This is a genomic window from Leptospira congkakensis, assembly GCF_004770265.1.
Classification (GTDB): Bacteria; Spirochaetota; Leptospiria; order Leptospirales; family Leptospiraceae; genus Leptospira_A; species Leptospira_A congkakensis.
Window position 1 is genome coordinate 57,672 of sequence record NZ_RQGQ01000020.1, and the last position, 57,671, is coordinate 115,342.

Consider the following 57,671-nt stretch of genomic DNA (forward strand, 5'->3'; position numbering starts at 1 on the left):
TCCAAATTTACTTCTTACGGGAGATACTGTCTATCCAGGCCAAGGAATTCCGGCCGTAGTCCTTGGTGGCCTTCATGCTGTAGAACAATTCTCTGATCGAAAGAGAGGTTGATTTTCGAAACCGGTCGTAGAGCCTGGGCGAAACGATGGTTCGCCTTCCTAAGATTTTCATCCAAGTGCCGGGAACTTCTGCCAACTTGGGGCCCGGTTTCGATCTCATGGGCCTTGCATTGGATCTTCGTAATGAATTTGAATTTAGTTTTTCTAAAGAAATTACGGAATCTAAAACCGAATTAAAAAACGGGCAGAAGTTGCCATTTTCTGCAAAAGAAGATTTGGTTTATCAGTCTTACCTTTCTTATTTCCAAAAATTTTTACCAAGTATAAATCCACCACCTTATCATTGTAAAATGACCTTGGCCTTACCTTTGAAGGGTGGGCTTGGTTCCAGTGCCTCGGCCATTGTGGCGGGGCTAACACTTGCTCGCGAAGTTCATAAAAGGATCGAACCAAAATCCTTACCTACAGAACCGGATTTTACTCAGTATTTGGCTGAGTTCGAAGGTCATCCTGACAATACACTACCGGCTTATTTGGGTGGGTTTGTGTTCGCCTACTCTACATTTGGTGAACCTTTGCGGTATTTTAGAAAAAAATTCCCGTCTTCCGTTTCCATTTTTGTGTTAACTCCAGAGTTTCATGTTTCTACAGAAGAATCTAGGAAAGCACTTCCTAAAACGTATACAACCTCTGATGTTATTTTTAATTTGTCTAGGATTGGTGCATGGATGCATTTTTTAGACAAACGTAAGTTTGGTGACCTTCTTGTCGGTTTGGAAGATAAAATGCATACTCCATACCGAATTCCAAATACCTCTCCACTATTTGGTTTGGCGGAGTCTTTGAAAGAAGCAGGTATTGGTTATTGTTTGTCGGGTTCGGGACCAAGCCTACTAATGTTTCTCGAAAGAAAGGCTGTCAAAACAAAACAGGCAGAATTGGAAGAGATGGTAAAAAAAGGAATGTTGGCTTCTGGAATTTCGTATCAATTTCGACGAGTGAAACCAGATGGGCTCGGGGTTCGCATCCAAACAAAATAGTTTAGTCTTCTTCGGCTCCTTCTTCTTTTCCGAACCCGTAAACATCACCTCTAAACCGAATCTTTCTGTTAATCCCTGGTTGGATTTTTCCCACTTCGAAAGTAAATTTCATCCGTTCTTTTCCAGACCGGTTGAAATAAAAAGAAGAGGTGAGGGAGACTTCAATAAAATTCACCATCCGTTCTTTTGTTATTTTATCCGAGATTCGAAATTCGGCAGGGTGGCCAATGATTTCATAAGATTCAAAACTTTCTTTGGATTCCATTTTTCCATAATGTTCCATTCTTGGAGGTTTGTAGAAAGTTGGACCGTTTTTTAAAACAGTAATGGTATAATCTTCGCTATCTCTACTTTTTTTGAATTGGAAGATGAGATGGTCTTCCGTGATCGCATTACAACGAGTAGCCAGTTGTCCCGTTTTACTTCCCACTTGGAAACTTGCGAATCGGCTTAGTTCATCCACGACAAGATCATATTTGTCCCCAGTTTGGACTGGAATGAAGCGGTCTGAATCTTTTCTGGATATGATCGGATGGATGAACTGGTTGTACACAACAAGTCCTAGTCCTAAAATGGAAACGGTTAAGATCCCGCTAAGGACTAGGATGAAGCTATCAAGAATGGCAATACTAAGAAACAATCTTACCTTTTTGTATCTACCTTATGGTTTTTGAGGGACGGTAGGGGAGTTCGTGTGACAAGAGAAAGTAAGTCTTTCACTTCTTCCGGGGAAATGATTTGGTTTAATTTTTCTTCCAAAGACGCAGGAGTTGGTTTTAAAACCAGATCTTCCGGTTTCACTTTTGACTCTAGTTCTTTTTCCACCCCTTTGTTTCCCCGCAATTCTTGGGATTTTTCAGGAAGGGATTCTTTTCCATCCTCTGATTGTTTCCCCGTTTGGGTTGGGAGCGGGGGAGGAACCGTTAGGTGCGAATTTCCTTGAATGTTGATTATGTTCATTTTTCCCAAACCTCCGTGTTCAGGATCAGCTTTTGAGAAAAAATTGTCTTTTCCCTCCCTCAGATTTTCGGATATTTGCGAGATGGCTTTAGCGAAAATCGACTATTTTTTTAGCTTTTTTCCGTTTGATTGTCCGCTTTATGGCCGAGAAGCTGGCAGGGATGGAAAATATTTTTAAAAAGTGGATGGAAAATCCCATCTCCAAAATCGTCCTAGCGACCAACCTCGTTTTCGCCCTACTCTTTATTGTCAGTGTTCCTTCCTTTGTTCGGGAATACATTACCCAAGATGCAGTCAGTATCGGCGGAAAAAAATATGACCTGAGTGATGTGAAAGAAACTTCTCCCATTGCTTATTCAAAATTCCAGTCAGAATACAAAAGTCTTATCAAAAACACACTCGGTGAATTTGCTCAAGACAAACTATTCGAACTGGTTGCTAAAGATAAAAACATCAAACCATCTGAAGTATTAAATCAAGGATTCACTCCTAGAGAACCATCCGAAGAAGAAATTCTAAATGTTTATATGTCCAACAAGGCTCAGTTAGGTGGAAAATCCTTAAATGAAACAAAAGATAAAATTGTTGGATTTTTAAAAAACCAACAAGAACAAGAACATAGCCGAACTGTTTATCGTGATATCGTAACTAAATACCCTGTTGAATTTTTAATCAAAGAACCAGCCGCCGTCCGCGTGACAGTAGAAGAAAAAAATAATCCATCAATCGGACCGAAAGATGCAAAAATCACAATCATCGAATTTTCTGATTTTGAATGTCCATTTTGTAAACGAAGCCAAGATGTGAACCAACAACTTCGCGAAAAATACAAAGGTCAAATTCGTTGGGTGTTCCGTGATTTCCCGCTTCCTTTCCATCAAGATGCAATGTATGCTCACATGGCTGCTAATTGTTCCGTATCAGAAGGAAAGTATTGGGATGTATTCAACATACTTTTTGAAAACAGCGGGAACTTAGGTAAGGCGAATGTGGATGCTTTGGTTTTAAAAGCAGGTCTTTCTAAAGATAAATACCAAGCTTGTATGAAAGATGCATCTACTTTGAAAGCAGAAATTGATGCGGACATTCAAGACGGACAAAAAGTGGGTGTGAGCGGAACTCCTGCATTTTTTATCAATGGGATCTTTGTTTCGGGAGCTTTACCTTTCGAAAACTTTGATGAGATCATCCAAAAAGAATTAAAACAATAATCATAAATTATAAAATTAAAGGAAAATTTATATGAGCAAAAAAGTAAAAGTTGCTGTTACAGGTGCTGCCGGACAAATCGGATACGCACTCCTATTTCGTATCGCTTCAGGACAAATGTTTGGACCTGACACTGCAGTAGAACTCCAATTGTTGGAACTAGAACAAGCTCTTCCTGCTGCTAAAGGTGTTATCATGGAATTAGATGACTGTGCTTTTCCTCTTTTGGAAAAAGTATCTGTATCTTCTAACATCGATGAAGCGTTCCGTGACATCAACTGGGCACTCCTTGTTGGTTCTGTTCCAAGAAAAGCGGGAATGGAAAGGGGAGACCTTCTTAAAATCAACGGTGGAATTTTTACAACACAAGGAAAAGCAATCGAAAAGAATGCTGCAAGTGACGTAAGAGTTTTAGTTGTTGGTAACCCTTGTAATACAAACGCTCTCATTGCAATGAACAACGCAAAAGGGGTTCCGTCTGACAGATGGTTTGCGATGACAGGTCTGGATGAAAACCGTGCAAAAACACAACTAGCTCAGAAAGCAGGAGTTCTTGTAAAAGACGTTTCTAATGTTGCGATTTGGGGAAACCACTCTGCAACTCAATACCCAGACTTCTACAACGCAAAAATCCAAGGAAAAGTAGCAACTGACGTGATCTCTGACCACGAATGGTTGAAAGGTGATTTTATCTCTACCGTTCAAAAACGTGGAGCCGCAATCATCGCAGCACGCGGAGCGTCTTCTGCAGCATCGGCAGCAAACGCAGTAGTCGATACAGTGCATAACATTGTCACTCCTACAAAAGCTGGTGACTGGTTCAGTGCAGCTTGCCATTCCAATGGTGAGTATGGTGTGGACAAAGGTCTTATCTTTGGATACCCTTTGAAGTCTGATGGGAAAAAAGTAGAGATCGTTACTGGTCTTGAAATCAATGCTTTCGGTAAGGAAAAATTTGACATCACTCACAACGAGTTGAAAGAAGAAAGAAACGAAGTCAAAGATATGTTAGGTTAAACCCTTTTTAGTCTTAAAAGAAGTAATTCTCTAAAGACTAAAATTTCTGAATTTAAGGAAAGCTCGCTCACCGATTGGTTGCGGGCTTTTTTATTCCCGACCAGCTAACCAATTTTCCAATTGAATTAAAAATACATCCGGCCTTTCCAAAAAAGGTAAGTGACTGGATTTTTCCATTACAGTCATTTTAATATCTGGAAACTCTTTTAAAATAGGTTCCCAAGTATAATAGGGTGCGACCTGGAAATCTTCTTTCCCCATACAAATCCAAATGGGAACCTTAAGTTTTTTGAAATAATCTGAAACAACAATATCCCGAAAGACTTCTCCAAACAAATGATCAAAGGCAAGTTTGTTTGTATGGATTCCTTTCCAAAACATCCGAGAAGGAAACGGAACTTGGTAGAATCCTTTTGCTTCCAAACTCACACAGTAATGGATGAAAAAATCCGAAGGTGTCTCCTTTATATTTTTTTGAAACTGGATTTGGTTTTGTAAATGTGCCGTTTTACGAGTGTCAGATGCTTGCCTGTCGAAATAAACTTCTGCCTCTAACATGGGACTTCCGTGGCTTGGGCCTGTGGAAATCATTCCGAGGTGGGAGACCTTGTTTGGATATTTGTCTGCATAGCTTAGCGCCATATACCCATGACCTGAATGGCCAATGACAGGACAGGAAGGGATACCTAACTCTGTTTGTATGAAGGAAAAGTCCTCTAGTAATTTTTCTAAACAGTAATCATCCGTTGTTTCTTTTTCCGAACGAGTTCGTTTGGCAAATCCTCTTTGATCCACCACGGTGATTTTGTATCTCTTCGCCATCTCTAGGGGGATGACTCTCGGATAATACAAAGCACTTCCGATCCAAAATAGAGGAGGGCCCTCTATATTGTTCTCTGCCACTTGGAGGGCAAATCCCTCTCTTTCAATTGTTTGGTATTTCCATTCCATAACATTTCCTCAAGGTTAGAATAGTTTCTATTTTTTTATGTTTTTAATATAGTTGCTATATACAACTATATGGTTGCTATCTGCAACTAAAAAAGACTTGAAGGTTTCTAAAAAACAATTGGACTGGTGTAGTGAAAGGGAACGGGATAACGAATTACCTCGGGATTTATATGAGCGAAACTTTGCTTCTGATGAGGCGGTTTCTTGCGGATGAATTTTCAAAAAACAAAATCGGGATCCGGTTTGAGGAATGGATGCAAATTCTCCCTTTGGTAGAGTCAGAAAGTTTAAACCAAAAAGTTTTAAGTGAACGTTTGGTAAAAGACAAAACCACTGTTTCCCGACTTGTGGATGGTTGGGTGAAAAAATCATGGGTGAAACGAGAAGTTTCTCCACAAGACAAACGAAATTATGTTTTACGACTTACCAAAAAAGGAAAAGAAATTTGGGAAAAGGGACTTCCTATTGTCACCGCGGCTGATCTTGTGTTTAGAAAGGATTTAACAGAGGCAGATGAAAAGGAACTTTATTTGCTTCTTTTTAAAATCCAATCCTCTGTGCAGCTGAATGGGAATGGAAAATAAAATTAGGTAAGTTAAGAAACTTCTGCAAAGAAAAAACGATCTTTTTTAGAACTGTCTAAAATCCTTTTTGTAGAAACAAATCCTAAACCTCTCGCGATCTCTTCCAAATCATCCATATACAAAGGATGGGTTTCCATCATTAGTTTTCCACCCGGAAGTAGTCTCGATTTAACAGCAGATAACAATCGTTTGTGGAATTCTTTGAAATCAGAAACAAATAAGGCCATATGTGGTTCATAGTCTAAAACATCCGGCATTATTTCCGGTTTTTCTGATTCTGGGATATAAGGAGGATTAGAAACAATCAAATCAAATTGTAATTCTTTAGGAAGAGATGAGTCCAAATCAGAAACATAAAAATTGGTTCTGTCTTTGAGGTTGTATTTTTCTGCATTTCGGCGGCTCACATCGATTGCTTTTTCAGATAAGTCTGAGAGGGTCACAACGCTCGATGGTAGAAGCTGTGTTAGGCTAAGGCCAATACATCCACTTCCCGAACAAAGATCCCAAATTTGAATTTCTTTTGGTTCGACGAATGATAACTCTTCTTTTTTTTTCCAAAGGTAATCGACTAGTTCTTCGGTTTCCGGTCTTGGGATGAGAACATCATCCGTTACCAAGTATTCAAATTTATGAAATCCCTTTTTACCAGTAATATAGGCAACGGGTTTTCTTTTGCTTCGTTCAACAATTCGTTCGCGATAAATATCAATTTCTTTTTGGCCGAGTGGCATTTCAAATTGAGAATAGAGTTTGATCCGAGGGAGATTTAAAAGATCAGAAAGAATCCATTCTGCATCTACACGGGGATTTGGAATTTCCTTTTTTTCTAGAAATTCTGTAGATCGTTTTAGATAATAAAGAAGAGTTCCTGGTTGTTCCGCCATATCTTATGCCCCCAACAGGATTCGAACCTGTGTCCCCAGTTTAGGAAACTAGTGCTCTATCCACCTGAGCTATGGGAGCTTTTACGTAGGTTTACGTTTCTGATTCACTATCCTTTGGAAATCGGAGATATTGTGAATAACAATTTTATCTGGATAGAGATCTAGTTTGCCAGTTTTTACATATTGCATGAGGACCTTTTGGACTTCACCGACAGGTTGGGCACACCAATTGGCAATATCGTCCACAGTGGCAGAAAGGATAATTTCATTGTATACATCGTTATTATACTGCTTTTCGTATAACATAACAAAGACGTCACATACTTTTCCAATGATATCATCCATGAGAAGGATCATAAGACGTCGTTTTTGGTCGTAAATTCGAAAGGAAAAAATATGAAGGAGTTTCATCGCAAGTGCTGGGTTTTTGGTCATCAGCATTTCGAAATTGGCACGATTGAAATTAAGGGCTTTCACTTCTGTCACGGCAATGGCAGTGGCAGAACGAGGTTGTTCCTCTAAAATAGCCATCTCTCCCAAAATATCTCCCGCTTCTAATACATCCAAGGTTTTGATACTGGTTCCAATGGTTTTTGTGATTTTGACTTTTCCTTCTTTGATAAGGTAAAAGTCGTTACCGGGTTCGTATTCACAAAACAAAACTTCGTTTGGTTGGAAGATCTTTCCAAATTTGCCAAACATAGCTTCCAACATTTGATCGTTCACTATTTGCCTCCTTTGAGTTTGGATTTAGCATCTTCAGAGATACTATCATCCAAAGGTGGCATTTGGGTTACCTTTTGGAATAACTGTTTTGACTTTTCTTTATCACCAGAGGCTTCTGTAGCAAGCGCTAGGTGGTAAAGATTTTCTTTAAGTAAAAGACCTTTTGGGTATTTTTTAATAAAACTAGAAAAATGAGTGATGGCACTTGGATAGTCTTTGGCTTTGAAACTAGATTTACCCATGTAAAATAATGAGTTTTCTACAAACTGTTCTTCTTCTTGAGTTACCGAATCTGTTCTTTCCGAAACTGTTTTGAATAGATCAATCGAATCTGCGTATTTCCCTGCATTCATAAGAGTAGAGGCTTTGTCATATTGGGAAAGGATAGAGTTTGGATCAATGTTGGAACCAGAGGTTTGCGATGGAACTGCCATTGTTTTTAACATCTCTTGGAGTTTCCCGGCCTGTGCTCCAGGTTCTGGTTTGTAAACTAACTCTTGTATGGTGAGAGGGAAAGGTGTTTTTTTGCGAGCTAGGTCAACAAGTTGTCTTGCCCGATCAACGTACATTCCGTCCGGATAATGTTGTAAGTATTTTTCAAATGCGTAGGCAGCGTGTTCGAAATTGCCATTTTTATAAAAAACTTCAGCAACGTTCATAAGTTCGAAAGCTGGATTCTTGGCTTCCCCTTGTCCGAGGATTTCCCTAACCTGGCGATGGACTTGCCTGAGTTGGCTTGAGAACACCTTTAGCATTTTGATGATGAGATGGGTTTTGTCTGAGACAAATTTCTCGAATTCTGGGACTTTGAAGACAAGAACTGTAGCGGCTCCTATGACTTGAGCCGTCTCTTCCCTTGGGTAACGACCGATGGCACTCTTAACTCCGAAAAACTCACCGAGTTTTACATCCTCTTTCAGCTCCACACCGTTGATATTCGTGTAAGTTAGTACAACACGACCTTTTTGTAGTACAAAGATATCCTCCGCCTTGTCTTTCTCGAAGTAGACGATGGAACCTCCTTTGTAATTACGTACTATGGGACCTGACAACTCATGCCTCGCTTGCGCTTCATTTTCAAAAATTAGGTAAAAAAGCCAAACTCTTTTTATAACCGACACTGTCAGAAACTTGTTTCAAGAGTTTTTTTGGTGAACCAGCAACCAATTTAGTTTTACCATCGATGGTAAATTCTTCTGTTTCTAAACCGAAATGAAGAAAGAGTGACTTGTATTCTTGTGACCCATAAATTGGGTATCCATCAATCACAACAAGATCAATATGTTTCCAAGAAAGTTCCGACACATGGATTTCCGTATCTTTTTTATCATCGTTTATTATGAGTAAATCTGCAGAAAGACCTGGCATAAGTGCATCTGGATTGCCTAATCGAAAGGCTTTTCTTGGGTTTTCTGTAATCATTTTAAGTAATGTAGATTCTGGTAATTCTTCCCCATACAATCCAAAGTAAATTGATTTTGCTGTTTTTAATTCTTCTAAAAGGTTTAAGGATCCACTTGGTGAAAAATCTGTCCCCAAACATACGTTAACTCCCATATCTAAAAAGAGTTTGATGTTTGTTGTTTTGCCAAAGATATGAAGGTTGGAAGTCGGGCACCAAACAACAGAAGCACCTTTTTCTAAAATTTTTTCTACTTCTTTGTGTCCAAATGGCAAACAGTGAACCAGTACAGAATGTCCGCCAAGAGCATCCATTTTTTCCAAATGACGCAGAGATAATTTCGAATCATCATCGAGTCCTTCTGCAAGATGGGTCACAAAGGGAAGGCCTGCATGTTCTGCCATTCTATATTCAAGTGCCGGGCCTTCTCCCCAACCCAAACTATAATTTCCAATGGAATGAGCTAACGTATAATCGGAGATGAGTTTTACCGGAAGAATCCCCCGAAATGGATTTTGTACATGATGAGGAATATGATCAAACACAGTTGTGACACCTGCAAAAAGGTTTTTATAGGCACCGAGATAATATAAAATTTCAGGATCTACTTGTTGTCGTTCGGCAAACACTCCTGAACTTTTATACAAATTGTCATAAGACAACCAGGATTGGTGTTTTTCGGTTCCTCCCACTTTGGGAAGGTAACTTGCGAGTAAGTGGTCGTGGGAATTGATAAAACCAGGATAGAGTTTTTTTCCTTTTAAGGATACAGTGAATGAGTCTTGTTTAGGCGATAGAGAAGAATCAATCGCAGTGATTTTTTCACCTTCGGAAAGCAGATCCAAGGTCTCTAGTTTTCCGTTACGATAAACGGAACCTGATTGGAATAGGACAGGGTTTGCCATTAGATTCCGTTCTCCAGAATTCGTTCGGGATTTAAACTTTGTTTTTGTTTGTTCACTTGAAAGTAGAGGCCTTTGTCTTTGGATAAAATTCCGAGTCTGTCTTTTGGTTTCACTTGTTGGCCTTCTGTGACTTGGATTCGTTCAAGATTTCCATACACAGTATAGAGTCCATTTTGGTGTTCTAAAACCACAAAGTTTTCATACCCATCCATATAATCTACATGCACTACTTTTCCAGGAAGACTCGCCCGTACAAGGGACGAGGTTCCTCTTTGGAATTGAATCCCTTTATGAGGATCATAAGTGAGTTCTGAAAATTTCTTTAATACTCTTTCTTTTTTATCCAAAGGGTAGGAGGGTTTTTCTTTGATGAGTGATTCGGGAGAAACAGAAACCTTTTCATTCCCTTTGGGAATCCTAAGCAGTTCTTTTTCATATAAATTTTCAGAGGTGGTACGGCCATTTAACTTGGCTAAGGTTTCAGCGGAGATTTTGAATTTTTTAGCAATCCCAAACCAGGAATCCCCTTTTACCACACGGTAAGAAGATGGAATTTCGGGTTTTTGACTTTGTTTGGCGGAAACTGGGGATAGAAGGAAGATACCCAAAAAGAATAGAATGTATCGAAGTTTTCGCATTCGCTGTCCCTTCTAAATGTATCGACAGCTAAAAGAGAGAGGGCAATAAAAAAGGCGGGTTCCCCCGCCTTTTCCAAAATCAAACTAGAGAAAGAATTGTGATTATTCTTCTTCTTTGTTGTTGACCTTGTATTTTTTCATAAGCTCGTCCGCTACGTTTCTTGGAACAGGAGCATACTTGGAAAATTCCATAGCAAACTCTGCTTTTCCTTGAGTAGAAGAACGAAGAACTGTGGAGTATCCGAACATATCCGCTAATGGAACTTCCGCTTCAATCTTAGCATAACCGTTTTCTTCAGTTGTGTTTAAAATCATACCACGTCTTTGGTTGACAGAAGCAAGGATCGCACCTTGGAATTCAGTAGGACCTTCCACTTCCACTCTCATGATTGGTTCGAGGATGATAGGAGCTGCTTTTCCGAATCCTTGGCGGAATCCGTAACGAGCACCAATTTGGAATGCCATATCTGATGAATCCACATCATGGTAAGCACCGTCATTGATCACACAACGAACTCCGATGATAGGGAATCCAATGAGAGATCCTCTTTCTAAACAAGAACGGAAACCTTTGTCACAAGATCCGATGTATTCGCGAGGGATGGATCCACCTACGATTTTATCTACGAATTCGTAATCCTTTCCTTCTTCTTGTGGGATTGGTTCGATGAAACCAGCCACACGAGAGAACTGACCTTGACCACCCGTTTGTTTTTTATGAGTGTAATCAAAGTCTGCAGACTTAGTGATGGTTTCACGGTAAGCAACCTGTGGTGCTCCAGTGACGAGATCCACACCGTATTCACGTTTCATACGTTCAATGTATACTTCGAGGTGGAGTTCTCCCATCCCTTTGATGATGGTTTGTCCAGACTCTTTATCAATTTCTGTTTGGAAGGTAGGATCTTCCTTAGTGAAACGGTTGAGAGCCTTTGCAAGGTTTGGAAGTTGTTTTGATTCTTTACATTCAATTGTAAGAGAGATCACCGGATTTGGAACAAACATGGACTCCATAGTCACTTTTGCTTTTCCATCAGTGAATGTATCTCCGGAAGCACAATCAATACCGAATAGAGCTACGATATCTCCAGCTTCTGCTTTGGTAATATCTTCCATGTCGTTTGAGTGCATACGAACAAGACGTCCAATGTTGTGGCGTTTGTTGTTAGATGAATTGTAGATCGTCATACCTTTTTCGAGTCTACCTTGGTAAACACGAACGTAAGTTAACTGACCGTAACGACCGTCTTCTAGTTTGAACGCAAGACAAACGAGTGGTTTTTCTGGATCTGATTCTAAACTGAATTCGTTTTCTTCGTTTCCAATTTCTTTTGCCTTGTTATCAACATCATAAGGAGACGCAAGGTAATCAGCAACTCCATCTAGAAGTCTTTGAACCCCTTTGTTTTTGAAGGCAGAACCCATAAATACAGGAACAAATTTAAGAGCAAGAACACCGCGGCGAATCGCTTCTCTAATTCGTGCTTCTGTAGGTGCACCTTCTAACATTTCTTCAGTGAGTTCATCACTGAAAAGGGAAACTGCATCAAGAAGAGCTTCTCGTTTTTCGTTAGCTTGGTCTTTTAATTCATCAGGGATATCAGTGATTTTGATATCTTGTCCGTTTGGACCTTCGAAATAATATGCTTTCATTTCAACAAGGTCAACAATTCCTTTCAGATCGTTTTCGAGTCCGATAGGAAGTTGCACTGCATGAGCATTCAAGAAAAGTTTTTCACGAAGTTGGTCGATGACTCTCCAAGGGTTAGCACCTGTACGGTCTAATTTGTTGATAAAGGCAACACGTGGAACGTTATAACGTTTCATTTGTCGGTCTACAGTGATGGACTGAGACTGAACACCAGCAACCCCACAAAGAACCATAATTGCAGAGTCAAGTACGCGTAGTGAACGTTCTACTTCGATCGTGAAGTCAACGTGACCTGGAGTATCAATAATGTTGATGGTAATGTCTTTCCAAGTAGCATAAGTTGCTGCTGATTGGATAGTGATCCCTCTTTCTCTTTCGAGGTCCATACTGTCCATAGTAGCTCCCACACCGTCTTTACCACGAACTTCGTGAATGGCATGGATTTTGTTCGTATAAAATAAAATACGTTCTGTAAGGGTTGTTTTACCCGAGTCAATGTGTGCGGAAATTCCGATATTACGGATTCTATCCAATTTAGGGTCGCGTTTTGTTTCTGTCGCAGAGGTCATATTTTCCTCAAAAATAAGGTTAAAGTTGAATTGATTCTACCAAAATCTGAAATGGACTGCGTTTGTAAAGTACTTGGGATTTTTGGTCAAAGGGAAAATCCTGGAGAAAGTAGAGATTAGGGGAATATGCCACTAGCGCGACTCAATCGTTTTTTTCGAACACTGTCTTTTGCCCGAGTGGTTTGTTTGGGTTTTTTTGCTGCCATCCTAATAGGTTCGGTTGCCCTCTATATTTCCGAATCAGGGGAACTTTCCTATGTGGATAGTTTTTACCTTTCCGCCTCTTCCATTTGTGTGACGGGACTTTCTCCTGTCCGACTTTCTGGCCTCGAACCTTCCACTCATTGGATCATGCTTTTTCTCATCCAATTGGGAGGGCTTGGGATCATCAGTTTTACCGTAATTGTTGGATTTCTGATTACCCAAGGAATTTCGCGAAACACTCGTTTTAATGCTTTTGTTGGTGCCGCGATTGATACCCAAGCCGAAACGGAATCACTCGCCACTAACGAAGTGAACCGGATGTTACTCTCCATTATCAATATATCTTTTTCTTTGGAAATCCTGGGAGCGATTGGGCTTTATCTCCATATGCCGGAAGGAGTGGAGGGAAGTAACAGTCGTTGGTTTTTTTCTATTTTCACTGCAATCTCTTCTTTTAACAACGCTGGTTTTTCCATCACGGATGATCTAAGTGCACTTCGATTGGATCCTTTTTCATTGTACATTGTTTCGGGACTTGTGATTTTTGGTGGGATTGGATTTCCCGTCATCATTCTTTTAGAAAAATTTCTCCTCACTGTGTTTGTGCGGATTGTTTACCGCATTGAAGTGATGGCAGAAACTCTGATGATGGAAAAAGCATTAAAAACTGGTAATGTTCCTAGGCTTTTGTTACTCCCTGCTCAGTTTTCTGCCTTTTTAGAAAATCGGTTAGGTGATTATAATAAACATTTACGTGGAGAAACCACAAGGATCCAATCCAAACTTTTGGTTTATGGTTCCTCCGCCTTGTTGTTGTTTGGTTTTATTGGAATCTATTTTTTGGAACGATCTAATCCTCACACCTTTCATGAGTTAGCTTTTGTAGATAAAATATCCAATGCGTTTTTCATGTCGGTATGTTCTCGTACGGCTGGGTTTTCTACAATGGATCTAGGTCATTTGAATGATGCGACTATCATCATCATTACTGTGTTGATGTTTATTGGAGGTGGACCTCAAGGAACGGCAGGTGGTATCAAAATTACAACTTTTGTTTTGTTATTAGCTTATTTGAAAAATGTGATCCAACCTTCCAAACCGGTGATGTTGTTTGGTGAAATTGTTTCTAAAAACTCTGTTGCTGTTGCCATTCGTGTCTACTTCCTTGCCACAATTTCTTTGGCCTTTATTTTTATATTTCTTGGGATTTTGGACCAAAACCAACATTCTTTACATGTCATCTTTTTTGAACTCATCTCCACTTTTTCCACTGTGGGTTTTAGTTTGAACTTAACACCCCAATTGGGAGACATCGAAAAGTTATTTTATGCGGCTGTGATGTATGTGGGGCGAGTGGGAATTTTTACAGTACTCATTGCGGCCACGGGTCACTCTGGGGTTCCTAAAATGGGAACTGTAGACGATGGTGTGAAAATTCAAGTCGGTTAGAATGGAAATAAAAATCAGTATTAGTAATTTGAGGACGGTTTAGACTTGGTATTTGTGAAATTGCAGATGAGAGATCTATTGTTTTCCCCCTGGAAGGCTCCTAGTTTGGATGCTCAGGAACAAACATTGGAGAACCAAAAAGAAATTCAAAAAAAGGTTTTGGCGCAACTAGGGTCTCGGTTGGAATCTGTAGAACTTCTTTTGTCAAATGAGAAGTTAGAAGAAACAAAAATTCTATTTCGATTTTTGGCCTTTGATTTAGTGAACTTCCAATTATTAAGAACCAACCAAAAAGAAATTCCATACAGTGGTGATCTAAGTGGTTTTACCATTCCTGAAACAGATAGAAAATTAAAACCATTTAGATTTTTAGAAACTTTGGATAGACTCTCCCATTTTACTGAGAAAGAAATGGATGAAATTTTGTCCTTAGCAGTAGATACTTATGATTATCTTTTGTATGAATCCACAAAAGACTTTAAAGCACGATTCCAAACTACATTGGATCAGTTCCGTTTCATCAGACTACTAAGGCTTTTGATACTCAGTGCTGTTTTATTTTTTTCTATATTTGGATACGCATACAACCAATACAAATATCCGGTGATGAGAGACCAATCCATCAAATTATACACTTTTATCGGTCGTGATAAACCAGAAACTTCCGAATCTTTGTCGGTATCTAAACCTGTTTTGAAAAAAGACATTGGTAACTGGGTGGAATATGAATGGACTCTCCCGGAGTCGATGTCCAAGTTTGGTGGACTTCGTATCGATCCTTTAGAACAAAGAGGAATTCGTTTTGTTTTGGATCAAATTAGTATTTTGGATTCTAAAGGTAAGGAAATCTATTCTAAAAAAATAGTAATGAGTTCAAGTTTACTTCCGGAAGATTATCAGGATTTTTTGCAAATTATAGATATCAAAACAGCTGGTAAACAATCACCAGGTGAGATGGTGGAAATGATCACAACAGGGTCTAATCCACAAATCCAATTGGTGTTTCCTACTCTAAATGATGCAAAAACCATTAAATTAAAAATGAAATACATTGAAGCCCATAAAGTGAAGAAAAAATGATCTACCTATATCTTAAATTAATGCGAGTTCCTCAGTGGATCAAAAATGTGATCCTATTTGCCGGACTGATTTTTTCTAAAAAAATCTTTGAAATCCCTTCGTTAACAAAAGTTTGTTTAGCATTTTTATGTTTTTCTCTAGTTGCTAGTTGCCAATATGTTTTTAACGACTTTTTGGATCAAAAGGAAGACGCGAAACATCCAGAAAAAAAACATAGACCACTCGCAAGTGGAGAATTGGATTCAGGAATTGCTTTGGCTATCACGGGAGTGATTTTACCTGTGGCACTCATTGGTGCTTACAAACTTTCACCTGTTTTCTTTTACCTCACTATCTTTTACCTACTTTTTAATATGTTATATAGCAAAGTTCTGAAACATATTGTGATTTTGGATGTGATGAGTATCTCCATTGGATTTGTGTTACGTGCCATTGCTGGTGCTGTAGTTATTGGAGTGGAGTTTTCGCATTGGTTATTACTTTGTACTTTTATGTTGGCTCTCTTTTGGGGTTTTTCCAAACGTAGGGGAGAGATCAATATCCTAAAAACAGATGCTGGTAAACATAGAAAGATTTTAGAAGAATACTCAATCGAGTTTTTAGATTTGATGATGGCAGTAGTTGCGACACTCACTCTTGTCAGTTATGTGATGTATACGGTAAGTCCAGAAACAGCAAAAAGTTTAGGAACTCCTTATATGGTTTATACGGTTCCCATTGTTGTGTATGCAATCTTTAGATCTCTTTATATTATATATATAAAGAACATGGGTCATAATCCAACCAAGGCCATTCTCACAGATGTCAGTGTTCTGGTTTCCGGGTTTATCTGGTTACTCCTCATCTTATTTTTAATGTTTGGGAACATATCCGGCCATCTGCCAGTCTTACAATAGAGAGACTATGAAGATTTGGAAGCAGTTACCGTATGGATGGAAGGTGGTCTCCGCCTTTGTTTTCTTTTTTTCGACCACCCTTTGTTTTGCTTACTTTAAAGGTAGGGACACAAGGCCTGGGGTTCCTATCGAAATCCTAGCCACCACACCCACAGAAGCTAATTCCTGGAAGGGGCATCCCAAGGTGGTTTATTTTTGGGCTACCTGGTGCACGATTTGTAAGGCTTATGGGCCCATTTTGGATGCCAATTTAAGTTTTTTACCAAAATCCACCATCTTCCTCTCTGTTCTGGAAGCAGAAGATTCGGAAGAAACCAAAGACATTATGACAAAACTCACTCCAGAAGCCAAACATCCCATCTATGCTGCCGATTATCGAATGTTAAAAGAATGGCGAATTTCGGCTTATCCCACGACTGTTTTTTTAAATGAAGAAGGAAAGGTTGTGTTTTCGGATACAGGGATTCTTAGCCCTATTGGATTTTGGCTTCGTACTTTTCTTTTGCGGTTTTTCTAATCTGTCGATGATATAATATGGATTCTTCCTTCAAACCCAAACCGCTTTTGAATAAGTCGGAACTCCGACAAATCAAACGCAGTAAAACTCGGGTCGAAGGAAAGAAGGTCATCACTGATGACGTTAAAAAACTAAAATCCCTCAAAGTCACACCGGAACTCAGTTTCCAAGAATCACTCGATTACTACAAAGAACCAATTTGGATCGAATACTATATTCCCAAAGAATCTAGATTTGCTTTTGAAACTAAATATCTTTTTATCCTTCTTGTAGATCCAAAAATTACGGATGATCCGAGTGATGCCGAAAGAAAACGTGTCGCGGCAAAACGCGAAATCGTAGATGTGTTTGCTTATATGGAATCTCATCCAGAAGCCATAAGATTAATTGAAGATTCTTATCATTCTACAATTTCTATGCATGAAACCGTTCATCATATTTTTAAAGCGTATAAGGAAACGGGGGCAACGGAAGATTTAAAAACCGCTTGTTATTTGACAGAAGCACTTTTGAAATACGAACCAACAATCGCCGGCCTCACTTATTTCAGAGATTATGTAATTTATAACTTAAACTTTTTTATCCGCACCTTAAACCGATTGAAGATAGAATTTGCATTGGAAGATGCCACGGTATCACTTCTCATCAAACGTAGGAATGAACTTTGGGAAATGGAACACCGCGAAGAAGATGAAGATTTTGATTTGTTAGCTGCACTTTTTTTCGAACAAGCTTTCCCTAACCGTGGGGCCGGTGAACTTTCCAGCGATGATATGTTACTTTTTGAATGAGAATGTTTTAAGAAAACCAACGAAATAAATCTAAAATATTTTGAATTTGTGGATGGGTTTTTGTCATCTTTAATTCGGTGGATTCGGCAAGATACATCCCAATGGGGATGTGTTTTTCCTGAAATGTAAACGCCAGTTTCGAAACGGGTTTTATGGATTCTGTCCATCCATTCCCCGTTTTTGATTCTTCTGTCAGAGGAAAACTTTGGATTAAAACATCCCAAAAATCTGATTTAGAAACCAACACTTCCGAAATGGTTCCTATCCCTGTTTTTAAATCACGATAAAGATGTTCTTTCATAAAATCTTTGATTCCCAAAGATAAAAACTGTTTTTCCTGTTTTAGTTTTGTGAGTCCAGGAACGGTAACCCTTGGATCAATCACATCCCAATCTAAAATGAGAAAATGGCAAGGTCCAGTTTGGATTCTTTTGATTAGAAACTCCAGGTTACCTTCTGTAAATACAGTTTGTCCCATGGCTTTTAAAAACACTGACAGATGTTTGTCTAGATTTTGGTCTTTTGTGTAAACTACCCAAGTCAATTTTGACATAGGTAAGGTTTTACTTGGGAAAGTATGGATTTCTGAATATGGTTTTTCCCATAAGAAAGAAACACCCTTTGATTTATAATTTTCTTTTTCTTCTTTTGTAAAATTACCGCATAAGATTGGTTCAATGCTCCAATCTAATAACTCCTTTGCAATTTCAGGTGTTGGTTTTGAAAAAAGCCTAAGGGAATCGGGATGGTCTTTCCATGTTTTTCCAGTACATTCTTTTACGACGAAACCTTGTACTTGTAACCATGCTACGAGGAGGTTTTTTTCAAGCTCCGGAAGTTGTGTCAAAACAGCACCGAATAGAGAGTCCATTACGATTGTATTTTAGTTGACCCCCTAGGCTTGAAAGTCATTTTAAAAAGCATCTCCGATGAAGCTCCTTAAGCGATACGCAAACCGTAGACTTTATGATCCAGAAACTAGTTCCACAATCACATTAGAAGATGTGGCTAAGATGATCATCGGTGGAGAAGAAATCAAAGTCCAAGACAATATGACTGGAGAAGATATCACTCCTAAAATCCTTGGCCAAACTTTTCTCAAGGTAAGTCTTGGACAAAGAAACGAAGATTTTTCAAACTTTATGTTAACCTCTCTCATTCGTGAAACCGGACGAGATGTTTCTGGACTTTTTGAACGATTGATTCTCGGGGGAATTGGAGCCAACTACCTCACTTCGGAACGCCTGGAAAAAATTGTGAACTCCATGGTGGAACTTGGAGAACTCAAAGAGGCAGATTTCAGTAATTACCGAGAAGATCTATTACGCAAAATGGCCTCTAGAGCCAGCGAAAAAAAGGAACAAATCCAGAGGGATTTGGAAAAATTCAGCCAATCCATTTTGGAAGAAGACAAGGCCACTCTTGGCGATCTTTCCGAAAAATTAAAGGAAGTCGCAGAAAAATTGAAGGAAAATTAAAAGAAAACGATTATAATATCCGTCCTTATCTGAAGGCGGTTTAGAATGATTCGAAAGTTTGGTTTGTGTTTCTGTTTTTTGCTTGTGGGAGCTATTTTTCCGTCGGAATCGGAAGATCGGTTTTTCGAAATCCAACGTGTTCGACTTAATTCCTCCGATATTTTTGAAATCCGGGATGCTATCGACCAGCTTACTTTTGTTAAATCAAATCAAGGGATTCGAGATATTATTTCCGCTCTGGAAGGTTCCCCAAATTTTCCTACGAGTCCTATCAATGCACCTGCAGTCAAATTTTATGCGGCCCAGGCACTTGGAAAAAAAGGGGAAAAAATCGCCATTCCCTATTTGATCAAAACCTACCAAAAAGAATCTGCGAATATTCCTGAACACAATCCTCCCAAAAAACGCACTTGGAAAGATGGGGTAGCAGATAGCAGGTCCGTTTCTAGTCCTTATTTTTATGATGACGGTGAAATTCCGATTACCTTGGCATGTGGAGAAATCTTGCGGTCTTTAGGTTCCTTACCCTTGACAGCAGAATCGGAATCTTTAATCAAATCAGCCCTAACAAACCCTAATTTTTATCTGCGAAGTGCGGCGGCCGATGCACTCTATCTCTCAGGCAAAAAAGATTCATTGTCTAGTTTGTTAGAGGCTTTAGGAAAGGAGACAGTTCCTTACGCAAAAATATCAATATTGTCTGCCGTTGTTGGAATGGAACGATTGCCCAACCAAAATTATAAAGCAGTTTTAGAATCACTCTTAGATAAGGAACCAGAAGTTCGAGCCAAAGCATCGGATGCTCTCCGGAGATTGGACTTTCGGATCTCGGCACCTTACTTAGAAAAGGTGATACAATCAGAAAATGATTCAAAAGTTTTAAAACAAATGAAATCCGATTACCAGTTTCTTGTTTCCCTTCATACTCCTTAAGTTTTCTATTTTTCATTGTGGACAAATCCGCTTTTTCTCTTAAAATGTGACAGAGCGGAGAAATTATGAAAATAAATAGCATTCTAGAAGCCATCGGAAATACACCTCACGTAAGATTGTCGCGCCTTTTTGGAACAGACCATGAAGTTTATATGAAACTCGAAAGACAAAATCCAGGTGGATCCATCAAAGATCGGATTGCTCTTGCAATGATCGAAGAAGCAGAAAAATCAGGAAAATTAAAAAAGGATTCTTTCATTGTAGAGCCTACATCAGGAAACACTGGTATCGGACTTGCTATGGTAGCAGCTGTTAAAGGGTATGCAATCACTCTTGTGATGCCAGAACATATGTCTGTAGAAAGACGCAGAATTATGGCAGCATATGGTGCTAAGTTCGAACTGACACCTCGGGAAAAAGGAATGCCAGGTGCGATTGCAAAAGCACAAGAAATTGTAGCTGCCAATCCAAATGCCTGGATGCCACAACAGTTCGAAAACGAAGCCAACATCCAAGTTCATAGAGAAAAAACAGCAGAAGAAATCGCAAAAGATTTTCCAGATGGTTTGGATTATATCATTACTGGAGTTGGTACTGGTGGTCATATCACTGGATGTGCAGAGAACTTAAAAAAGAGATTTCCTAAACTAAAAGTATTTGCTGTGGAACCAGAAGGTTCTCCTGTTCTCAGTGGTGGTAAACCAGGTCCACACCCTCTTCAAGGAATTGGTGCTGGATTCATTCCTAAAAACTGTAAAACAGAATTACTCGACGGAATCATCACTGTTGGTAAAGACGAAGCTTTTACAATGGCTGTTCTTGCTGCTAAAAAAGAAGGAATTTTTATCGGAACTTCTTCTGGTGCCAGTCTTGCCGCAGTATCTAAAAAACTAAAAGAAATTCCTGCAGGTTCTAAGGTTCTAACTTTCTGTTATGATACAGGCGAAAGATACTTATCTGTAGAAGGTCTTTTCGTTTAATAGGGATTCACAATCACCAAACTTTTAATAGTCGAATCACCGACAAAAGCAACAACAATCGCTTCTTATTTAGATAAGGATTGGGTTGTTGTTGCTACCAAGGGTCATATCAAAGACCTTCCGACCAAATCCTATGGGATCGATTTTCAAAATTCATTTGAACCGGAATACGAATGGTTAAAAGGTAAAAAAACTGTTTTTTCCGCAATCAAAACCAAAGCAAAATTAGCTTCCATCATTTATATTGCTAGTGACCCGGATAGAGAAGGGGAAATCATCGCCAAACATTGTTTTGACGAATTGATAAAATTAAAAAAACCAATTTTTCGACTTCGTTTAAAAGAAATCTCTAAAGCAGAAGTTGACCGTCAGATCAAACAAAAATCTGGTTTGGATTTGGCAGAAATTGAATCACAAATTGCGAGAAGAATTGTAGATCGGATTTTTGGATTTGAGGTTTCACCTGATTTATGGAAACAATTAAAAATTTCTTCCTTATCGGCAGGGCGTGTTCAATCCACCGTCTTACATTGGATCTGTGAAAGAGAAAAAGAAATTCAAAACTTTTCCAAAGAAATTTACTACCAATTAAAATTACAAGGATCTGTTTCTGGCGAGTCCATTATTTTAGACCACCAAACAAAAGATAAATTGGATTCTAAATCGATCCAAAAAGTCCTTGCGGATATAGAAATCCTACCGGAACCAAATCGGTTAAAAGAAATCCTATTATCCGAGATCAAAAAGAAAAATATCAAACGAAATCCCCCACCAGCTTTTTCGACAGCAAGTTTACTCGAAACCAGTTTTCGTGTTTTAGGTTTTGATTCCAAAAGAACAATGAAAATAGCACAAACTCTGTTTGAGGGAAAGTCCATTGGTTCTGGAGAAAGGATAGGTCTTATCACTTATATGCGTACGGATAGTACACGTGTATCCGATTCGAAACGAGAGTTAGGAGTTAGTTACTTAAAAAAACATTTTCCTGGTTTGGTTTTGGAAGGATCCATCACTCCTAAAAAACAAAAAAAATACTCGCAAGACGCCCATGAAGCTGTGATTCCCATCCGTCCAGAGTATAGTCCTGAGATCATTGGTTCTTATTTATCAAATGAAGAAAGAAGTTTGTATAGATTGATTTGGGAACGATTTTTGGCATCTTTAATGAAGCCAGAGTTAGGTGAAGAGACTGTATATGAATTCCATAAAAACAATCATGTTTTTATCTTTAAAAATGAATTCATTACAGATTCTGGATTTAAGGCCTTTGGAAAAAGAGATCAGAAAAAAAAATCAGAAAAAGTAAATTGGAAGGTGGGTGACCAGTTCTTATACGAGTCGCACTCTATCGAAGAAAAACAAACGGAACCACCCGTTCGGTACACACAAGGCAAACTAGTACAAAAGATGGAAGATACAGGAGTGGGGCGGCCATCCACTTATGGAAGTATCATCGAAACCTTAAGGACAAGGAAATACATCGTAGAATATCATAAGTCCATTGGACCAACAAGTCTTGGAATGATAGTGGATGATTATCTTTTTCTTAACTTTCAAGAGATGATTGGAGAATCATTCACCAAAGACTTGGAAAACAAGTTAGACCAAATCACCGAAGATAAATCATCACGTATCAATCTCATCCAAAATTTTTATGATAGTTTGCTTGGTCTCTTACGTACACCGAGAAAAAAATATACGAGTACGGAAAGAAGATATCCCCAAAATAAAGAAGATACTCCTCCGGGTCCTTACACAAAACCCAACCCAAATCGTTCCGCTAAGATAAAAGCCTCTACAACTAGAATTTCAATCCCCAAAGAGCAGACGAATGCAAAAACTTGTCCTGTTTGCAAAGAAGGTGTTGTGAAAACGAAACTAGGGAAAAAAGGAAAAACCATTTATTTCTGCTCGCGTTACCCGCATTGTGACTACATCACCTATGAATCTTAAACAAAAGAAAACTCTCATCCTTGTGAATTTAGGTGGTCCAAGAACCACGGATGAAATTGAAGTTTTTTTAACGGATTTATTTACCGATCCTTTTGTTTTCGATTTGCCCTTACCTGAATTTTTGCGATTGCCTTTGGCTCGTTTCATTGCTAAAAAAAGAACTCCTAAAGTCAAAAAAACTTATGAGTCAATGGGTTTTGGTGGCGGATCCCCACTGGTATCCGAAACTGAAAAACAAGCGAGAACTCTTGAAAGTATATTGAATCAAAAAACAAATATCGATTGGTCCGTAAAAATAGCGATGACTTGCGGGTATCCACATATCAGAGATCCCGAATTTGGAAAACCAAGTCCAGACACCATCTATCTTCCGTTATATCCACAATATTCGCGTTCGACAGTTCTTGCCACTCTCCATCATTTGGAAAAAAAATTTCAAGAATGCCCTGTTGGCAGCGGAGGTTATGTTCCTACATTTGCATTAGATTCAAAGTTCCACCAAATCTCTGCTAGATTTATTTATGAATTCTTTACTGGTGGTTTGCATCCAAAAGACTTTTTACATTTTCCTAAAAACAATCCAAACACTGATTGGAAAAACTTAGATTTGGTTTTTTCAGCTCATGGGGTTCCCATGAGATTGATTCATAAGGGAGATCAGTATATGAAAGAAATTGAATCTTCTGTGTTTGGAATTACAACTGAATTAAGAAAATTAGGATTTCTAGGAAAGACACATATCTCTTATCAAAGTAAGGTGGGGCCAGCCAAGTGGACCGAACCAAGTTCTTTAACCATGATTGAAGCTTTAGCAAAAGAAGGAAAATCCATCGCGGTTTATCCCATTAGTTTTGTGAGTGATCATTTGGAAACTTTGGAAGAGATTGGAGAACAATTCAAAGATCTCGCAATGGAGTCAGGTGCTAAAACATTTATACGAGTTCCCGCTTTTGGAACTTACCTTCCGTTTATGGAGTATCTTTCTGAAAAAGTGTTACTCGTTGATGGTCAGATCCGCCAGTGTATGTGTAAGGAAATGGGTGGGGAATCACTCACCTCTTGTCGATTCAAATAAAGACCTAAGCCCAATTCCCTTTCTATAATTTCCGTAAAAACGGATATCGATTCCGCGAGAGATCCACTCTGATTCTAAAACATCCAATCTTTGGTTGAAGATAAATAATTTTCGATCATAGGCCGGAAACACTCCACTCCAAGAGGTAATGTAAACGGCTACAGATGGATCTGATTTTTTTGTCACCAATTCCCTATCTTTTTCGAGAATGGATTCCCAAGTCTCTCCATTATTTTCTTTAGCCGTTTCTGGATAAATCCAAGTTTCTGAATGAAGTCCTTCTTTGGCTCTTTCGGAAAAAATATCGGAATTGGATAAAACGCCGAGGGCCTGAATCCCTTCGTTTTTTGCAAAAAGGATTCCGAAACATGGCTTCGTTGTTAGTTGGTCTTTCCCAAAACGAGTGATTGTGGTGATGGAAAGTAAATTGGGAACTTCATAAGTTTGAATTTTATTTCCGAGTAGAGGAATTAGTTTTTTTAATGAAATACAAAATCTAATTTTGCTTTTTAGTTTTAAAATTTCATCCATTGATTCAAATCGGAAGTTGGTTTTGATTTGAATTTTTGATTCTAAATATGTAACTAAGTGACTTACCAAATCACCCATTCCATTGGGAAAGGATACGGTTCCGTAAGATTTTTTACCGCTTTTTTTCATTTCCTCCAAAATGGTTTTTGATCCAGTTCCTTCCCATTTGGAAAAAATAGATTCTGCTTGCAGTGCCTCTAACCTCGTTCCATAAATCCCACCTATTGCTGGTTCAATGATGTTTTTTGTTACGGAAGATCCAAACATATTGGTTGCCCAAGTTTCCAAATTCTGATTGGTTTCGAATTTTATTTTTTTAAATGCAATGGTAAAAAGTAGTTTTATGCCTGTTAGTATTGAGATGGGAAATCTGGAAAGTTTTCTGTTTACCCAAAAGTATCTTCTTTTGGTAGCTTTGTTGGGAAAGAGTGGTGTGAGACCAATATCCGCCAACATGGATTTCATTTCATCAGTCAATAAAACACCATTGGCGGCTTGTTCCACAAGTCCTTCTGGAACTTGGTTGGTTCCAATCACTCCACCTAGTTTTTCGGAATGTTCATATAAAGTTACAGAATCACCTCGTTTGCAGTGGTGGTAGGCGAGAAATAAACCTGTGATTCCTCCACCAAGGATATGAACTTCTTCACTCATATGGCTTTGGAAAAAACTGGTTTTGTTGGTTGGCTTAGTTGTAATTTTTCATCGAAGGCCATCGCGACAATTCGTAAGAATGGTTTTCCTTTTTCTGTGACGCTGAGTGAATTTTCCTGCCATTGGATCAATTTGTCAGATTCCATTTCTTGTAAAAAATCGGTTACATGAGATTTCATCTCACTCGGAACATTGACCTTCCAAGATGTCATTAGATCTAAAATTAATTGTTTTCGAATTTGATCCGAAGGATTTAGTTTGTGTCCTCGAAGGATGGGAATGATTCCCTCTAAAATCGATTTTCGATACTTCATTTCTAGTTTTTGGTTTTGAAAAAATAGATTGGGTGTTTCTGAAATAGAGGAAGATCCAAGTCCTAACATTACATCCGTTTTGGATTCACTATAACCCATAAAATTTCTATGAAGTTTGTTTGTATTAAATGCTTTCCAAAGTTTATCATGAGGAAGAGCGAAATGATCCATACCAATTTCTCTATAACCAGCATTTTCCAGTAACGATCTACCAATTTCGTATAATTCTCGTTTTACGGAAGGATCAGGTAAGTCCTTTTCTGTGAATAATCTATGGGAAGCTTTGATCCAAGGTACATGAGCATAGGAATAAAATGCGATGCGGTCTGGACGAAGGGCCAAAGTTTTTTCAATAGAATATTTTATGGAATCCAAAGTTTGTTTGGGTAATCCATAGATAAGATCAAAATTGATGGAATCAAATCCGAGTGCTCTTGCTTCTAGAGTGATGTTTTCTGTGAGTTCAAAAGATTGGATCCGGTTGACTAATCTTTGGACTTCCGGATCAAAATCTTGAACACCAAGACTAATCCTTCTAAATCCTAATTTTTGCAAAAGTTTGAGTTGGGATATTCGGGTTCTTCTTGGATCCACTTCTATGGAATATTGGGGATCGTCTGTCGGATTTAATTTGTTTAATATAAATTCTATAGTGGATTGTAAGTTGTAATCAGATAAATAGGTTGGGCTTCCACCACCTAAGTGAAGTTCGCTTAAATGTTTTCCATTTAAACTTGATACTTTTTCTGAATACAATTGGAGCTCGTTTTTTAAAGCCGTAACATAAGGTTCTTCTACCGTATGATTTTTTGTGATCGAAGTGTTACAGCCACAAAACGTACATAGTGTCTCGCAAAAAGGGATATGGAGATAAATTGCTAATTTGGAATCTTTTGGCGAAAGGTATGTTTCTAATGATTGGATACATTCTTCCAAACTAGGTGAGTCTGTCCAATAAGGAACGGTTGGATAACTTGTATATCTTGGGGCAGGTGTATCGTATTTTTCGAGTAGATGTTTCATTCGCTGAATGCCTTCCTTGTTTCATCAATCAGAAGGTGAACCGAACTTTCAGGAGTGAACTGTAACACCCCATGTCCAAGGCCAGCAACCCATCCTTTTCTTTCTTCTGGATTTAGATCTTTAATGGGTAGTAGGTATTCTCTAATTTTTTCTTTGAGTGTTCCGGGATCAGCAAATAGGAGTTCCTGATCAAAATTTCCTTGGATGAATCCTTTCCCACCGAAGTTCTTTAGTGTTTCTTGAATGGAAAACCTATGATCAACTCCAAAACCAGCAAGGTTTGGAATTTGATGGATCTGTTTCACTTGTTCTTCCGTAGAAGTTTTAGCATAATAACCAATTTGATTCGGGAAAAGTTTTGTCAGTTCATTCATTGGTTTTGCGACATACCGATGGAAATTGTAAGGATCTAACATTCCAGCAGCCGTGTCAAAAATCATAACCACTTCTGCGCCGCCTTGCAGCTGTAATTCTATGTTTTGTTTCAATAGAGGAACAAGAATTGAATAGAATTTATCTACGAAGTTTTGATTGGTTTTGATAAAGGATAAGTTTCCATCATGTTTCCCAATACTTGCGTAGGTCATAAGAGTAAAAGGGCCACCAACAAATCCGATGAGTGAAACATCTTTTGGTAAAACTTCTCGGGTTCGAAGGACTGCATCCCTTTGGAATTTAAGTCCCTCGATAGCTTCTTCACTTGATTTTAATTTAAGAAGATCTTTTTCAGAGGTGAGTGAAAAAGAAAGTTTAGGGCCAGGGTCGTAAGTTAGGCCCATACCCAAGGCTTCTAAAGGAAAAAGTAGATCTGAGAATAAAATACTCACATCAAAGCCAAATTCTTTGACAGGTCCAAGTGCGACTTCTGCAGCCAGTTCCGGTTGTTTACAAAGTTCCATAAAACTATAGGTTTCTTTGAGTTTGCGATAGTGCGAATGGTATCTGCCGGCTTGGCGCATAAACCAGATCGGTGGAATGTTTTGGGGAATTAAATTGAGAGCGTTGGAAAATCTTTCATTTCTAAACTGAGTGGTAATCATTATTTATCCTTTAACGCCTGTTTTGTTTTGTTTAAGGTGTCTTCTATGACTTCATCACTATGAGCTGTGGATAAAAATCCAACTTCATAACCACTTGGTGCTAGATAAACGCCCTTGTTTAAGAGTTTGTGAAAAAACGATGCAAAGTTTGCTTTATGATCACTCGGGATATTTGTAATGCTTCGAACAGGTTCTTTTGTTTTTCCTTTCAGCCAAAATAGACTTCCAAATGTAACCGCTTCCCAATTAGAATCTCCCGACTCTACAAGAAGTTTTAGTATACCTGAGGTTAGTTTTTTTGTTTTGGATTCGAGTTCAGGGTAAGGGTTTTCATTCCACGCTTTAGTTAATGTTTTGAGACCTGCACGCATCCCTATCGGGTTTGCCGATAAGGTCCCTGCTTGGTAAACTGGACCGCTCGGTGCGACCAAGTCCATAAGTTCTTTTTTACCGGCATAGGCTCCCACAGGAAATCCACCACCAATGATTTTTCCGTAACAAACAAGGTCAGGAACAATTCCTGTAAGACCAGCCATACCTTGGAAAGAAACTCTAAATCCTGAAATAACTTCATCAAACAAAAGTAATGCGCCGTATTTGGTTGTGAGTTCTCTACATTTATTTAAGAAATCGGTTCTTTGCGGAAGAAGTCCATAGTTTGCTGGAATTGGTTCGATCACAAGGCAAGCGATGTCTTTTCCATGTTCCCTGAATAAATTTTCTAATGCGATTTCATCATCTAACGGAAGTACGAGGGTATTTTGAATGATTTCTGGTCCAATGCCTTTACTATCACTGGAGCTAAGTCCAGCAAGACCAGATCCAGATTTGACAAGTAACTGATCTAAGTGGCCATGATAACATCCGTCAAATTTTAAAATTTTACTTCTGCCTGTTGCGGCTCTTGCAACACGTAGAGCACTCATCACCGCTTCTGTTCCTGAGTTGACAAAACGAATTTTTTCTACCCAAGGGATACGACTGGTTATGAATTCAGCCAACTCTAATGAGTAAGGTTCACAAGCTCCAAAAGACCAAGCTTTTCGAACAGTTTCTTCTACAACCTCTTGGATTTCTGGATGCCTATGTCCAAAAAGGAGTGGGCCGAAGCTCAAACAATAATCAATGTATTCCTTACCTTCAACTGACTTTAAATAGGCGCCGCTTGCTTCTGTAAAAAAAACAGGTGTTCCTCCAACGGAGGCGAAAGAACGTACGGGGCTATGGACACCACCGGGAACTACGTCTTTTGACCTTTGAAATAATTCTTCTGAATTCATGAATACAACCTTTGTGCAAGTCTTGCACCATAAGTAATTAAATAGGAAGACCCAGCCCTTCGGAACACATCCCAAGTTTCCTTTAGTCCTTCTTCAAAATTTAGGAATCCCTCCTTAGCTAAATAAACAAGACTAGCATACTCGCCACTGACTTGGTAAGCACCAGTCGGTAGTCCTGTTTTTTCTTTGATAGGACCAATGAGATCAATTGCAGTCATACCAGGTTTTACCATGAGTAAGTCTGCCCCTTCTTCTTTGTCTCTAATGGATGTGTGGATGGCAGTATCACGATCACGAACATCAAGTTGATACCCACTTCTATCTCCAAACTGAGGGGAAGAGTCGGCGGCACCACGAAACGGGCCATAAAAGTTACTTTTGAATTTTGTCGAATAACTCATGATAGGTGTCATTGTGTGGCCATTGGCATCCAAAATTTTTCGATGAGAACCAACACGACCATCCATCATATCACTGGGTGCAATTCCGTCAGCACCAGCATCTGCATAAATGAGAGCAAGATCCGATAGCCGTTTTAAAGTTAACTCAAGGTTTATAGTTCCTGATTTATGGAAATGACAACAATGCCCTGTGGTTGTCACCGAACAGATGCAAGTATCTAACCAAAGGAACATGTTAGGGAATGTCTTTTTTATTTTGCTGATATTCGAATTGTAAAATTCTTTTGGAAAACTTGTATCCGATTTATCTTTCGGAACCATAAATAATAAAAATTGAGAAACACCTGCATTGATATCAGATTCTATTTGGTGTAAAATCGATTGGTCCGTGTCGCGAAAAACTCCGGGTAAACCTTTGATTGGTTCTTTTTCATCTATTCCTTCTGCAAGAAAAAGTGGTTGGATCATCTTATTTACATTTAAGGAGCCAGTTTCTCCTAGGTTTCTTAGATATTGGCTGGAACGTAATCGAAGTGTTTGTTTTTTCATGGTTTTATATACCTTTCTACCCAAGAATCAAAAGATAATGATACAAACACTTTTGTTTTGGCAGTTTCTTCACCTATTGTCTGTTTGATTTTTTTGAATGTTGAACCTGGTCCTACAAAATGAATGACATCTAATAATTCGGGAAATCGTTTTGTCACTATATCAAATTCGGAGCCACTACGCCAATAAGCGGCTTTGATATTTGTGGTATCGAAAGGAACGGGGATTTCAGGAGCCGAAACAAAATAAGTAGGAATGACTGGATAAATACTATTTAGTTTGTCTGAATCAACATGGGTGAGTTTCACAAATTTTGTTTTTCTGCCTAAAAGATGGTCTATAAGAGGTGGTTCACTTTCACCTAATCCATCACAGGTGCCGTTCACCCAGAAACCCCTGAGCGCTAGGTCTTTCCAGGTCGATAATCCTGCAGACCATAATATCTGATTGGTTGGGTTTACCGATAAATCTAAAGGAAATGCATACCCACGTGAAACAAATACGTCTACGTCTTTGGGAAGTGAATAGGTGAGACGTTCTCGTTGTCTTGCCGCCATTTTTGCGTTAGGTGGCCAAACTTCGTTTCGGCTAAAACTAAAATCGGGAATGTCTGATAATTCTTTGGAGAAAAGGGTTTTTCCATCTTCTGTTTCTCCTCTGATAAAAGTTATTTTTCCATATCCTCTAGTTAAAACAGAAACTCCAATTTTTTGGTGGCATCCACCACCATACTTTGATAATATTTTTCTTTCTTCGTTTGCGGTGGTTTCTGCATTTGTATCTGTAATTTCTCTAAGTAATGATTCCAAATGTTTGTCTTCTTTTCTGATTTCGGCACAGAGTGCTCCTTGTGCTGGTGCACTTGGAAAAATAGAAGAAGGCATTACCATAAATAAGGATAGGTTGATTGTTTCTCGGATGAGTTGTTTTACTTCTTTTAATTCTGGGATTTGATTTTCTGTATCATCAAAATTTAGAATTCGATCTAAGGCCGCTTTTGCTACTAAGATACCACCGTTTTCATGCTCTAAATATTTTCGAAGCCTGGTTTGAATATTCCCTCTAACCGATTCAATTTTAACGAGAAATGAGTTAATTGGTGTGGGAAAATAAGATTTTATGAAATCTTTAATATGATGTTCTCTTCTGGGAGATGAAGTGAGAATTGTAATTTCTGTTGGTGCAGAAATCCATTTGTTTCTTTTGAACAACAAAACATCGCGAACATCTTCTCTTGTTAGAATGGGGACAAGGATTGTATCTTTACGTTCCCGTAAGTCCATATCTTTCCATGAATGAATGACAATATCAATTTTATGATTGAGTAAGTCTTCCTGTAGATCTTTTGTAAAAATACCTTGGCCAGCAAATTGCCACAAAGGTGTTTTTAAATCTTTATCACCAGCTGATTCTCTAAAGACTGTTTGGAATATTTTTGTTTTATTTTTTTCTTCGAGAGCTTTTTTAACGGAGAGAATTTGTATACGAGAGAGAAGAGATGATCTTCCTCCGATTTTAATAGTTTCAGACAAGTAAATCTTCCCATCCATTCATAATATGTATTTGTTCTTCCTCCCGTTCCCTTGTAAGTTCCGTGAGAAAATATTGTAAGTCCATTTTTACCGATTGGATTTGTTCATCAGTCTCTTGTAAATCACTAAGAATTTTTGAAAGAGGGATATAATTTTTGTAATTGGTTTCTAGATTTGCCGTTTCTCTAAAATCCAAAATCAAGGAGGAACTTTCTATCATTGATTCCCAGTTAAACGGTAAAAAACTAGAAGCGATGACAATGGCTTCGTTCCTTGGTTGATAATCTTCCCAGTGGAAAGTTGCGATTGAAAAACCTTTTTGTAATTCGGCCATTTTGTCTTGGTTTCGGCCGACGAGACGAACTTCTTTTCCCTTGGAAACAAGATAGGGAAGGATGGAGGTGGCTAGTTTTCCTGTTCCGAGTAAGGTGACAGACTTATGACTTTGTAAATAGGAGTCGGCAACACTTCCATAAGTTTGCCTTCCGATTCCTGTTAAGTATCTAGAACGGATTTGTTTGGTATGTTCTAAAATTTGATCCCGTAATCTTAATAGGGAAAGGGCAAATGTAGAATCATTTACTTTGTCTTCACGAAAACGGTCTCGGAACTGCGCTTGGATTTCCGACTCTCCAAAAAGTTTGGATCTAAGTCCAGAAACTACCTCTAAAAGGAAGCGGTAGGCTTCGTATCCATGGAATACTTCGTAACCTTTATAAAATCTTTCGGATTCTTCTATAGGAAAAATGCGACGGTCACTAAATGCAATTGATCTTTGGCATGTCTGCCAAACCTCAAGACTTTCACCGTCTAAAGGTTTACTAATGAGATCAGTTGAATGTAATAGAATCAGATTTGACCACATGATTTTATTCTATCAAATACAAGGTTCCAACTGTCACAAGATTGTCAGTCTCTAAAAAAATAAAATATGATATTGAAACTAAGTCTCAATTAATAAGGAATGGTTTATGATGAAAGAAGAAAACTGGAAAGAAAAACTCACTCCCTTACAATACCAAGTCACAAGAGAAAAAGGCACCGAACGACCGTTTACCGGTGAATATTATGAACATAAAGAAAAGGGAACTTATCTTTGTGTTTGTTGTGGAGAAGCTTTGTTTTCTTCTCAGGCAAAGTATGATTCCGGCAGTGGTTGGCCGAGTTATTATGAGCCGGTTACGAAAGAAGCAGTGGAAACGGAATCAGATGGAAGTCATGGAATGGTCAGAACAGAAATCCATTGTCAAAATTGCGGGGCTCATCTTGGTCACGTTTTTCCCGATGGACCAAGACCAACTGGTTTACGTTACTGTGTGAACTCCGCTTCGTTGAAGTTTCAAAAAGACTGAGACAGTTTTTGAGTCAATGGGATGGATCTTTTGGAAACTGCCTTTAGCGATGATCGGAATTGCGATTAGGGATTGTAGTTTCGATTTAGATAGAAACTAAGTTTCCTTTGTATTTACTGGAATATGAAAATGGCTTTCGAAAGAAATAACTTTACTTTTGAAAGTCGCTATCGAATGAATCTGACTTACTTTAGAAAGGCACGCGAAAACTCGCCTGGTTGAAAAAAGTAAGTCACTTACCTTATGCAGTGGGTTTCGATCGATACTAACTATATAAAGTAAGGTAGGCAAGATAGACCATCCTCTTGAGTGCCAAGGAAAGTCCTGTTAAAAGTAAGTCACTTACCTCATCCACTGGCTTTCGAAAGAAACTTACACTCTAAATCAACGCAACTTATTTTAAGGATCTTAAGGAAAGGTGACTTCCGTTATTCTTTTAGCCAGGATACTTCCATACAACCTTCTGGTTTTCGGTTGTCTGGAACAACTGTACGATCGAAGGCAACGGCACCTAGGTTGACTCCAATACGAAGTGCAATGCGCTTTGCTAAATGTGAATATTGGTTGGCTTCACAGCGATTTCCAAGTCTGGATTCCAGCTTTGAAATTTGTAAAAGAAGGCCGGCATTTCCTTCCGATTCTTTCATTCCAATGGCATGTTTGAGTTGGATGGCTTTTTTTAAATCTTCTCTAGCAGAAATTAGGTCGTTTGATTCCATTTTATGAATGGCTCTCTCTTCCAGTCCTGCAATGACAGAAGGAATTCGAGACAACCTCGTATTCCTTAGGATATCATCGGCGGACTCATCCAAGACAGGATTTGCATGCAAACCAAAGGAAATGATGAATAATATAGCAGTTTGGTATTTGATCATACAAGCTGAGCCTCGCTGACTCTGTCATCCTTTAGAATGCATAATTTGTGCCAATGGGAATAAATACTCATGGACGATTTCGATAGTGACTTTCCAATGAAACTGACTCTGGCCGAGCGATCGCCTTTTTCCTTCCCTCTGGAAGGAAGGGGGAGGAAAGTCCGGACACTAGGGGACAATCGGACCGAGTAATACTTGGGCTTTTAAATTTCAGAAATGGAGTTTAAGGGACGGAAAGTGCAACAGAAAGTAAACCGCCTACCTTGGTAGGTAAGGGTGAAATGGTGGAGTAAGAGCCCACCGCTCTATTTGTAAGAATAGAGGCGGGTAAACCCTCCGATGTGCAATCTCAAGTAAACAACCGTTATGAGTTTGTCCTGCCAGGTTGTGGGTAGAGAGCATTAGATAAATGATCGCATAAAACAGAATCCGGCTTACGGGCCAGAGTCACCTTTTTTTAATATACCTTGTATCACTTCTTCTTCGTTAGGTGGGTAAAAGACACAAACTAAACCTCTGATTTTTAAAATGGTTTCGGCTAACGTTGTTTTTGTTTCCACTTGATCCCAATTTTCAAATCCAATGAGAATTCCGCAGGTTTCTTCCATTCCTTCAAAATCCTTATAAGAATAGTTTCTCATTCCATTTTCATCCAAAAATTGTTTTAACCCATTTTTTAAGACAAACTCTTCTGACCGATAAATCACTACAATTTCATCATTCACTACTTCTAAAACTTTTTTTGCATATCCAAAACACCATCGTATTTGATCTGTTAGATCATCGTCTGCTTTTATGAATTGGACATCGGAAAAATGACCTTGGACAGAAGATTCGGAAAAATCGGAAAGAAGTGCATTTGCAAAATGAACTATTTCTGGGGAATTTCTAATGTTTCTTGTGATGTCCCAGACATGGACAGAAAGAGAATTCCAATACTGAAATAAAGGTGATTTTGAATATTTGAATCGGCGTGAAATAAAAAGGATCCAATTTTTATTTTCCCAAAAGAATTTGGAAAGATAGAGGAATACCTCTTTTTCAGATGTTTGTTCTATCATCTCTTCAATTCCATCAGCGATGAGAAGATCAATATGATTGTGGTTTATTTCATTTAGGTTTGTGATGAGCTCAATGTTTGATTTTTCTGGGATTTGACTTAGTTCCTCTTTCCAAATTTCGTAAAGTGCTTTGGCACCTTGCCACAATAAAACTTTTTTCCCCGCTTTTGCATTTTGTAATGCTAACTCTCCAGCAAGGATGGATTTTCCGGAACCTGTGCTACCAAATACTAAGTTATGCTGATAACGGTTGATTCCATCCACAAGCTCGAATTGTTCCTTAGTAAAAAATAGTAAGTTCTCTTCTTCTTTTTCTTTTTGTGATCGAAAGGTTTGGAAAAAATTGAGATTCTTTTTTATGATTTCATGTGCCTTCACAAGTACAGATTCAGGTAGTGGATCCCGATTGGAATGGAAAAGAATCGATTCTAAAATAGAATTCAAATTTATATCATCTTTTACTTCTTTCCCTCCAAACACATAAAGGTGTTTATCATTGGGCAAATGAAATTCCCTTCTTTCATTTTTGAGAAAAAAAATAGCACTATCATAATAATCTTCTGGAAATAAATCAGTGAGTTGGTTGTGGTTTTTAAAAAATTCTCGGACTAATTCTCTTTGGGTGACCACTTGTTCGATCGGGTTCGAGTAAGATTTACCTTCCACTGGTTTCCAGTCTCTTTCACGAACATTATAAAATTCCCATTCTCCTTTTTTTTGTCTCCACCTTCCATTTTTGAGTTCGATGGTGATCACTCCATAAGGGGAAACAACGAGGAAATCGATTTCTCTCATAGGAACATCTGGTGTGATTAAGGTTATGGAATAATAAATATTACAATTTAGGCGTATTTCCTTTGAAAAACGGCTATAAAAATGAGATTCGAGCGATACATCTTTCGCTTTTCCGTGAAACTGTTTTGGATATATCATTTTTTAGTTCTATTATCATATCACAAATGTTTCTATTGGCGATATGAAACTGATCGCACTTTCCTTTTTTTTCTGTTTATTGTTTTCCGCCTGTGCTGGCGGAAATATTAAAATTAAAATCAAACCAGACCTTTCTGGTGATTTGGTTTTGTATCAGAAAAAAATTACCAAAAGACCTTCGGGAATATTTTTTGGAACAGGACTTACTCCTTCAGGTGAACTTGAAATCACTGTCAAAGAACGGGCTTATCAATTTAAGAATTATACTCATATCCTTCCTCCAGGATTTCGATTCATTCAATTTACAGAAGATCAAATTCTTGAGATTCAACTAGTTGTGGATACAGGTAAATCATCTCCGCTTCTGTCTGCTTTGGAAATCAACAAAGAAGAAATTGATTCCATTTTGAATGAAGCAAAACTTCGTGATGATCTACTTAGGTTCAATACACTGGTTGAGTTCATTCAGTTTGAAATTCAATTTCCTTTTTCCATCAAAAAAGTAAAATTTGCAGATCCGAGAACTCCCGGTGAATGGACAGCAAGACTCGATAGTAACGAAAAACTTATTGTGAATATTCCACTCCATTCTGTTTGGTCGAATGAACACCCACTCACAACGATACAGATTTATCCAGAATCAAATTAGGATTTATGAAAGTATTTTGTATTTAAGTTTTGAACAATTTCTTTTAAGGCAAGTCTTCTCTCTTTATCATTAGGGAGGAGTTCTTTTAAGTTTCTTCGCATTTCGAAAAGTGTTTCCATAAGTTCATGATCTTCTTCTGGAAGAATTTCTTCAAAAAGTTTGCGGAGAGTGGCGGAAACCCCTGCAAACTTTCCATCGGTAGAGATTGCAAACTGAACAGGACCAATGGATACAGATGAAGAAGAATAAAAGTCACAATTTTTGGGATCATCAACAGAATTCACCCAAATCCCTTTTTCTTTGGCAAGGGCTCTGAATTTCTGATTGATCCCTGAGTCATTTGTTCCTAAAAAAATAATATCACGATGATTTAGATCTTCTTCTTTGATTGCGCGTTCTTCTGTGAGGATGTTTGGATATTTTGCTAAAAAAGTTTTTACCTCATCGCTAAAACTGATAGAAATTATATTGATTTTGGCACCAGTAAATTCGAGACCATTTAATTTCTCTAAACAGGCATTCCCACCACCGACGATTAGAATATTTTTGTTTTCTAAATTGAGGAAGATGGGGTATTTTTTAAAATGCATTTAGATTGAATTTTGTGAACTATGGCCAAGTGTTTTTTTCGTACGATCAAGTAGGGGACGAATCACTTCTCCTACATAAAGAATTCCGGGACCTGTGGATTGTTTTGTAATCTCGTTTAACGCGGTGTTGGCGAGAGTCGATGTAGTATAAATCGGGTTTCCTCTTCCTACATTTTCAGCAAGAACAATGGGAGTTTCTTTTTTTAGTCCTTTTCGGATGAGAGTCTCTGCAAGTTCCTTTGTTTTTTTACTTCCCATGAGAATGGCAATGGTTCCGAGGAAATTCTCCATTCCGATCCAACTGCGTTCATCTTCTAAAATGGTATGACCATCAAGGATGATGATTTGTCTGGAAATTCCGCGAACGGTTAGTGAGAGACTTAATTCAGCGACACCAGCTGTTACGGAACTCACTCCCGGAATGACCTCGAATGGAATTCCTGCTCCTTCTAAACTTTGGATCTCTTCTGCAAGTCTGCCAAATATAGAAGCATCACCTCCCTTCAAACGAACTACATGTTTTCCCTGGGAGGCAAATTCCACAAGAAGGGAATTGATTTCGGATTGGGTGCGGGCATGTTCATTCGCCCTTTTTCCTACATAAAGGATCTGTGCATTCTCAGGAAATAAGTCTAAAAAACCGGGATCGAGGAGTGCGTCGTAGAGAATGACGTCAGCGGATTCGATGCGACTCCGTCCGCGTAGGGTCAAAAGGTCAATGGGGCCCGGGCCACCACTCACAAAACTGACAAATCCATGTTCTGTCTTATTGGAGGACATATCTGTTATACCTTGCGATATTGTTAGAAATAGTCAAGTGATTGGCTAATTATTTCTACAAAATCTCCATTTTTTTGGTTTACTTGGGGTATATCTCTGAGGAAAGATTCAATTTATCAGACTTTTTGGATGTTTTACTGGAATCCAAATCAAAAATAGGTTTTTATGCTATCCGATGAGAAACGCAATCGATTTTTACAGTTACTGAAGGAATCCACCAAAGACGAATGGGTGTGGATGTCCGGATATTTGTCTGCTCTCACGCAGGCAAGCATTGGAGGAAGTGTTGATGTTTCCCTCACTCCTCCCGTGAGTATAGATTCGGGAACAGACCCTTTACATGGAAATTTAAAAACCCAACCTATCCAATGCAGTGTGGTTTACGGAACAGAAACCGGGAACTCAAAGAAACTTGGAACAGAACTTGTTAAAAAACTAAAAGAGTTGGGAGTATCTGCAAAATTAAAAAGTACAGATACTTACAAAGCCAAAGATCTTAAAGAAGAAGAGTATTTATTTGTAGTGGTGTCCACCCATGGCGACGGGGAACCACCTCAGGCTGCCAAACCATTCATCCAAATTTTGGCTGATTCAAAAGATTCATTATCAAAAGTTAAGTTCGCAGTTCTAGGGTTAGGTGATACGAGTTACCCTTTATTTTGCCAAACAGGTGAAGATGTAGATTCCATGTTGTCTAAGTTAGGTGCGGAGAGGATTCAACCATTAGGCAAATGTGACGTAGACTTTGAACTTGTTGCTAAACCTTGGATGAGTGAACTTATCTCTAAACTCAATGCACATTCTAAAACAGCTACTACGCAAGCTGCCAAACCAACACAAAGTACTCAAACAAAACCGGCTACTGGTGGAAAGGTTGTTTATGAAGGATCTGTTGTGACCAATATCGTTTTGAATGATGTTGGTGCTAGTAAATCAACAAGACATATCGAAATCAAAACCACAGTCCCAATCGATTATCTTCCTGGTGATAGTGCAGGTTTTCTTGCCTACAACCGTGAGGAGGAAGTAAATCGAATTTTATCATTATTAAAAACAGATCGTGAAACTCGTGTTACCTATAAAGGGGAAACATGGATGGCATACGATTTGTTTCGTAAAAAAGTATCGGTTCGTTTTTTACCAGACCGTGTGATTCAAAAATATGCAGGACTTATTGGAAAAGAACTACCTTCGGGTAAATTGGACTTGGATGTTTTATTAACACTCAATCCTTCAGAAAAACAATTAGAATTACAAACTCTAGTAGATATTTTAGAACCAATTGTTCCTAGGTATTATTCAATCGCTTCTAGTCCATCGGCACATGGAGAGGATGAAGTTCACCTCACTGTCGCAGAAGTGGAAATAGAAACTTTTACTGGTTTAAAAACAGGTTTTTGTTCCGGATTTTTAGCAGAAATGAAAGAAGGAGATGTGGTTCCTTTTTTCATTCAAAGAAACAATTCCTTTCGATTGCCAAGTCCTGATACGGATATCATTATGATTGGGCCTGGTACTGGAATTGCACCTTTTCGAAGTTTTTTATTTGAAAGAGAACAAAATAGCGGAAACGGCAAAAACTGGTTATTTTTTGGAGAAAGAAATTTTGTCTCCGATTTTTATTACCAAACAGAACTTTTGGAACTAATGGATACTGGCGTATTACACAGGTTAAATGCTGCTTTCTCTCGTGATACAAAACAAAAAGTTTATGTTCAGGATCGTATGGGTGAAAATGCAGCAGAACTTTTGAAGTGGATCGAAAGTGGAGCAGTGATTTATCTTTGTGGGTCAAAAGATCCAATGAGTAAAGACGTCGACCGCAAACTCATTGAAATTTTATCAGAAAGAACATTTGATACAGGAAAAGAAGCTTCTGATTATCTAAAGGAATTAGAAGAAGCCGGTCGCTACATTAAGGACGTTTACTGAGGTAATCATGGCAGAACAAAAAAAAGAAACATTAGCAGAAAAAGTTAAACGCCTCAGTCGAGGACTCAGAGGATCTCTTGTTGACAGTTTGAAAGATGAACACACTGGATCACTTCGTTCTGATGACCAACTACTACTTAAGTTCCATGGAATGTACCAACAAGATGATAGGGATCGAAGAGAAGAACGGGCGGCTAAAAAATTAGATCGTTTGTATTCTTTTATGATTCGTTTGAGAATTCCTGGTGGGATGATTGGGCCTGTTCATTGGGAAGCATTACACAATGTGGCTGGTGAAAATTCTACAGGAACCATCAAAATCACCACTCGTCAAACGGTTCAACTTCATGGTATTTTAAAATCAAAAATCAAACCAACAATCAAAGCATTTGATTCTGTGTTTTTGGATTCTATTGCTGCTTGTGGTGATGTGAATCGTAACGTAACTTGTACATCCAATCCGGCGACAAGTCCCTTACACAAAGAAGTGTTTGGATATGCTGGTGAAATTAGTAGATCTTTATTGCCGAAAACAAGAGCTTATTATGAGATTTGGCTGGATGAAAATCTTTTAGCAGAAAAGGAAGAACCAGAAGATCCATTATATAAAGATGTATATCTTCCTCGTAAGTTTAAAATTGCGATTGCGATTCCCCCTTACAACGATGTGGATCTTTTTACAAATGACATTGGGCTTATTGCTATTATTGAAAATGGACAACTCCTTGGTTTCAATGTGGCAGTGGGTGGGGGACTAGGAACCACTCATGGAAATCCTGATACGTACCCACGTGTTGGAACTGTATTTGGTTTTATTCCTAAAAAAGATATTTTAAAAGTTGTTTATGAAATTGTTACCGTCCAAAGAGATTTTGGAAACCGTGAAGATAGAAAACTATCTCGTTTGAAATACACTTTGGATCGCCTTGGTGTTGAATTCTACAAAAGAGAAGTAGAAAAACGAGTTGGGATTAGTTTTGAACCAGCAAAAGATTATCAGTTCACACAAAGATCTGATGATTTTGGTTGGAGACAAGATGTCGCAGGTAACTGGCATTATACTGTATTTGTGGAAAATGGTCGTGTTTGTGATGAACATGGTTATAACTTAAAAACAGCCCTTTTGGAAGTTTCCAAAACAAGACGTGCCACATTTCGATTCACTTGTAACCAAAACCTAATTTTATCAGATATTTTTCCAAAAGATAAAGATCTCATTGAATCCATCCTTGTGAAGTTTGGGATCCAAAGAAAAACTAACGAAGTTTCCGAGATCCGCAAAAATTCCATCGCTTGTGTGGCGCTTAGCACTTGTTCATTGGCATTGGCAGAAGGTCAGAGATACCTTCCTAGTCTAATTGATAAAATTGAGCCTATCCTTGGAAAACATGGACTAGCTGATGAACCAGTATCGATCCGAATGACCGGATGTCCGAATGGATGTGCAAGACCATACATTTCAGAGATTGGACTTGTGGGAACGTCTTATGGAAAATACAATTTACACTTAGGTGCTGATGCGGAAGGTTACCGACTCAATCGTAAGTATAAAGAAGATTTGGATGAGACAGCTATTTTATCTGAACTAGATGGACTCTTTGGAAGATTCTCGAAAGAGAGAAATTCCAAAGAATCGTTTGGGGATTATATCAATCGAATTGGAATCTTAAATTAAGATTCCAATTCTTTCGGAGCAGTTCTGTTCCAATAAGTAGCAATGGCGGCACCGGCAATCAGGTGCCAAATTCCCCACCATGCACAAATCATAGCCATTCCACCCAGGCCATCAAAGAAACCAAAAACAATGGCAAGACCGAGGCTTGAGTTTTGAATGCCCGTTTCTATGGCTACCGTCTTTCTATCACCAAGTGGTAATCGGAATAGTTTGGCAAAGTAATATCCAAGAGACAGTCCTGCAAGGTTCATCACGAATACAAGTCCAAAGAGAAGGTGGATGTATTCTTTAAAGAATTTGAAATTGGTTGCAAGTGCTCCTACAATAAAAAAGCCGAGTAATAAAATGGAAATCCTTTGTACGGCTTTTTTTACCGTATGTGTGAGTTTTGGGAATAGTTTTTGAAAAAGAATTCCGAGTATCAGTGGGACAACAAGGAGTACCGTGATGGAAACCAAAATCTCATAGGGACTCACTGAGATGGACTTAAGATATTCTCTCGTGACCGGGAGTAAATTTCCCCAAAAGAAAAATCCAATCGGAGTTAGAATAAAAGAGAATGCTGAAGAGAAGGTTGTTAGACTCACAGAGAGTGCTAAATTTCCTTTTGCCAAATGTGTGAAAAAGTTGGACATATTCCCACCAGGACATGCTGCCACAAGCACCATTCCCAGAGCAAGGCCAGGGTGTGGGTTAATCACCCAAATGATCAGTAGGGTGGCTACTGGTAACAATATATATTGACTGAAAAGACCAACAAACGCTGGTTTTGGGTATCGTAAAAGATGTTTGAAGTCTTGGAGTTTTAATTCCAGAGCAATTCCAAACATAATAAAACCAACCAGTGCATTGATTAGATACACTGAGTCTTTGTTAAAATTGAGGCGAACTGCATTGATATCCATTTAATCTGACCAACCTACTAGAATACGACGGGGACCGGTAAAGGGTAGTCTACCATGGGAAACGGATAAGTTATCAATGATGAGAACGTCTCCTGTTTGCCAAGGAATGGCTACCAGATGTTTCCAGAAAACATTTGTTATGGATTGCATTTCTCCAGTAGAAATTTCTTCTCCATTTCCATAAGTAACATGTACGTCGTGTGACTCTTGTCCGGATATCCTTTTGATTATAGTGAGGAGTGTGAGTAGAAGTGCAACACCAAGAGAACGAAATGTTTTTTGTCTTTTGAAAATTTTCCATACTTCACTCACAGCTGCTTGGTAATGAAACGTTTGTGAATGGTTATGCCATGCCGTTGTTTTGGCTTCTGGATGTACTCGAAATCCAGATTGTTCATTGGTTATGGTTAAAGAATCCGTTCCCGACCAATCTAATTTAAATCTGTTTTTATCAGAAATCTTTTTGACTTCCTCAAGGTTTGTGGTTCCAAACATTTCATCCCAACGTTTTGTTTTCCATAATGAAAAACGTGCTGTGGTAGATGGACCATCATAACGCCGTCTATAACGAATTCCATGTTTTTGGATTTTATCTTTGATTTTAGGATCTACATCTTTGTAAATTTCTCTAAGATCGGTAAGTGGAGTTTCTCCTCCCGTTTCGGAAGCTTTTTCCGCATAAAAAAATAAAAGTTTGGGAGGGTTGTCGAGAAAACTCATCTCGGCATGTTGCATGATGGGGTAGTGAGGTGGCAATTCACTTGCAGTAAACACATGTTTGACGACTTGATCCCTGGGAGAAGTTCCTAAATAAAACTCACCCAACTTTTTTTCTTCCGTAGCAAATAGGATGGACTGAAAGTCGGTAGCTTGATGAACAGGGAAGCCGCGAAAGAGGACGGCACCATAGGTTTTCAAATCCTCTCGCCATTCTTTCTGGTTCTTTTGGATCCAATGGGTCAGATCTTCCAGATCCCTTTCTTCGGCGGGTTCGTAAACGATGGGAAGTTTGGTCTCCCCGATAAAGGATTTACGGATCCATTTGGTTTTTGTCGTAGTGGCCTTACTCATGCTACTGCCAGCTTAGCGAAATAGCATGTTTTAAATCAAGAAAAAATCTGTTATATTGAACTAAAGTTCTACAATAACATTCCTGCTGCCACGGTCTGGTTGGTCCCTTCATCTACCAAAACAAAGCTACCTGTCCCTCGAATTTGGGAATAAGGGTCATATGCCACCGGTTTCGCTGTTCGGATCGTTACTTTTCCTATTTCATTTAAGGCCAGGCTTGTCTGTTCCTTCTTTTCATGGGTGCTGGTTTCCACTCGGTATTCCAAAGAACGAATGGAAGCCTTTACTGCATTGGTCGTTTGGCGGAGTAAATACTTGGAACCGGGGGTCATAACCTTTTGGTCCATCCAACAGATATGAGCTTCCAAATCTTGTGAGGTGGTTGGTTCCTGGCCACTGACCACTAACATATCACCTCGGCTTACATCAATTTCATCTTCCAAACGAATGGCAACAGACATAGGTGCATAAGCCGTGTTGATCGAACCGGCATAGGTATCAATGGCTTTGATTTTTGATTTTAATCCACTGGGTAAAACGGTAATGGAATCACCAACGGTGAAATGTCCACTTCTGATTTGTCCCGCATAACCTCTGTAATCATGGTATTCAGTGGTTTGGGGGCGAATCACATTTTGAACAGGAAATCTAGGAGCAGGGGATTCTTCTTCTGTACGGAGTTCGATGTCTTCCAAAAATCCAAGAAGTGACTTTTCTTTCCACCAAGGCATAGACGAAGATAAATCTACCACATTGTCTCCATTCAGTGCGGAAATCGGAAGGAAGTGAATGGATTTTAAATCTAGGTCTTTTGCAAATTCTAAATATTGTTTTTTGATATTTAAAAATACTTCTTCGGAAAAATCTACCAAATCCATTTTGTTGATACAAACCACAACATAGGGAATTCTGAGTAGGGATACAATATAAGAGTGACGGTAAGTTTGTTCGATGACTCCTTTTCTGGCATCAATTAAAATGATCGCTAGGTCAGAGTTAGATGCTCCAGTCACCATGTTTCTTGTGTATTGGACATGGCCCGGTGCATCGGCAATGATAAACTTTCTTTTTGGAGTCGAAAAATATTTATAAGCAATGTCGATAGTGATCCCTTGTTCTCTTTCCGCTTTTAATCCATCGGTGAGTAGTGCTAGGTTGATTTGACCATTTACCTGTCCTGCTTTTTCAATGGCTTCTAATTGGTCTTGGAAAATGGATTTGCTATCGTATAACAATCGTCCGATGAGGGTTGATTTCCCATCATCTACACTACCTGCAGTAATAAAACGTAAAATATCCATTAAAAGTATCCGCCTTTTTTTCTGTCTTCCATTGCAGCTTCGGAACGTTTGTCATCCAAACGAGATCCTCTTTCTGTAGTTCTTGAAACTTGAATTTCTCGAATGATATCATCGATTGTATTGGCTTCTGATTCTACGGCCGCTGTACAAGTCATATCACCTACAGTTCGGAAACGAACAGTTCTTGTTTCTACCTTGTCGGTATTGTCTAAACTAATGAATTTTGATACCGGAAATACTAGGTCTTCTCGCCAAACAATTTCTCTTTGGTGAGAAAAATACAAAGATGGGAGTTCGATATTTTCTTTACGAATGTATTCCCAAACATCTAGTTCTGTCCAGTTGCTGATCGGGAACACTCGAACATTTTCACCCACATGGATTTTTCCATTATAGATATTCCAAAGTTCTGGGCGTTGGAGTTTCGGATCCCAAGATCCAAATTCATCTCTTACGGAAAAAATTCTTTCTTTAGCGCGAGCTTTTTCTTCATCCCGACGAGCCCCGCCAATACAAGCATCAAACTTAAACTCTGCAATTGTATCCAGAAGGGTTACTGCTTGGATACCGTTACGACTTGGGAACTTTCCTTTTTCTTCGACAGCCTTTCCTTGGTCGATAGAGTCTTGCACATAACGAACTACAAGTTTTTCACCTGTTCGCTCTGCTAAATCATCTCTGAATTTTAGCGCCTCATCAAAGTTATGCCCAGTATCAATATGAACGAGTGGAAATGGAAATTTTCCAGGTCGAAAAGCTTTTAGTGCAAGATGTACGAGACAAATCGAGTCTTTTCCTCCTGAAAATAGAAGGGCAGGTCTTTCAAATTGTGCCGCCACTTCTCTTAAAATATAGATGGCTTCCGACTCTAGTTGGTCTAGATGGGAAAGTCTATGTAAATCGGTCATGTTGGTATTATCCTTTTTTCGGTGTGAGTTTGCCGTCTACCCAGTGTAAGCCGCACTCTTTTTTAGATTCTTGTTCCCACCACCATCGACCTGCACGAAAGTCTTCTCCTGGTTCAATGGCACGGGTGCAAGGTGCACAACCAATGCTTGGAAAACCTTTGTCGTGTAATAGGTTGTATGGTACATTGTGTTCTCTGATATACTTCCAAGTATCTTCAAAGGACCATAAAAGTAGTGGTTGGTATTTAATTAAATTTCTTTGGGGATCCGATTCGAAAATAGACATTTCGGTTCTAAATCCTGATTGGTCTTTTCGAAGTCCAGTCACCCAAACTTCTGTGTCTTTTAAAATGGCATCAAGAGGAACGAGTTTGCGAATCCGACAACATTCTTTTCGTAAATCTAAAGAATCATAAAATGCATTCGGTCCATTCTCTTCTACAAAACCTTGGATTTCTTTCTCGTTTGGATAAAAGGCTTCAATTTTTGCCCCATAACGGATGTTTGTTTTTTGCCAAACATCATAGGTCTCTTGGAAGAGTCGCCCGGTATCCAAAGTGGCAATCCGAATGTCGATTTTGTTTGCGAGAATCGCATGAGTGATGGCTTGGTCTTCCAATCCAAAACTGGTAGTGAACACAGCCTTGCCTGGAAAATCCAAACTAAGTTGCCTTAATCCCTGTTCTAGGGAGAGGGAGGTATAGGTTTCTGTCAAAACTTCCAAATTTCCCATTTTTTCCAATCCTACCGTCCAATGTTTTGTATATTGGACGATTTGTAAACTATATTAGCGGAAAATACTAGATAGAGAAGTCTTCTACGTATACTTTTGCTTTTTTTATCCTTAAATAGACCGTCTCGCCGGGCAAAAGGTTCAAAAGACGATAGGTTTCCTGTTCCAGAACGGATTCAATCAGAGTGCCTGTATCCACTCGTTTGAGTTCCACTCGCACATTCCTTCCCGTAGAATGGATGTATTGGATTTCCGCTGCGATCCCTTGGTCAGGTTCCCTCACAATTTCCACATCATAAGGACGAACATAAGCCACGGCTACCGATTCCTTTACATCTTGGTGTTCGGAACTGTCGAGAGCCAAGTTTCCAATTTTGGTTGTCCCTTCTTCGATGCGACCATGGAAAAGATTCACGTCTCCGAGGAAATGAAAAACAAAAGGGGATTTAGGTTTGTTATACACCTCGTCTGGACTTCCTACCTGTTCCAATTGGCCTTGGTTTAAGATAACAATCCGATCACTCACTTCGAGTGCTTCTTCTTGGTCATGAGTTACAAAAACACTTGTTATGTGGATTTCGTCATGCAGTCTTCGTAACCAGTTCCGTAATTCCTTTCTGACTTTGGCATCAAGGGCTCCGAAAGGTTCATCGAGTAATAAAAATTTTGGTTCGATGGCAAGGGCACGAGCGAGTGCCACTCGTTGGCGTTGGCCTCCAGACAATTCATGTGGGTATCGGTTATGAAACTTTTCGAGTTGGATGAGTGTGAGTAATTTAGAAACCTTTTCCCCAATTTCTTTTTTCGATGGCCTGGATGTTTTTGGTCTTACTTCCAATCCAAAGGCTATGTTTTCGGCAATGGTCATATGGCGAAAGAGGGCATAGTGTTGGAAAACAAAACCCACTTCTCCATTTTGAATTTTGGAGGTGGATAGATTTTCTCCTACAAACTCCACCTTTCCCGAAGATGGTTCTTCGAGTCCGGCGATGATTCGGAGTAAGGTTGTTTTTCCTGAACCGGAAGGTCCAAGGAGAGCCACAAGTTCTCCGTCTGGAATGGAGAGGTTGACCTCTTTTAGTGCGGTGAACGACCCAAAGGTTTTATTTACGTTATTAATTTCAATCGGCATTTTTTCTGCTCGCAGTTCGTTTTTCCAAAATCAATTTAAAGATGAGAGTGAGTAGAGAGAGAAACACTAGTAACGTGGCACAAGAAAAAGCACCTACCGAATCAAACTCGTTGTATAACATTTCTATGTGGAGGGGGAGAGTGGTTGTTTTTCCTCGAATATGACCACTGAGTACTGACACAGCTCCAAACTCACCCATGGCTCTTGCATTACAAAGAATGATTCCGTATAACAGTCCCCATTTGATATTGGGAAGGATGACACGTCTCAAAAGTTGAAAGAAACTTGCACCGAGTAACATCCCTGCTTCTTCTTCCTCTCTCCCTTGGCTTTGCATCAGTGGAATGAGTTCCCGGGCAACAAAAGGAAAGGTAATGAATACAGTCGCAAGGATAAGACCCGGTGTATTAAAAACAATTTTGATTCCATGCGCGGTAAGAAAGTCACCAAAGTAACCTTGTCTTCCAAATAACAATAAAAAGATAAGACCAGAAACCACAGGAGATACGGCAAAGGGGCTATCGATAATGGTGACTAAAATATTTTTCCCAGGAAAGTTAAATCTCGTAATTGTAAAGGCAGCAGTCACACCAAAGAGAGTATTTAATACTACAGAGACGAGAGAAACTTTGACTGTAAGTCCAATGGCATAAAGTGCATATTCTCCAGTGATGGAGCTGATATACTTCTCATAACCTTCTGAAAACGCTTCCGAGAACACAGTATAAATTGGCAAAAGAAGGATGATCCCAGCAAGGAAGTAAGCTAAAATTACCAGAAAAATGGGTATAATTTTGATTTTCATGATAATTTTTTGGAAGCCCGTTCTTGGAGTAAATTAATCAAAAACATAAAAACAAAGGAAGTTAGTAACATCACAAGAGCAATGGAAGTTGCTTTTTCGTATTCGTATTGTTCTAGTTTGGTGACAATGAGTAGGGGAAGGATTTCAGTTTTTCCTGGAATGTTTCCGGAAATAAAAACAACAGATCCATATTCACCAATACTTCTCGCAAAAGCCATTCCTGTTCCTGCGAGAAGGGAAGGCCAAAGTTCAGGAAGTAATACTTTATAAAAAGTTTGGAATGGTGTGGCACCAAGGCAACGTGCACTTTCTTCTAGTTCTTTGGGTAATTCTTCGATGACTGGTTGGACTGTTCTTACGACAAAAGGAAATCCAATAAAAACTAGAGCGATGACAATCCCAATAGGAGTGTACGCAATTTTGATTCCCCATTTGTCAAAGTAGGATCCAATGATTCCATTTTGAGAATAGATTGTAGTAAGTGCAATTCCTGCAACAGCAGTGGGGAGAGTAAACGGTAAGTCGATTAAGGTATCGAGTAATTTTTTAAAAGGAAAGTTGTATCTGACAAGAACCCAAGCAAATAAAAATCCGATGAAGAGATTGATGAGTGCTGAAACAAGGCCCACACTAAAACTTAAAAATAGTGCGGAACGAATTCTTTCGTCTGAAAACACTTCTAGGATTCCTGAAACTCCAATCCCGAGGGAATGGAAAAAAAGTCCTAGAAGTGGGATGATGACAACCGCGGACGAGTAAAAAACTGTCAGTCCTAAACTGATTCCAAAATGTATTTTTTTATACGGCCGGGTTTCTATTAACATATTTTATTGAGTTTTGTAGATGGCATCAAAGACGCCCCCATCTGCAAAATGTTTTTTCTGTGCAGAATCCCAAGTTTCCCCTAAATCGGATAGGGAAAATAATTTTAAGTTTGGAAATTCTTTTGCAGAAGCTTTTGCGACAGCCGCGTCAGTCGGTCTAAAAAAATGTTTAGCAATGATTGATTGCCCTTCTTTTGTGTAGAGAAACTCTAGATATGTAGTCGCTTTTTCCAAATTGCCTTTTTCTGTAGCAGTTTTGGTAACCACAGCAACCGGAGTTTCTGCTTTGATTGATTCCGAAGGATAAACAACTTCTAAAGTGCTTTTGCCAGATCTTTTTTCTTCATCAAGGGAAAGTTTAGCTTCATTTTCCCAAGTGATGAGAACATCACCAATTCCTCTTTGAACAAAAGTTGTTGTGGATCCGCGAGCACCCGTATCAAGAACAGATGTGTTTTTGAATAGTGCTTTAACAAACTCTGTTGCTTTTTCGTCAGACTTGTATTTGCGTTTTGCAAAGCCATAAGCCGCTAGATAATTCCAACGTGCACCACCACTTGTTTTTGGGTTTGGAGTGATGATGGAAACTCCTGGTTTTACGATATCATCCCAATCTTTGATTTTTTTTGGATTGGATTTACGAACTAAAAATACAATGGTTGAGTAGTAAGGAACACTATTGTTTGGAAGTTTTTTTTGCCAATTTGCATCAATTAACCCTGATTTTGCGGAGATGCTATCAATGTCGTAGGAAAGTGCAAGACTCACTACGTCAGCATCGAGTCCATCGATCACGGCTCTAGCTTGTTTTCCTGATCCACCGTGGGATTGTTGGATGGCAAACTCATTTCCTTTTTTGGCCTTCCATTGGCTTAGGAAAGCTTTGTTAATTTCTTCATACAATTCTCTCGTAGGGTCAAAGGACACATGGAGGAAAGTGGATTCTGCAGCTAGGGAGGAGAGAGCTCCAAAGCTTAATAAAATGCACAATATTGCAGAAATTGTTGGTTTTAGATTCGAAATTCGGTTAATTTTTTTCATTTTCGCGTCCTTTTGTTTAATAAATCAAACCCATCCTCCAATTTAACAGATATCCGTCAAACGAAATTTATTTCGTAAAACCGGAACTTTTCCCTTTTTGACATAAACCAGAAAAGGAAGAAGATAATTCTCTAAAGGTTATCTGGGGAAGTTCGATCCTTAAGGGAGAAGGCACCCTATGAACGTAAAAGTCCCGAACCAAAACGTAATTCAATTCCCCCAAGTAGATTGGAAGTCTTCCAAATCCAATGGTTCCGAAAACCATTCCATGGCGGTGCGGGAAAGTTTTGGGGAAATTCTGGAACGAGAATTCCAAGTGCATTCAGAAAAAAAACTACCTGGTTCTGAATACAAAACACTCGGGCGAGAAAAAGAAGAAACATCTTCTCCTTCGGAAGTTTCTAAACCGGAAGATTCCACCAAACAAGAATTAAATTCAATGTCAGAATCTTCTCGTGAAACTACAGCTACCAAAGAGCAGGCATCATCGGAAGAAACAGATGAATACACTGAAGAAGAAGATTTAGATAGGGATGCATTGGAATATAGCCTTGGCCTTGTAACTTCCCATGCTGATTGGGACCGGTCAATGGTTTCTGCCAACCAACTGAATGAACTCGCTAGTAAAGAAAAAACAGTTTTACTTTCCTTACAAAAATCTGCGGAGAAAACAACAGCTTATTCTCCTAAAGAGGGAAGTGCCTTCATCGATGAAGCTAAAAAATTGGCGATGAATTTTTTCCAAACGGAAAAAGGCACCAAAACAAATGATTCGGCATTTTCAAAATCGCAAATGCCTTTGGAGAAAGATTCTAATTTAGTTCTTTTTCCCAAAGCGGAAAAGAAACCTGTAGAAAATAAAAAAGGGAATGAAAAACCAGAATCCTTTGGTGTGAAAAAAGAATCCATCCATTCGGGTTCCGTTGTTTCTGATTTGGTATTTGCCAAAGGAAAAGAAGTTAAAGTAGAAGTAACAGAACTTCCCGGCGAACATTCTGTTCGAAAAACCGATACAAAATCAAAAACAAACAAACCATCCAAGAATAGTTCTGAAAACGGAGAAATTTCTTCGGAACAAGAAAAATCGAATCAAACTTTAAACTCAGATAAAATGATCCGTTCTCTCGGGGTGAAAGATAAAGAATTTCAAAAACAAGATTCTAAAATTCCTTCGGCTTCTGAAAAACAAAAATCTGTAGAAGCGAATTTAGTTCCCAATATCCAAACAGCAACTTCTTCCAAATCAGGGGAAGAGGGTGGCCGTTCTTCAGACGAACGAGGGACTAAACAAGGATTTACATTCACTTCCTTAGAATCCAAATCCATACAAAAAGCTGGAGAGATTCGTTCTACAGAAAAACAAACAAAACCTAAAGAAACAAATCTCAAACAGAACATCGACGAACTCATCAAACAAGCACGTTTTGACATTGTTCAAAATGGAAAGTCAAGTGCTGAGATCGTAATGAATCCAAAAGAATATGGCAGACTTACTTTAAAAGTCACTGTGGATGGTGAGAAGGTAGAAGGCCGAATCCTTGTAGAGTCGGAAGAACTTCAGAAATCTCTGCAAAATGAAATCCAAACCATTAAAGAAAATTTAAAAGAATCAGGCCTCGACTTACAAGCGCTCATCATTGATTTATGGGATGATGGGAGTGGACTGACAGATCGCAAAGAACAAAATGAACTCTACCAAACTATGGTGGATGCCGCTAAATTCCGAAACGGCGAAAACTCTTTGGGACTTGCAGAATCTTCTGACTTACTTGGTTCTGAAGAATTAGAAGAAACCAAAGTATATGAGTTTTTTGCATAAATCATTAGGAAATATAGAAAAATAGAGGATCCCATGCCAGACGGAATGCAAGACATATCGACACAAAACTCAGCTAGAACGAAATACTTTGAAGGGGATAGAACTTTCAATATTCGTAAACATTTGGATCAGTTAGAAAAAGAGGAAACAAGTGGTCTGAAAGGAATCGAAATTCGTGAGAAACAAAAAGAACTAGGAAAAGATGATTTTTTAAAACTTCTTCTCACACAACTTTCTCACCAAGATCCAACAAACCCAGTGCAAGACAAAGACTTCATTGCACAAATGGCTCAGTTTTCTTCCCTCGAACAAATGAAAAACATTTCTTCTGGAATTGCCAGAATGGAATCTAAACAAAGTTATTCGGTAGTAGGCAAAATCGTATCAGGTCCAGATCTTGTGACTGGCGAAGATGTGACAGGACTTGCCGGTGCCATTCTTTTTGATAACGAAGGGAAAACCTACGTTCGTGTGAATGGAAGGATGCTTGATGTTGCAAAAATCAATTTGATTTCTGATCCGTCACTTCTCAAAGCAGAGCCAGAATTCCAACGTCCGGCAAATGCGATTGAAGCACCGAATAATACATTAAAAAAACAAGAAGCTTATCAGGATTAATCAAAAAAGGTCGATAGAAAAAGAGAGGATATAACGTTATGATGAGATCACTTTACTCCGGAGTTTCCGGATTGAAAAACCACCAAGTAAGAATGGATGTTATTGGTAACAATATTTCCAACGTGAACACACACGGTTTTAAAACAGAGCGAGTTACCTTCCAAGATATGATCTCGCAAGAGTTACAAGGTGCTTCTGAACCAAACGAAAGAATCGGGGGAACAAACCCGAAACAAGTGGGTCTTGGTTCCCTCATTGCTGCTATTGATAAAATTATGACTCAAGGTGCTTTACAAACTACAGGAAAGAATACCGATGTTGCCGTATCAGGTGAAGGTTTCTTTGTTGTAAAAGATGGAGACAAACAATTTTATACTCGCGCTGGTGCTTTCAACGTAGATAAAAACGGATTTTATGTAAACCCTGCCAACGGTTTGAAAGTACAAGGTTGGAACTCTCGTTTGGATGATGGTGGAAACAAATACATCAACTCCGCTGGATCTTTGGAAGACATCATGATTCCTCTTTACTCCAAAGAACCTGCTCGTGCGACTCAGAACGTAGATTTTCAATCCAACCTCAATGCAAGTGTTGCAGCAGTTCCTTCTGACGCAACAGAAGAAGACATCCAACGTTATATCAATGATCCAGACCCTCGCCAAAGAAGAGGCCATGTAACATCAATTAATGTTTATGATGAACTTGGAAACACTCGCCAAATGGGAGTGGAGTTTTACAAAATGAGAGAAAACGTATGGAAGATGCGTTTCAAATTGGAAGACTCAAGCCAAGTATCTGTAGACGTAAGTGGAACCGGTGGAGAGAACACAAAAGTTTCTGGAAACCAAGAGCTCGAAGTATCCTTCACTCCAGACGGAAAAATCATCTCTGTTTCTGACGGTGTGGATTCTCAAACCACAGGAAAACTAAAAGCAGATATTTCCTTCCGAATTCCAGGAAATCCAACGGCTCAAAAATTCAGTTTGAATTTAGGGGAAGCAGGTCTTGTGGGTGGGATCACTCAGTTCTCTTCTGATTTTACAACGAAAGCTGTGAAACAAGATGGATATCCAATGGGATATATGGAATCTTTCTCCATCGACAACACAGGAACTGTGACGGGAGTATTTTCCAATGGAGTGCGCCAACCACTTGCAAGGATTGCTCTTGCGAACTTTACAAACCCAGCCGGTCTCAATAAAGAAGGAGACACAATGTATAGTTACTCTCTGAACTCAGGGGATGCAAACATTGGGGAAGCAGGAAGCCAAGGTCGTGGAAAAATCAACGCAGGACTCCTTGAGATGTCAAACGTGGATCTTTCTGATCAGTTTACAGATATGATCGTGACCCAAAGGGGATTCCAAGCCAACTCCCGAACCATCGTGACTTCTGACCAAATGATCCAGGAAGTTCTAGGTCTCAAACGATAAGATTTTAGATCGAACGGGGGAAACCCCGTTTTTTCCTTGAGTTCTGCAAAATTCTAATAAAACTGGGTCAAACCAAACTATTTAGAATTTGCTGAACTTGTCCCGCTTTCAAAAAAATACCCTCCTTACCTTTTCCCTTTTGGCGTTTGTCGCCTATGCACCGTTATACTATTCGATTCGTAATGCGATCAAAAAAGAATCCTTGCCGGTTACTTATGAATCACCTGAATCCGTTTCCTTTTTTAGTTTAGGAGACTTTGAAATTAAGGGAAAAGAATCTGACCCCAAAACCTTAAAGATCCTTGCCGAGTTAATCGATTTCGAATTTCAAAAAGTCACTGGGGGAGTTTATCTAGGAAAAGAAAATTCTCTTTCCTTAGCTAAAAAACTAAGGGCCGATTTTGTTTTTTTTGGATCTTTGGAATGGAAAGAGAAGGGGATTGAATTCACTCCGAAACTAAAAGCAGTCGAACAAAAATCAACATACACTGGTCAGTCGGCATTTCTTCCTTATGAAGAACGCGGAAAATTAGTTTCTGTCATTTATCAATCCCAAACGCATCTTTTGGATGAAACCATTCGTTTGCATCGTTTGATGAAACGTTCTCCTGAATGGAAAATTCCATCTGCCGATGAATTCCTTTCCGAATCAGAGTTTGTTCGGTTATCAGAGTATGATCCCAAGTTATCCTTGGATGAAAAAAACTCTCTATTAAAAACTTTGGATTTTCCTTCAGAGTATTTACAATTCATCAAAATTAGTATAGGTTTAGAAAAAAGAACCGAGGAATCTTTGAAAGAGATTTGGCGTAGTGTCGGTGGAAACTCCAATTTTTCCCCATACACAAGGTTCTATGTTGCAAAAAACATTTCTGAGTTCTATTTCGCAAAAAAAGAATTTAGTAAAACTATAGAATACGCAAGTGCTGCACGAAAAGAAAGAGAACTTCTTAAATCCGTATTTCATAGCGATTATGCAGACACCATTTCTTCGCTTGGAAAAGCACTTGTACTCGATGGAAAAAAAGAAGAAGCTGTTTATTACTTAACCTCTGCCAAAAAACTATATGATACTTTAGGTCTATTACTAGATCCAAATTCAGTAGAAAACTCCTATTTTTATGGCCTCCTCCTTTATGATCTTTCTCAAGCAGAACTTGCTTCCTATGAATTATCATCCATTCGAGGACAATTTAAGGGAATTCATTCCCTCTATTTGGATTTTAACTTAGCAAAAGTATATTATGATTTAGGTCGTTACACCGCTGCCTTGTCTTTGTTACAAGACCAAAGGAAAATTATTATGGAGGAAGGGTATGCCAACCATGACATCGCCTTGTATTCTTATAATTTATATGCGGCCTCTCTTTATAAATCTGGGAAATGGAGCATTGCAAAATCTATTTGGGAATCCTTTGTCCAAGCCAAATCCATTTATGGAATAGAAGAAAAACCTTATCATCGATATGCGCTTTTTAATTTGGCTCTTCTTTCTAAACTTCGAAACAACACGGAACAAATGGAAAGTTATTACAAACAATACACAAGGTTATCCCCTTATGGACAAATTGTTGACTTACCAACTAACGATCGTTTTGAAATTGGAAAACCCATTTATCCTTATACCTGGGATTCCCTTAGTCCCAACTCCTTTACCGAGTTAGAAGAAAAAACAATCCGTTCTTATACGGGTCGTTATTTGTTTAATGGACAAGATGAAGAAATTCGTGCCAGAACCTATGAAAATAGACTAGAAGACACCAATTTGTTTTTGGATGATTTGTTAAATACAAAAGCGTTTCTATCTAAACCAATGTCTGCCTTACGCAAAACCTTGTTTGGTGATCTGAAACGATTTGAAAAAGGAAATCAAATTGTATTTTTTGATATTGGCCCTGCTCTAAACCATCCCGAATATCCAGGTGTTACCTCTCTTGCCGTTGCCAAACATTTTTCCGGTATGGAAGTTGTTTTATGGGAATTACCTGGGGAAGTAGATTTGTTTTTAAAAAAAGTAAAACCGGAATTAAAAGACAGGCTTTATGCTTTTCCAAACATTCGAATTCTTTCTGCTGATGGAGTGGGTGAATTCCAAACTGTTTATACCGATCCGAATAATTGGATCCTTCGAAATCGGCCAATTCCTAACTTAAAAGGAAAAACCATCATCATTCGCGCAGCAAACTCTATTGATATTTATGAGCCTTATACAAAAATTCTTCCCCATTTTCAAAACATTGGTAAAGAATTAAAAACAAATCCAGTATTGTATTTTTTCAACAGAACCATCCTCTTAAAGCCGGCAGGAAAAGAAAAATTCATTCTAATCGGCAATCAATCCATCAGAGGATTCCATCATAACTTTCAAAGTTTGGATCGGAACGGAGAACCGCCGTATTCCATCTTGCCGTTTACTGTCAGTGAGGAAGTAAACTTATGAATTTATTCGAAACAGAATTCCTTTTTTGTATTCTTTCCGGTTTCTTTTTGTTCCATACTCTAACTAGAATCTCCGAAGAATGGAAACGTAAGGATTTGCTCTTTCAGTGGACAATGCTCACTGTTCTTGGATTTATCATTGTTGAATCATTAAAAAAATGGGGAATCCGTTCTGAACTTTGGAATACAGATTCTATCTTTGTTTATATCACAAAAAGTAATTTATTGTTATTTTTATCCTATTCCTCTTTAGAAGAAAGGATATTCGTTTTAAAACCGGTTCGCCGGATTTTGGTTTCTAGTTTTTTATATTTGTTTTGGGTCTCTTTACTTTTTGGAATTCATTTCTTTCAGACTACCATCCAAGTCCAAGATAATACCTTTATTTTACCATTTGCGATCGCACTTGGTGCTTTTGTTTGGACACGGGAAATGTTTTGGAATGAAGATTTGGGAGATAAGCGAGGGTTAGGCGATGATAGCTCCCGTTTTATTTATTTAAGCTTTTTACCGGCCGCGTTTCTCATTTTGTCTCCATGGAAAACGGATGTGAACTTTTACAACCAAGTCTCTGCGATCCTTTTCTATGGGGTTTCTTCTTTTTTGGGGTTTTTATTTGTTTCGAAATTCAAAAAAGAAACCGTCTCTTCTGAATCGGAAATCGGAATTTGGATTGGCGGCTTAGCATTTTCTTCCTGTTTGGGAACTGAAATTGTGGTGGTTCTGCCTTTGGCCATCCTTTCTGGGATTTTTGGGAGACTACTGTATTCCTATTTGTCATCCTTGTCCTGGTCGGAGTCCGGAATTCGAGGGGTGGTTTCCTTTCTCTATCCATCAGCTCTCGGAATTTTCCTTCCTTTTTTACTCACAGAACCAAACGAGTGGGTACACGCACCCTATGTATTGTTAGGAGTCCAAGTTCTGTATTTTTTGAGTTTTTATTTGGTCTCTTCTCTCTGTTTTGGGATCATCCTTCTAAACAAACAAAAGTAAGATTAATTTTACAAAAAAACAATCGACAGTCGATTTTTTCATGTCGATAGTATGCCTGTGACCAAACCTCCGGATACACAATTCATCATCACGGACGACCCTTTTTTTGAAGGCAAAATTGCCGATTATACCAAAAAGATCAAAGCAAAGGTTTTGACCTTAGCCGATCTGGATCAAATTGAAACCGATTCCCATGGTCGTATCGCCAAAGTATTGTTCTATATCTCAAGGTATGAATTAGAATCCAAACACCAAGAGATCCACCAATTCTTAAAGAACCATCCTACCATTATGTCGAGCTTTATTGTTCGAGCACCTATTGATTATACCGGATACATCGCCCTAAACATTGAGGAAGATTTATTTTTTACGAATGTTCCTGATGATGCTCCGCTTGTGTTTTTGGTCAAAGCCCTCGCCAATGCATTCACTAGCCTTCAGATGGTTGTGGACAAATTCGAACTCCAAAAACGGATCAATGTATCCACTAACGAAATTTCCAAACTCACAAGGATTGGAATCA

The 57,671-nt window shown here is 38.8% G+C and carries 53 protein-coding genes, 1 tRNA gene, 1 other RNA gene and 2 pseudogenes (2 of these 57 cut by a window edge); 26 read left to right on the top strand and 31 right to left on the bottom strand.

Annotated features, from left to right (window positions below):
• Together EHQ70_RS17725 and thrB are read left to right on the top strand one after the other, a co-directional pair.
• Positions 1–112 carry the final stretch of a phytoene desaturase family protein gene (locus tag EHQ70_RS17725; RefSeq protein ID WP_135588678.1) on the top strand. Its footprint begins 1,409 nt before the window's first position, so 112 of the gene's 1,521 nt are visible here — the last part of the coding sequence; its start codon lies beyond the left edge, outside the window; the stop codon is at positions 110–112.
• 34 nt (positions 113–146) lie between these two features.
• Positions 147–1,100, top strand: a complete 954-nt coding sequence (gene thrB / locus EHQ70_RS17730; RefSeq protein ID WP_135588680.1) for a homoserine kinase — start codon at positions 147–149, stop codon at positions 1,098–1,100.
• 1 nt (position 1,101) lies between these two features.
• Here the strand turns inward: thrB and EHQ70_RS17735 are convergent, their stop codons facing one another.
• Positions 1,102–1,740, bottom strand: coding sequence for a hypothetical protein (locus EHQ70_RS17735; RefSeq protein WP_135588682.1), 639 nt, complete (start codon positions 1,738–1,740; stop codon positions 1,102–1,104).
• A 2-nt stretch (positions 1,741–1,742) separates the two neighbouring features.
• Complete coding sequence (locus EHQ70_RS17740; protein WP_135588684.1) at positions 1,743–2,060, bottom strand: hypothetical protein; 318 nt, start codon at positions 2,058–2,060, stop codon at positions 1,743–1,745.
• Between the two features lie 161 nt (positions 2,061–2,221).
• On the opposite strand from EHQ70_RS17740, the gene EHQ70_RS17745 reads away from it, so the two are divergent.
• Together EHQ70_RS17745 and EHQ70_RS17750 are read left to right on the top strand one after the other, a co-directional pair.
• Positions 2,222–3,271 (top strand): DsbA family protein, encoded by a 1,050-nt coding sequence (locus tag EHQ70_RS17745; protein WP_135588794.1) that lies wholly within the window; start codon positions 2,222–2,224, stop codon positions 3,269–3,271.
• Between the two features lie 31 nt (positions 3,272–3,302).
• Positions 3,303–4,286 (top strand): malate dehydrogenase, encoded by a 984-nt coding sequence (locus tag EHQ70_RS17750; RefSeq protein ID WP_135588686.1) that lies wholly within the window; start codon positions 3,303–3,305, stop codon positions 4,284–4,286.
• 90 nt (positions 4,287–4,376) lie between these two features.
• On the opposite strand, the gene EHQ70_RS17755 is transcribed toward EHQ70_RS17750, so the two are convergent.
• Positions 4,377–5,237 (bottom strand): alpha/beta fold hydrolase, encoded by an 861-nt coding sequence (locus tag EHQ70_RS17755; RefSeq protein ID WP_135588688.1) that lies wholly within the window; start codon positions 5,235–5,237, stop codon positions 4,377–4,379.
• A gap of 170 nt (positions 5,238–5,407) precedes the next feature.
• On the opposite strand from EHQ70_RS17755, the gene EHQ70_RS17760 reads away from it, so the two are divergent.
• Complete coding sequence (locus EHQ70_RS17760) at positions 5,408–5,821, top strand: MarR family winged helix-turn-helix transcriptional regulator (protein ID WP_135588690.1); 414 nt, start codon at positions 5,408–5,410, stop codon at positions 5,819–5,821.
• A gap of 11 nt (positions 5,822–5,832) precedes the next feature.
• On the opposite strand, the gene prmC is transcribed toward EHQ70_RS17760, so the two are convergent.
• The 7 genes from prmC to fusA all read right to left on the bottom strand — a co-directional run bounded on the left by prmC (position 5,833) and on the right by fusA (position 12,599).
• Positions 5,833–6,708, bottom strand: a complete 876-nt coding sequence (prmC, locus tag EHQ70_RS17765; RefSeq protein WP_135588692.1) for a peptide chain release factor N(5)-glutamine methyltransferase — start codon at positions 6,706–6,708, stop codon at positions 5,833–5,835.
• Between the two features lie 6 nt (positions 6,709–6,714).
• Positions 6,715–6,787, bottom strand: a tRNA-Arg gene (locus EHQ70_RS17770).
• A 2-nt stretch (positions 6,788–6,789) separates the two neighbouring features.
• A complete protein-coding gene (locus EHQ70_RS17775) occupies positions 6,790–7,422 on the bottom strand; it encodes a Crp/Fnr family transcriptional regulator (protein WP_167481731.1) in 633 nt (210 codons plus the stop codon).
• A gap of 11 nt (positions 7,423–7,433) precedes the next feature.
• Positions 7,434–8,486, bottom strand: a complete 1,053-nt coding sequence (locus EHQ70_RS17780) for a tetratricopeptide repeat protein (protein ID WP_135588696.1) — start codon at positions 8,484–8,486, stop codon at positions 7,434–7,436.
• A gap of 25 nt (positions 8,487–8,511) precedes the next feature.
• The gene (locus tag EHQ70_RS17785; protein WP_135588698.1) at positions 8,512–9,741 is read right to left on the bottom strand and encodes an amidohydrolase family protein; all 1,230 of its coding nucleotides are present in this window, start codon (positions 9,739–9,741) and stop codon (positions 8,512–8,514) included.
• Positions 9,741–10,379: an LIC_10271 family cell wall hydrolase gene (locus EHQ70_RS17790; RefSeq protein WP_135588700.1), complete on the bottom strand. Its 639-nt coding sequence runs from the start codon at positions 10,377–10,379 to the stop codon at positions 9,741–9,743. Before EHQ70_RS17790 ends, EHQ70_RS17785 begins: the two co-directional genes overlap by 1 nt.
• A gap of 102 nt (positions 10,380–10,481) precedes the next feature.
• On the bottom strand, positions 10,482–12,599 hold the full coding sequence (gene fusA / locus EHQ70_RS17795; protein WP_135588702.1) for an elongation factor G: 2,118 nt from the start codon (positions 12,597–12,599) through the stop codon (positions 10,482–10,484).
• A gap of 126 nt (positions 12,600–12,725) precedes the next feature.
• On the opposite strand from fusA, the gene EHQ70_RS17800 reads away from it, so the two are divergent.
• The 5 genes from EHQ70_RS17800 to EHQ70_RS17820 are packed head-to-tail and all read left to right on the top strand — an operon-like array spanning position 12,726 to position 17,536.
• A complete protein-coding gene (locus tag EHQ70_RS17800) occupies positions 12,726–14,252 on the top strand; it encodes a TrkH family potassium uptake protein (RefSeq protein ID WP_135588704.1) in 1,527 nt (508 codons plus the stop codon).
• Between the two features lie 45 nt (positions 14,253–14,297).
• On the top strand, positions 14,298–15,332 hold the full coding sequence (locus EHQ70_RS17805; protein ID WP_135588706.1) for a hypothetical protein: 1,035 nt from the start codon (positions 14,298–14,300) through the stop codon (positions 15,330–15,332).
• Entirely contained in the window at positions 15,329–16,228 is a 900-nt protein-coding gene (locus EHQ70_RS17810; RefSeq protein WP_135588708.1) for a decaprenyl-phosphate phosphoribosyltransferase, read from the top strand. Before EHQ70_RS17805 ends, EHQ70_RS17810 begins: the two co-directional genes overlap by 4 nt.
• A gap of 7 nt (positions 16,229–16,235) precedes the next feature.
• A complete protein-coding gene (locus EHQ70_RS17815) occupies positions 16,236–16,745 on the top strand; it encodes a TlpA family protein disulfide reductase (RefSeq protein ID WP_135588710.1) in 510 nt (169 codons plus the stop codon).
• Positions 16,746–16,762: 17 nt separating this feature from the next.
• Positions 16,763–17,536, top strand: coding sequence for a hypothetical protein (locus EHQ70_RS17820; protein WP_135588712.1), 774 nt, complete (start codon positions 16,763–16,765; stop codon positions 17,534–17,536).
• A gap of 7 nt (positions 17,537–17,543) precedes the next feature.
• On the opposite strand, the gene EHQ70_RS17825 is transcribed toward EHQ70_RS17820, so the two are convergent.
• Positions 17,544–18,407: a hypothetical protein gene (locus EHQ70_RS17825; protein WP_135588714.1), complete on the bottom strand. Its 864-nt coding sequence runs from the start codon at positions 18,405–18,407 to the stop codon at positions 17,544–17,546.
• Between the two features lie 58 nt (positions 18,408–18,465).
• On the opposite strand from EHQ70_RS17825, the gene EHQ70_RS17830 reads away from it, so the two are divergent.
• From EHQ70_RS17830 to hemH, 5 genes are all read left to right on the top strand, one after another.
• Positions 18,466–19,014, top strand: a complete 549-nt coding sequence (locus EHQ70_RS17830; protein ID WP_135588716.1) for a polyhydroxyalkanoate synthesis regulator DNA-binding domain-containing protein — start codon at positions 18,466–18,468, stop codon at positions 19,012–19,014.
• A 45-nt stretch (positions 19,015–19,059) separates the two neighbouring features.
• Positions 19,060–19,947: a HEAT repeat domain-containing protein gene (locus EHQ70_RS17835; protein WP_135588717.1), complete on the top strand. Its 888-nt coding sequence runs from the start codon at positions 19,060–19,062 to the stop codon at positions 19,945–19,947.
• A gap of 65 nt (positions 19,948–20,012) precedes the next feature.
• The gene (cysK, locus tag EHQ70_RS17840) at positions 20,013–20,927 is read left to right on the top strand and encodes a cysteine synthase A (protein WP_100742417.1); all 915 of its coding nucleotides are present in this window, start codon (positions 20,013–20,015) and stop codon (positions 20,925–20,927) included.
• A 57-nt stretch (positions 20,928–20,984) separates the two neighbouring features.
• Complete coding sequence (gene topA / locus EHQ70_RS17845) at positions 20,985–22,880, top strand: type I DNA topoisomerase (RefSeq protein WP_244288407.1); 1,896 nt, start codon at positions 20,985–20,987, stop codon at positions 22,878–22,880.
• Positions 22,870–23,955: a ferrochelatase gene (gene hemH, locus EHQ70_RS17850; protein WP_135588721.1), complete on the top strand. Its 1,086-nt coding sequence runs from the start codon at positions 22,870–22,872 to the stop codon at positions 23,953–23,955. Before topA ends, hemH begins: the two co-directional genes overlap by 11 nt.
• Here hemH and EHQ70_RS17855 read toward each other — a convergent pair.
• The 7 genes from EHQ70_RS17855 to EHQ70_RS17885 are packed head-to-tail and all read right to left on the bottom strand — an operon-like array spanning position 23,929 to position 32,144.
• The gene (locus EHQ70_RS17855; protein WP_135588723.1) at positions 23,929–25,140 is read right to left on the bottom strand and encodes a protoporphyrinogen/coproporphyrinogen oxidase; all 1,212 of its coding nucleotides are present in this window, start codon (positions 25,138–25,140) and stop codon (positions 23,929–23,931) included. The genes hemH and EHQ70_RS17855 overlap by 27 nt on opposite strands.
• On the bottom strand, positions 25,137–26,477 hold the full coding sequence (hemN, locus tag EHQ70_RS17860) for an oxygen-independent coproporphyrinogen III oxidase (RefSeq protein ID WP_135588725.1): 1,341 nt from the start codon (positions 26,475–26,477) through the stop codon (positions 25,137–25,139). Before hemN ends, EHQ70_RS17855 begins: the two co-directional genes overlap by 4 nt.
• Positions 26,474–27,517, bottom strand: a complete 1,044-nt coding sequence (locus tag EHQ70_RS17865; RefSeq protein WP_135588727.1) for a uroporphyrinogen decarboxylase family protein — start codon at positions 27,515–27,517, stop codon at positions 26,474–26,476. The genes hemN and EHQ70_RS17865 overlap by 4 nt, the downstream gene beginning before the upstream one ends.
• Positions 27,517–28,797, bottom strand: coding sequence for a glutamate-1-semialdehyde 2,1-aminomutase (gene hemL / locus EHQ70_RS17870; RefSeq protein WP_135588729.1), 1,281 nt, complete (start codon positions 28,795–28,797; stop codon positions 27,517–27,519). The genes EHQ70_RS17865 and hemL overlap by 1 nt, the downstream gene beginning before the upstream one ends.
• Positions 28,794–29,747: a porphobilinogen synthase gene (gene hemB, locus EHQ70_RS17875; RefSeq protein ID WP_135588731.1), complete on the bottom strand. Its 954-nt coding sequence runs from the start codon at positions 29,745–29,747 to the stop codon at positions 28,794–28,796. The genes hemL and hemB overlap by 4 nt, the downstream gene beginning before the upstream one ends.
• Positions 29,744–31,279 carry a hydroxymethylbilane synthase gene (gene hemC, locus EHQ70_RS17880; protein ID WP_135588733.1) on the bottom strand — a complete coding sequence of 512 codons (1,536 nt, stop codon included), beginning with the start codon at positions 31,277–31,279 and terminating at the stop codon, positions 29,744–29,746. Before hemC ends, hemB begins: the two co-directional genes overlap by 4 nt.
• A complete protein-coding gene (locus tag EHQ70_RS17885) occupies positions 31,272–32,144 on the bottom strand; it encodes an NAD(P)-binding domain-containing protein (protein WP_135588735.1) in 873 nt (290 codons plus the stop codon). Before EHQ70_RS17885 ends, hemC begins: the two co-directional genes overlap by 8 nt.
• Before the next feature lie 106 nt (positions 32,145–32,250).
• On the opposite strand from EHQ70_RS17885, the gene msrB reads away from it, so the two are divergent.
• Positions 32,251–32,631 carry a peptide-methionine (R)-S-oxide reductase MsrB gene (msrB, locus tag EHQ70_RS17890; protein WP_135588737.1) on the top strand — a complete coding sequence of 127 codons (381 nt, stop codon included), beginning with the start codon at positions 32,251–32,253 and terminating at the stop codon, positions 32,629–32,631.
• A gap of 428 nt (positions 32,632–33,059) precedes the next feature.
• Here msrB and EHQ70_RS17895 read toward each other — a convergent pair whose 3' ends face one another.
• Positions 33,060–33,506, bottom strand: a complete 447-nt coding sequence (locus EHQ70_RS17895) for an LEPBI_I1174 family sigma 54-regulated protein (protein ID WP_135588739.1) — start codon at positions 33,504–33,506, stop codon at positions 33,060–33,062.
• Between the two features lie 104 nt (positions 33,507–33,610).
• Between EHQ70_RS17895 and rnpB the strand changes: the two genes are divergently transcribed.
• Positions 33,611–33,959: RNase P RNA component class A (gene rnpB, locus EHQ70_RS17900), an RNA gene on the top strand.
• A 1,151-nt stretch (positions 33,960–35,110) separates the two neighbouring features.
• On the opposite strand, the pseudogene EHQ70_RS18795 reads toward rnpB, so the two are convergent.
• Positions 35,111–35,500, bottom strand: a pseudogene (locus EHQ70_RS18795) (nuclease-related domain-containing protein); the annotation flags it as partial.
• A gap of 43 nt (positions 35,501–35,543) precedes the next feature.
• Between EHQ70_RS18795 and EHQ70_RS17910 the strand changes: the two are divergent.
• Positions 35,544–36,149 (top strand): LBF_1134 family protein, encoded by a 606-nt coding sequence (locus tag EHQ70_RS17910; protein ID WP_208729589.1) that lies wholly within the window; start codon positions 35,544–35,546, stop codon positions 36,147–36,149.
• Here the strand turns inward: EHQ70_RS17910 and EHQ70_RS17915 are convergent.
• Both EHQ70_RS17915 and cobA read right to left on the bottom strand, forming a co-directional pair.
• The gene (locus tag EHQ70_RS17915) at positions 36,146–36,739 is read right to left on the bottom strand and encodes a precorrin-2 dehydrogenase/sirohydrochlorin ferrochelatase family protein (protein WP_135588742.1); all 594 of its coding nucleotides are present in this window, start codon (positions 36,737–36,739) and stop codon (positions 36,146–36,148) included. The genes EHQ70_RS17910 and EHQ70_RS17915 overlap by 4 nt on opposite strands.
• Complete coding sequence (gene cobA / locus EHQ70_RS17920; protein ID WP_135588744.1) at positions 36,740–37,519, bottom strand: uroporphyrinogen-III C-methyltransferase; 780 nt, start codon at positions 37,517–37,519, stop codon at positions 36,740–36,742.
• 165 nt (positions 37,520–37,684) lie between these two features.
• On the opposite strand from cobA, the gene EHQ70_RS17925 reads away from it, so the two are divergent.
• Both EHQ70_RS17925 and EHQ70_RS17930 read left to right on the top strand, forming a co-directional pair.
• Positions 37,685–39,451 (top strand): diflavin oxidoreductase, encoded by a 1,767-nt coding sequence (locus EHQ70_RS17925; RefSeq protein WP_135588746.1) that lies wholly within the window; start codon positions 37,685–37,687, stop codon positions 39,449–39,451.
• Between the two features lie 7 nt (positions 39,452–39,458).
• A complete protein-coding gene (locus EHQ70_RS17930; RefSeq protein ID WP_135588748.1) occupies positions 39,459–41,126 on the top strand; it encodes an NADPH-dependent assimilatory sulfite reductase hemoprotein subunit in 1,668 nt (555 codons plus the stop codon).
• Here EHQ70_RS17930 and EHQ70_RS17935 read toward each other — a convergent pair.
• From EHQ70_RS17935 to EHQ70_RS17975, 9 genes are all read right to left on the bottom strand, one after another.
• Positions 41,123–42,031, bottom strand: coding sequence for a bile acid:sodium symporter family protein (locus EHQ70_RS17935; RefSeq protein WP_135588750.1), 909 nt, complete (start codon positions 42,029–42,031; stop codon positions 41,123–41,125). The genes EHQ70_RS17930 and EHQ70_RS17935 overlap by 4 nt on opposite strands.
• Positions 42,032–43,102 (bottom strand): TauD/TfdA family dioxygenase, encoded by a 1,071-nt coding sequence (locus EHQ70_RS17940; RefSeq protein WP_135588752.1) that lies wholly within the window; start codon positions 43,100–43,102, stop codon positions 42,032–42,034.
• A gap of 68 nt (positions 43,103–43,170) precedes the next feature.
• Positions 43,171–44,403, bottom strand: a complete 1,233-nt coding sequence (locus EHQ70_RS17945) for a sulfate adenylyltransferase subunit 1 (protein ID WP_135588754.1) — start codon at positions 44,401–44,403, stop codon at positions 43,171–43,173.
• A complete protein-coding gene (gene cysD, locus EHQ70_RS17950) occupies positions 44,403–45,311 on the bottom strand; it encodes a sulfate adenylyltransferase subunit CysD (protein WP_135588756.1) in 909 nt (302 codons plus the stop codon). The genes EHQ70_RS17945 and cysD overlap by 1 nt, the downstream gene beginning before the upstream one ends.
• A 7-nt stretch (positions 45,312–45,318) precedes the next feature.
• A complete protein-coding gene (locus EHQ70_RS17955; protein WP_135588758.1) occupies positions 45,319–46,044 on the bottom strand; it encodes a phosphoadenylyl-sulfate reductase in 726 nt (241 codons plus the stop codon).
• A 67-nt stretch (positions 46,045–46,111) separates the two neighbouring features.
• Complete coding sequence (locus EHQ70_RS17960) at positions 46,112–47,176, bottom strand: sulfate/molybdate ABC transporter ATP-binding protein (RefSeq protein ID WP_135588760.1); 1,065 nt, start codon at positions 47,174–47,176, stop codon at positions 46,112–46,114.
• Positions 47,166–47,981 carry a sulfate ABC transporter permease subunit CysW gene (gene cysW / locus EHQ70_RS17965; RefSeq protein ID WP_135588762.1) on the bottom strand — a complete coding sequence of 272 codons (816 nt, stop codon included), beginning with the start codon at positions 47,979–47,981 and terminating at the stop codon, positions 47,166–47,168. The genes EHQ70_RS17960 and cysW overlap by 11 nt, the downstream gene beginning before the upstream one ends.
• A complete protein-coding gene (cysT, locus tag EHQ70_RS17970) occupies positions 47,978–48,805 on the bottom strand; it encodes a sulfate ABC transporter permease subunit CysT (protein ID WP_135588764.1) in 828 nt (275 codons plus the stop codon). The genes cysW and cysT overlap by 4 nt, the downstream gene beginning before the upstream one ends.
• 3 nt (positions 48,806–48,808) lie before the next feature.
• Positions 48,809–49,846 (bottom strand): sulfate ABC transporter substrate-binding protein, encoded by a 1,038-nt coding sequence (locus tag EHQ70_RS17975; RefSeq protein WP_135588766.1) that lies wholly within the window; start codon positions 49,844–49,846, stop codon positions 48,809–48,811.
• 178 nt (positions 49,847–50,024) lie between these two features.
• On the opposite strand from EHQ70_RS17975, the gene EHQ70_RS17980 reads away from it, so the two are divergent.
• The 6 genes and pseudogenes from EHQ70_RS17980 to EHQ70_RS18005 form a co-directional block, all read left to right on the top strand.
• Positions 50,025–51,665 carry a flagellar hook-length control protein FliK gene (locus EHQ70_RS17980; protein WP_135588768.1) on the top strand — a complete coding sequence of 547 codons (1,641 nt, stop codon included), beginning with the start codon at positions 50,025–50,027 and terminating at the stop codon, positions 51,663–51,665.
• 45 nt (positions 51,666–51,710) lie between these two features.
• Positions 51,711–52,205: pseudogene (locus EHQ70_RS17985) on the top strand (flagellar hook capping FlgD N-terminal domain-containing protein); the annotation flags it as partial.
• Positions 52,206–52,321: 116 nt separating this feature from the next.
• Positions 52,322–53,716 (top strand): flagellar hook protein FlgE, encoded by a 1,395-nt coding sequence (gene flgE, locus EHQ70_RS17990; protein ID WP_100742444.1) that lies wholly within the window; start codon positions 52,322–52,324, stop codon positions 53,714–53,716.
• Positions 53,717–53,813: 97 nt separating this feature from the next.
• The gene (locus tag EHQ70_RS17995) at positions 53,814–56,156 is read left to right on the top strand and encodes a tetratricopeptide repeat protein (protein WP_208729590.1); all 2,343 of its coding nucleotides are present in this window, start codon (positions 53,814–53,816) and stop codon (positions 56,154–56,156) included.
• Positions 56,153–57,148, top strand: coding sequence for a hypothetical protein (locus EHQ70_RS18000; RefSeq protein ID WP_135588774.1), 996 nt, complete (start codon positions 56,153–56,155; stop codon positions 57,146–57,148). The genes EHQ70_RS17995 and EHQ70_RS18000 overlap by 4 nt, the downstream gene beginning before the upstream one ends.
• Positions 57,149–57,199: 51 nt before the next feature.
• Positions 57,200–57,671, top strand: partial view of an HD family phosphohydrolase gene (locus tag EHQ70_RS18005; protein ID WP_135588776.1) — the 5' portion only. The gene runs 1,508 nt beyond the window's last position; only the first 472 of its 1,980 coding nucleotides appear in the window; its start codon is at positions 57,200–57,202; its stop codon lies off the right edge, out of view.

Excerpts from the sequence above, each read along its gene's own strand:
- thrB (WP_135588680.1), top strand. The coding sequence starts at position 147 with ATGGTTCGCCTTCCTAAGATTTTCATCCAAGTGCCGGGAACTTCTGCC.
- EHQ70_RS17740 (WP_135588684.1), bottom strand. The coding sequence starts at position 2,060 with ATGAACATAATCAACATTCAAGGAAATTCGCACCTAACGGTTCCTCCC.
- EHQ70_RS17745 (WP_135588794.1), top strand. The coding sequence starts at position 2,222 with ATGGAAAATATTTTTAAAAAGTGGATGGAAAATCCCATCTCCAAAATC.
- EHQ70_RS17750 (WP_135588686.1), top strand. The coding sequence starts at position 3,303 with ATGAGCAAAAAAGTAAAAGTTGCTGTTACAGGTGCTGCCGGACAAATC.
- EHQ70_RS17755 (WP_135588688.1), bottom strand. The coding sequence starts at position 5,237 with ATGGAATGGAAATACCAAACAATTGAAAGAGAGGGATTTGCCCTCCAA.
- EHQ70_RS17760 (WP_135588690.1), top strand. The coding sequence starts at position 5,408 with ATGAGCGAAACTTTGCTTCTGATGAGGCGGTTTCTTGCGGATGAATTT.
- prmC (WP_135588692.1), bottom strand. The coding sequence starts at position 6,708 with ATGGCGGAACAACCAGGAACTCTTCTTTATTATCTAAAACGATCTACA.
- EHQ70_RS17775 (WP_167481731.1), bottom strand. The coding sequence starts at position 7,422 with ATGTTGGAAGCTATGTTTGGCAAATTTGGAAAGATCTTCCAACCAAAC.
- EHQ70_RS17785 (WP_135588698.1), bottom strand. The coding sequence starts at position 9,741 with ATGGCAAACCCTGTCCTATTCCAATCAGGTTCCGTTTATCGTAACGGA.
- EHQ70_RS17790 (WP_135588700.1), bottom strand. The coding sequence starts at position 10,379 with ATGCGAAAACTTCGATACATTCTATTCTTTTTGGGTATCTTCCTTCTA.
- fusA (WP_135588702.1), bottom strand. The coding sequence starts at position 12,599 with ATGACCTCTGCGACAGAAACAAAACGCGACCCTAAATTGGATAGAATC.
- EHQ70_RS17800 (WP_135588704.1), top strand. The coding sequence starts at position 12,726 with ATGCCACTAGCGCGACTCAATCGTTTTTTTCGAACACTGTCTTTTGCC.
- EHQ70_RS17810 (WP_135588708.1), top strand. The coding sequence starts at position 15,329 with ATGATCTACCTATATCTTAAATTAATGCGAGTTCCTCAGTGGATCAAA.
- EHQ70_RS17815 (WP_135588710.1), top strand. The coding sequence starts at position 16,236 with ATGAAGATTTGGAAGCAGTTACCGTATGGATGGAAGGTGGTCTCCGCC.
- EHQ70_RS17820 (WP_135588712.1), top strand. The coding sequence starts at position 16,763 with ATGGATTCTTCCTTCAAACCCAAACCGCTTTTGAATAAGTCGGAACTC.
- EHQ70_RS17825 (WP_135588714.1), bottom strand. The coding sequence starts at position 18,407 with ATGGACTCTCTATTCGGTGCTGTTTTGACACAACTTCCGGAGCTTGAA.
- EHQ70_RS17830 (WP_135588716.1), top strand. The coding sequence starts at position 18,466 with ATGAAGCTCCTTAAGCGATACGCAAACCGTAGACTTTATGATCCAGAA.
- EHQ70_RS17835 (WP_135588717.1), top strand. The coding sequence starts at position 19,060 with ATGATTCGAAAGTTTGGTTTGTGTTTCTGTTTTTTGCTTGTGGGAGCT.
- cysK (WP_100742417.1), top strand. The coding sequence starts at position 20,013 with ATGAAAATAAATAGCATTCTAGAAGCCATCGGAAATACACCTCACGTA.
- hemH (WP_135588721.1), top strand. The coding sequence starts at position 22,870 with ATGAATCTTAAACAAAAGAAAACTCTCATCCTTGTGAATTTAGGTGGT.
- EHQ70_RS17855 (WP_135588723.1), bottom strand. The coding sequence starts at position 25,140 with ATGAGTGAAGAAGTTCATATCCTTGGTGGAGGAATCACAGGTTTATTT.
- hemN (WP_135588725.1), bottom strand. The coding sequence starts at position 26,477 with ATGAAACATCTACTCGAAAAATACGATACACCTGCCCCAAGATATACA.
- EHQ70_RS17865 (WP_135588727.1), bottom strand. The coding sequence starts at position 27,517 with ATGATTACCACTCAGTTTAGAAATGAAAGATTTTCCAACGCTCTCAAT.
- hemL (WP_135588729.1), bottom strand. The coding sequence starts at position 28,797 with ATGAATTCAGAAGAATTATTTCAAAGGTCAAAAGACGTAGTTCCCGGT.
- hemB (WP_135588731.1), bottom strand. The coding sequence starts at position 29,747 with ATGAAAAAACAAACACTTCGATTACGTTCCAGCCAATATCTAAGAAAC.
- EHQ70_RS17885 (WP_135588735.1), bottom strand. The coding sequence starts at position 32,144 with ATGTGGTCAAATCTGATTCTATTACATTCAACTGATCTCATTAGTAAA.
- msrB (WP_135588737.1), top strand. The coding sequence starts at position 32,251 with ATGATGAAAGAAGAAAACTGGAAAGAAAAACTCACTCCCTTACAATAC.
- EHQ70_RS17895 (WP_135588739.1), bottom strand. The coding sequence starts at position 33,506 with ATGATCAAATACCAAACTGCTATATTATTCATCATTTCCTTTGGTTTG.
- EHQ70_RS17910 (WP_208729589.1), top strand. The coding sequence starts at position 35,544 with ATGAAACTGATCGCACTTTCCTTTTTTTTCTGTTTATTGTTTTCCGCC.
- EHQ70_RS17915 (WP_135588742.1), bottom strand. The coding sequence starts at position 36,739 with ATGCATTTTAAAAAATACCCCATCTTCCTCAATTTAGAAAACAAAAAT.
- cobA (WP_135588744.1), bottom strand. The coding sequence starts at position 37,519 with ATGTCCTCCAATAAGACAGAACATGGATTTGTCAGTTTTGTGAGTGGT.
- EHQ70_RS17925 (WP_135588746.1), top strand. The coding sequence starts at position 37,685 with ATGCTATCCGATGAGAAACGCAATCGATTTTTACAGTTACTGAAGGAA.
- EHQ70_RS17930 (WP_135588748.1), top strand. The coding sequence starts at position 39,459 with ATGGCAGAACAAAAAAAAGAAACATTAGCAGAAAAAGTTAAACGCCTC.
- EHQ70_RS17935 (WP_135588750.1), bottom strand. The coding sequence starts at position 42,031 with ATGGATATCAATGCAGTTCGCCTCAATTTTAACAAAGACTCAGTGTAT.
- EHQ70_RS17940 (WP_135588752.1), bottom strand. The coding sequence starts at position 43,102 with ATGAGTAAGGCCACTACGACAAAAACCAAATGGATCCGTAAATCCTTT.
- EHQ70_RS17945 (WP_135588754.1), bottom strand. The coding sequence starts at position 44,403 with ATGGATATTTTACGTTTTATTACTGCAGGTAGTGTAGATGATGGGAAA.
- cysD (WP_135588756.1), bottom strand. The coding sequence starts at position 45,311 with ATGACCGATTTACATAGACTTTCCCATCTAGACCAACTAGAGTCGGAA.
- EHQ70_RS17955 (WP_135588758.1), bottom strand. The coding sequence starts at position 46,044 with ATGGGAAATTTGGAAGTTTTGACAGAAACCTATACCTCCCTCTCCCTA.
- EHQ70_RS17960 (WP_135588760.1), bottom strand. The coding sequence starts at position 47,176 with ATGCCGATTGAAATTAATAACGTAAATAAAACCTTTGGGTCGTTCACC.
- cysW (WP_135588762.1), bottom strand. The coding sequence starts at position 47,981 with ATGAAAATCAAAATTATACCCATTTTTCTGGTAATTTTAGCTTACTTC.
- cysT (WP_135588764.1), bottom strand. The coding sequence starts at position 48,805 with ATGTTAATAGAAACCCGGCCGTATAAAAAAATACATTTTGGAATCAGT.
- EHQ70_RS17975 (WP_135588766.1), bottom strand. The coding sequence starts at position 49,846 with ATGAAAAAAATTAACCGAATTTCGAATCTAAAACCAACAATTTCTGCA.
- EHQ70_RS17980 (WP_135588768.1), top strand. The coding sequence starts at position 50,025 with ATGAACGTAAAAGTCCCGAACCAAAACGTAATTCAATTCCCCCAAGTA.
- flgE (WP_100742444.1), top strand. The coding sequence starts at position 52,322 with ATGATGAGATCACTTTACTCCGGAGTTTCCGGATTGAAAAACCACCAA.
- EHQ70_RS18000 (WP_135588774.1), top strand. The coding sequence starts at position 56,153 with ATGAATTTATTCGAAACAGAATTCCTTTTTTGTATTCTTTCCGGTTTC.